This is a genomic window from Soonwooa buanensis (genome assembly GCF_900167905.1).
GTDB classification, from domain to species: domain Bacteria; phylum Bacteroidota; class Bacteroidia; order Flavobacteriales; family Weeksellaceae; genus Soonwooa; species Soonwooa buanensis.
On the sequence record NZ_FUYZ01000012.1, the window covers coordinates 57,672 to 114,787 of the forward strand.

The window sequence follows — 57,116 nt, forward strand, 5'->3', positions numbered from 1 at the left end:
GGTAGCAAAGTCTACAACATCAACGATTCTGACAAAGAAGTTACGATTGCAAAACCAAATGATAGCGATGTGATGTTTTCGCCGCTTAGTTATTTAGAATCTTATAAAAAAGACTACAATGTAACCTATGTTGGCAAACGAAATGTTAGCGGAAAATCTTTGGATTATATCAAGATGACGCCTGTTAAAGAAAATGGTCTTTCGCAAGTTAATCTTTATGTTAACAGCGCCCAAAACAAATTAGTAAAACTAGAACAAATCGCTACTAACAACCAATTAGCAACGATTAGCATTAGCGATTACAAAGAAAATCAAAACTTATCTTCTAATGTTTTTAGCTTCGATAAAGCGAAATATGCTAAATATTTAATCACAGAACTTTAATTTTATCATTAAAGCTTAAATATAAAAAGTCATAATGTCTTTCGCATTATGACTTTTTTGCTGTATTTTTGACGTCAAATTAGATAATTTTTCCATTTGAAAAAGTTAGACAAATATATCATTAAAACCTTTTTCGGGCCATTTTTCTTTATATTCAGTGTCCTGTTTTTCATCTTCATTGTCAACATCATTTGGGTGCAGATGTCGCAATTCACGGGTAAAGGGCTGACCTATTGGGAGATTATTAAGTTTTTGTTCTACATGAGCGCGAATGTCGTGTCGATGGTTTTGCCATTAACGATTTTGCTATCTGCCATTATGACCTTTGGAGATTTTGGAGAGCGTTATGAGCTCGCTGCGATGAAAGCTGCTGGTATTAGTCTGACGCGAGTTATGGCGCCACTTTTTATTACGGTGACCATGATGTCCTTTGTGCTATTTTTGTTTTCAAATAATGTCATACCCGACTTCCAACGGAAAGCTAAAAATATGTTGTTTAACATTGTTTCTAGTAAACCTGCTCTTAATTTTACACCTGGAGTTTTCATCGATCAAATCTCTGGCTATTCTGTAAAGTTTGATAAAATTTCAGGAGAAAATAAGGAAAATTTAGAAGGTGTTTTTCTTCACAAAAATTCAAATTCTTACGAAAACCAACAAACGATTATTGCCAAAAAAGGTCGTTTTGCAAAAGCACCAGATCCTAATTATTTAAAACTAATCTTGTATAGCGGTTACATCTACGAAGACGATATCGCCAACAAAGCTTATAACGAAAGGTTAAATCAGCCCAATCAGTCCATTAAATTTGATTCCTTAGCATTTCACTTCGATATTAGCGAATTAATTAATCAAGCCATCGAAAGTGAGAAAATCACGGATGATTATCGTTTTCAAAATTATTTTGAAGTCAACGAAACACTTGCCAAAACCGATGAAAACAATAAGGTTAGCATCAATAGTATATCGAATCAGTCGATGATGACGGTCAATGCTTATGTTCAATATTTAGATAATCCACATAATAAAATTAAGGTTGATCCAACGCCAAACTTTACAGGTGAAGGTCTCGCTGCGGACAAAAAAATGGAAGTCTTTTACAATGCTTACGTAAGACTTAACAACCTGAAAGACAGCAACAAACAATCGCAAGACCAAATCTTGGAAATGAAAAAATACAAGAACAAAATGGTCATTTACCAACAGAGAATCCTCTCTTATTCAGTGACTTGTATTATTTTCTTCATGATTGGTGCGAGTCTCGGATCCATTATCCGAAAAGGCGGAATGGGACTTCCCGTCGTTATTGCGATTATCATTTTCATTATTTTCTACGTCATTAATTTGAGTGTCGAAAACTTATCTTGGAAGGGACAACTCGATCCATACTTGGCAACTTGGGCGCCAAACATGATTTTGTTCCCGTTTGCTATTTGGCTGACATACAAAGCTTTAACAGACTCTCAACTATTTGATATTGAGAAATATCGAACTTTGTTAAAACCAATCACGAAAAGATTTACAAAAACTAAAGAACACAAACGTTATCAATAATATGGAATTCTCGCTGCAACCACGATTAGAAAACGATTTTTTGATTTTGGAACCACTTCAAAAAGAAGATTTCGAAGCTTTGTACAAAGTTGCATCCGAAAAGGAAGTTTGGGCGCAACATCCCAATCCTGATCGTTACAAAAGAGAAGTTTTCCAAAACTTTTTCGAAGGTGCCATACAAAGCGGAGGTGCGTTCAAAATTTATGATAAAAACTCTGGCGAATTAGCAGGAAGTTCGCGCTTTTACGATTACAATGATGCTGACAATAGTATCTTAATTGGTTACACTTTTTATGGAACTAATTTTTGGGGAACTGGGCTTAATCACAAAGCGAAACGCATCATGATGGACTATATTTTCCAGTATGTTGATAAAGTTATTTTCCACATTGGCGCAGAAAATCTACGTTCTCAAATTTCTATTTCTCGTCTCGGTGCCGAAAAATTTGACGAACAATTGGTTGAATATTTTGGAGAAAGTCCAAAATTAAATTTCATTTATCAAATTAAAAAAGAGAATTACCTGAAATAATTTCATTTTTAAAATTAAAACCTCATACATCTTAAAAACATATGAGGTTTTCTAAAATCGAATAAGCTCGAATATTAATCGTATTGGTTCGGATGTTTAGCTTTAATATCGCTGACCGTTCCCAAAACTTTTTCTTTTAAAGAATCTTGATATTGCTGCATTTTGTTAGAAACATCTTCATCAGAAGTTCCTATAATTTTAGCGGCTAAAATTCCAGCATTTAGTGCACCATTTAATGCAACAGTTGCCACAGGAATTCCGCCTGGCATTTGCAAAATGGACAAAACCGAATCCCAACCATCAATAGAATTACTCGACAAAATCGGAACACCAATCACAGGAATCGTCGTGCAACTCGCCACCATACCAGGAAGATGCGCCGCCCCGCCAGCTCCAGCGATTATCACTTTCAGTCCTCGTTCTTTTGCTTTTTGTGCATAATCGAACATACGCTCTGGCGTTCTGTGCGCCGAAACCACTGTCAACTCGTAAGGAATTCCTAGTTTTTTTAGAAAATCTGCTGCTTGTTCCATAATCGGAAGATCGCTTTGACTTCCCATAATTATTCCTACCATTTCATTTTTTATTAGATTTTCAAAGATAAAAATTAATAAAAGACGAAACCAATTTGAATAAAAATTGATCTGTAAAAAGTATCTGTAAAGCCTATTTTGCCCTCGAAAAGTCTATCTTTGCAACTTCTTATTTCACTAAAACTTGAAAAACTACAAATTACTTTTCGCCATTTTAACCGTCGCACTCGTCTGGGGAACCACCTTCATGGGAATTCGCGTTGCCGTAGAAACAATTCCGGGCTGGTTTGTAGCGGGAATTCGTCAATTTTTGGCAGGATTAATTATGTTGACCATTCTATTATTTCGTAAAGAATTAAAATGGATTGGTTGGAAAAATTTTGGATACCAAATTGTTTTTTCGGTTTTAATGTTAGTCATGGCAAATGGTCTAACCACCGTTGCTGAAGAAGAATTAAGCAGTAGTTTGGCGGCGTTAATTAGTGCTTGTTCTCCTATTTTAGTCTTTATCGGAAGTCTATTTTTAGGTTTACAAAAATTTAGTTTTAAATCATTATTAGGCGTTATCATTTGTTTCAGCGGGATTCTAATGATTTTTTGGGATGGATTACAAGACCTTGCTATTCCTGAATATCGAAACGGCATTATCATGATGTTTTTCGCAATTTTAGGTTGGGCAGGTGGCACTATTTTCACAAAAAAAATGAATATCAAATCCGAGAATATTTCGCTTAATCTGGTCTATCAATTTTTATTTGCAGGCGTTTTCCAAATTCTATTAGCATTTTTAGTAACTGACAACTATAATTTTGGAAATTGGAGCTCGAAAAGTATTGCTGCAATGCTCTATTTGGCGGTTTTTGGTTCTGTTATTACCTTCTTTGCGTTTCATTATGCGTTGACAAAAATTAGTCCGATTCAGGTTTCTATTTTATCTTATATCAACACAATTATCGCTATATTTTTGGGTTGGCTGTTGCTAGATGAAAAAATCACCATTCAGTTTATTTTGGCTGCAATATTGATTATTTGTGGTGTTTTCATTATCAATTATAAGCCCGAAATGTTTAGAAGAAAAGTTTTAAAATAGTTACAAAAAAATCTCTTTTTGCATATTCAAATCCTTTAAAAATTCATGATCGTGAGAAATAACGAGCAAACTTCCTTTGTAATCTTGCAAAGCAGAAGTTAGGATTTCAACATTTTCCAAATCGAGGTTGTTGGTTGGTTCGTCCAAGACGATTAAATCAGGCGCTTTTCCTATAATTGAAAGACAAGCAAGCAACAATCGCATTCTTTCGCTACCACTTAAACTTGAGACTTTTTTGTTCCAAACTTCTTTTCGAAATAAAAATCTTGTTAAAATTGTTTTCAATTCGTGGTCGGGAATTGGAGTTTTATTAAAATGCTCGGCTTGGTCTAAAACACTGAAATTTTCATTTAAACTCGAATAATTTTGGTCTAGATAAATGGATTTAAAATCTACTTTTTCAATTTTTCCTTTTGATGGTTTCAAATCTCCGAGAAGAAGTTTTACCAACGTTGATTTTCCAGAAGCATTATTTCCTTTAATTGCCCAACGTTCGCCACTTAAAATCTGGAGGTTCAAATCTTCTTTCCACAAAAAATCGTATTTATATTTAAAATTAAGCTCCTTCACATCAAACAAAATTTTTCCTTGATGCAAAGCAGAATCATCAAAATTAAATTTCATTTGTTGCAGTTGCGAAACTTCTCGTCTTAACTTCGATAAATCCTCAGAAATTCCGCCAATTTTTTCAGCGTGAACATCTTTCATTTTTGAACTTGAATTTTCCGCTTTATAGCAGCATTAATAATTCCGATGACAACCAATGCCCAAACGACATAACCTATATATCCTAGGAAAGTCAAACTTGGGACAATCATGACAATGATAAAGAAGGCAACATTGAAAAGAATCCCAAAAATAACAAGTGCCAAGCTTTGCTTAAGATGAAACTTTAAAAAATTATCAGCATTATCTCTTCCAATAAAAAATGCGATTAACCATCCTATTAAAGGGATATAAGAAATGATTGCTAATGTTTTGTTGTCCATGTTATTGTATTTTAAAAGTTAGTTTCGATTTTAAAATCTGACGACTCGCTTATCCACAACTATGGAAATGAAATTGGATAAGCGAAGTCAATCAGTATCTAATCATTTGTGTTTTCTCTGAGGACAAAATTCTGCATCTCAGCAACGAAAACCTAACAATCAATCACTACCTTCCTACTACAACATCAATTTCACACCTACTACAAAGCTACTACAACTATATTTAAAATATTAATAATCAAATATTTATAAAAATTGATTTAAAAAAAATAAAATACTTGATCAATTAAATTTAGTTTTTTTGTCATAACTTATTCCTCAGTTAAAGTATTCAAGCTTTACAACACAAAGAATGAAAGACAAAATTTTTATAGTTTTTTTATTGGGATTATCAGTGTTTACTTATTCTCAAAACAAATATTTGGACAGTCTAAAAACGATTGCTCAAAAAGAAAGTACTCCAACAAAAGAAAAAATGAAAGTTCTTGGACTTCTTACCGAAATGTATCGAAGTGAAGAACAATATAAAACGGCTTCTGATTACGGAAAACGCTTTTTACAACTCGCTAAAAAGGAAAAAAACGACCTTGAAATTACAAAAGCTTATGCCTATCTTGGTATTATCGCCAACAATCAATCGCTTTACGAGCAAACCAACTTGTATATTGATTCTGCAAAAGTGGTTTCTTCAAAGTCCAATAATGCTTTAGCGAAAGCCTATTCCGAGTACTTGCAGGCTTATCAAAATTTTGGATTTCAAGATTTAAAGAAAAGCATGGAACATACACTTGCTGCTGTTTCAAGCGCCGAAAATCAAAAAGATTATGAGATCGAATTTAAGCTTAATTACATGCTTTATAGTCTCTACACCAACTGGAATGATTTACAAAAAAGTATGAAATATGCGGAAGCAAGCGTCGCTTCTGCAAAAGCTTCGAACAACAAAAATTATTTAAGTAACGCCTATTCAATCTTGGCTGTAGCGCATTCCTATCTTTATGCGAAAACTAATAAAAAGGAAGATTTAGCGGCTATTTTTAAATTTTCGGAAGAGGCCGCAAGTCTTTATCAGAAATTTCCAGGACATGTTTCAAATTACACGTATGCTTTAGCACGAAATAATATTGCAAACTATTATTTGAGTTACTATCCAAAACTTACGCCTGATTTGGTTAAAAAAATAGAATTTAATGTCAATGAATCGCTTTCAATTTTGCAAAAAAGCAGCAATAGCCAGTCTTTGCAAGCAGGAAATCTTGGGATGCTTTCGTATCTAGCACAAGAAGCTGGTGATTTGGATAAATCTGAAGCTTTGTTATTGGAAGCCAATAGAGTTTTACAAACTGAAAAACCATTATACTATCCCATGTTAATACAAATTACAGGGGATTTGGCGGGACTTTACAAGAAAAAAGGAAACTTAGAAAAAGCCTTGGAATATCAGGAAAAAGTTACGGAACTCAATAGTTTGTTATTTGATAAAACACAAATTGAAAGTGTAAAAAAACTGGAAGCGCAATTTCAATCGGAGAAAAAAGCAAAAGAAATTCAACAGCAAAAAAATCAGAAATTATGGTATATCGCAGGTGGAATTTTAGCTTTAATAGGAAGTTTTTTCATGTTTCGATCCTATCATTTCCGATTAAAATATGCGATACAAACACAGAAACAATTGGCTTTGGAAAAAAGTGAAGCTGATTTGCAAGTTCAACTTCAAAAAGAGGAGCAAGCTCGTCTGAAAGCTGAGCAAGAAGTCTTGACCTTACAACAAGAAAAATTACAAAATGAAGTGATGGCGAGTCAGCTTCATCTAGAGCATAAAACCAATATTCTTCATCAATTAAAGGAAAAATTGAACGACGATGACAACGTCAATATCGATAGAATAATTCGAGAAGAAAACCTTTTGGACAAAGATTTTGAACATACGAAGTTTCAAATACAGGAAATTCATCCTAACTTTTTTAAATCGATTCAAGAAAAAGCCAAACAAAAATTGACCGACCTCGATTTAAAATACTGCGCTTATATGCACCTCGGCATGAACACCAAACAGATTGCAAATGTCCTAAACATCGAACCTAAAAGCGTGAGTATGACCAAATACCGTATCAAGAAAAAATTTGATTTGGATGCAGAAACCGATCTTGTTCAATATATTAAGGGGATTATTTAAGTTGATTCTAAACTTTCTAAATATGCTTTTAAAACCAATGGATGACAATGTTTTTCATCTTTTGCGGCATAAACCAAAGTCAGGATTTCTTGTTTCTGAAGGCGTTCTAAAAAGTCGGGACCGAAATTATTTTCCTTGAGTTCTTTTAAATATTTTTCAGAAAATTCTTCCCAACGCTTTGGATCGTGATGAAACCACAATCGCAAGTCTGTAGAAGGAGCCAAATCTTTGTCCCATTCGTCTAAAGCGGCACGTTCTTTACTGATTCCTCTTGGCCACAATCGATCTACCAAAACTCTGTAACCGTCGGTTGGAGAAGCATCTTCATAAACTCGTTTAAGCAAGATTTTCATTTTTTATTTTAAAGTTATGAAATTTTAGAATGTAAATTATTCTACTTCCAAAACTCATCTTCATACGTATCTTGCTCGTCAGAATGAACTTCGGTAAGGATTTTTCCGATTTCTAAAAGTTGATTTTTAGTTAAATTTTCTTCTAAATGTGGAAACCATTGTCGCTCTTCAAACCGAATATGGTCATCTAATAAATTCGCAAATGCTTCAAAATTTTGAATATTAGGATTTTTAGAAATATCATTAAACAAAACTTCTAAATCTTGATGTTCTTTCGCTACTCGAGTTGAAAATTCGTCTTTTAAATTGGGAAACAAAATTTCCTCCTCTTCTTTGAAATGTTCCTTCAAATGCTGATTCCAGAAATAATCAACATACTTTTGAATTCGGGAAAGTTCAACTTCTTTCTTCAAACCTTGACGGATTTTCCAACAACACAGCAATCCAAAATGATGGTCGTGTGAAAGTGGAATGATGTTTTCGTTACGTTTCATGTTTTTTATTTTTTGAAATATCCTCTTTTTAAAAAAAACTAAAAACCTCACCAATTTTCGAAAAAACTGATGAGGCAACAATATTAAATTTAGTTTATCTCTTCTCTTTTAAAGACCATCCGAATTTTAATCCGATGATGAAAATCACCAATAATAATTCACCGACAGCCAATAAAATATCTCCAGGAACACGCATCCATCGAAGGAAATGCATGATTTCCGTTTGCATAAATTCTGCGGATCTTGCATACCAATAACCTTCTTGGATGGAAGCAACTGCTTGCATAATTCCGATTGGGAGAATACTGATCGTCGTCATCACAAACAATCCGATATTCGTTAACCAAAACGCCCAACCAATTAATTTATCATTCCATTGTCTATCGGGATACAAACCTCTCAAAATGAAGAGCATTAAACCAATTCCGAGAATTCCGTACACTCCAAATAATGCGGCGTGACCGTGAACTGCTGTTGTATTTAAACCTTGAATATAATACAATGCTATTGGTGGATTAATCGCAAACCCGAAGATTCCAGCTCCTAAAAAGTTCCAAAAACACATCGCAATGAAACAATAGATTGGCCATTTGTAGGCTTTGATCCATTTTGTGGATTTACTGATTTGATAATTGTGATAGGCTTCGTAACCAATCAATACCAACGGAACAATTTCTAATGCACTAAAGGTTGCTCCCAAAGCCAAAACCGCAGTTGGTGTTGCCGAGAAATACAAGTGGTGGAACGTTCCTAAAATTCCTCCTGCAAGGAAAATTATCGTTGAAAATAACACCGAAATTGTTGCAGATTTTAATCTTAACAAACCTAATCTTGTGAACAAGAAAGCGGCAACCACGGTAGCAAAAACTTCGAAGAAACCTTCTACCCAAAGGTGAACAACCCACCATCTCCAATATTCAGCGATTGCCATGTGCGTTTGTCTTCCGTACATTAATCCTGCTCCGTAGAACATCGCAATAGCAACTGATGCAATTACGAAAAGCGTTAACATGTGACGGTTTTCGTCTTTTTTCTTCAAGGCTGGTAATAATGCACGTACCATTAAAATCAACCAAAGAATTAAGCCTACCAATAATAGAATTTGCCATATTCTTCCCAATTCAACGTATTCGTAACCCGAATGTCCCCAAAGGAAATTGTCAACGTAACCTAATTTTTGCATTACACCTAACCATTGTCCGGCTAAAGAACCGAAAACAACGATTAACAAAGCACCAAAGAGAATATTAACTCCTAATTTTTGATATTTTGGTTCGTAGCCCGAAACTGCTGGCGCAATGTACAATCCGGTTGCTAACCAAGAGGTTGCAATCCAAAAAATGGCTAATTGTACATGCCAACTTCGAGAGACGGATTGTGGTAAAATTTCATCTAACGGAATTCCGTAAAATGCACTTCCTTCCACTCCATAATGCGCTGTGATAACGCCCGCTAACATCTGAACCAAAATTAAAAGTGCAACTACCCAAATGTATTTTAAGGTTGCGCGCATAGAAGCTGTAGGTTTCATATTTCGCAATGGATCGTCCAAAGGCAAGGCTTCAGCTATTTCTTCTTCTTTGTTTTTAGCATGATAGAAAACCAATGCACCAACGCCCACTAACAACATCAAAATACTGAAACCAGACCACAAATGCAACGAACTTGAAGGCACATTTCCAACACTAGGATCATGCGGCCAGTTGTTGGTGTACGAAACCGTATCATTTGGTCGATTGGTTATACAAACCCAAGTTGTCCACGAGAAAAAGGCATTCATTTTGTCCATTCTCGCCTGATCTTTCACCGTATTTTTGGGGATTGCATAAGCATCTCGAAGCTTGTCCATCGAGGGATCTCCCATGAATAATTTGGAATAATAATCTGCCAACTCTGCCTGAACTTTTACACGTTCTGGCGAAATCGTGATGATTTGGGTCGCTTCATCCAACGTATTGGTACGAAGTTCTTTCTTTAATAAAGATTGATATTTCGCCTGCTCCTCGTCTGGAAGATCTTTGTAGATTTTGCCATCCTTTTTTGCCAACTCATCCAGTAAAAGTGTGGATTCGCGATGCAAATAATCGGCAGTCCAATCGGGAGCAATGTAGGCACCGTGTCCCCAAATACTTCCAACCGTTTGTCCACCAATCGATTGCCATACATTTTGTCCATCTTTTACATCTTGACCCGTATAAAGAACTTTTCCATCAGTCGTAACCACTTTTTCGGGAATTGGTGGGACTTTACGATAGATATCTACGCCGTAAAAAATGAGAACCGCAAAGGAGGCAATGATGACAAAAGCCAGCCAACCCCATAGTTTTTTAGGTGTCATAGTTTTGTTTTTTAGTTATTAACCACAGAAAATTCCTTCTCTAATTCAATTGATTTTGGGAACAAAATGTTGTTTTCCAAATGAATGTGCGTGTGCAAATCGTTTTCGAAATCCTGAAGCATTGCAAACGTTACTCGATAGGTGTTGCAAGCGTCTGCTGGAGGTGTATAATTATTAGTTAGCTGTGCAATTTTCTCCAATCTTTCGCCTTCAACGGTGTGTTCGTGTTTCATCATTTCCACGGGATTTTCTACCGTTCCGAAATGCGGTTGCTCAATGGCTTGACCTGAAATTTTAGAATTCATCATTTTTCGAACAAATGGAAATAAAACCAATTCTTCTTTTTTAAGATGCGCCGCTAAATCTTGTGCTGAAGCATTAAACAAGTCTCGAATTTCAAAAAGTTCAGGATGTCTATCGCCATGAACTTTGCAAAGTTTGTCCAAAAACTGCTGGATAATCGGTGTTTTCTCCTCAACATAACGATGATGCGTTTTTTCCACATAATCTGCCAATAAATCTAATGGCCAAGATTTAAAATCAATTCCGCTTGCGCCTGAAGTTGGAAGATTCTCCAATTCAGAATAAATTTTATTTGGGTCCAAATCCTTTTTATCACAAGCATCTTCGATGGTTCGACCACCTTTGCAACAAAAATCAATTCCATATTTTTTAAAAATAGCTGCCGTTCTAAAATCTTCCGCAACCATATCTCCTATTAAATCTGTTCTCGTGTTCATAATAAAATACTTTTTTATCCTTTATTGTTGTAAAATTTTTTGAAAAAACCTCATTGGAAATTCAACCAATGAGGCATTAGGTTTTATTTTTTCTGTGCTAAAATATATTTCACCATCAGTTTTGCATTGTCTTGACTCAATCCAGCGTGCGGCGTCATTGGGATATCACCCCAAACACCTTTTCCACCTTCAATAATTTTCGTTGCCAAATGATCGATGTCGGCTTCGGTGTATTTTGCAGCAACATCTTGATACGAAGGCCCAACTAATTTAGAGTCTATTTTGTGGCAAGACAGACAATCGGTTCCTTCGACTAAGCTTTTTCCTTCGTCTTCAGGAGACAAAGCTGCTGCTGGTTTTGCTGCTTCTGTTGGCTCTTCAATCATTTTGTTAGATTCTTGTTGTAGAGCTTCTGCTTCTACATTCTCTTTTTTAGAACAAGAAACGATGGCTAATGATGCTACTAATGCGGTTAATACTAATTTTTTCATAGCTGATTTATTTGTTTATTTTTAATTTATTTAAGTTCACTTTTCACGGCTGAAACCGTTTTATCAATATCGATGTTAATGCCTTCTTTTTGATGAACCAACAATCCGTCCTTCGAAAACACACTAATTATATTGGAATGTGAAAAATCCATTGGCGAAATTTGCTTGTATTTCATCGCTAAAACATTGGCTAATTCTCGGGTATTGGCTTCGCTGCTTCGAATAAACAACCATTGCTTTCCGTTGAGTTGATAGGTTTTTAAAAACTCCTGCATCTTTTCTGGCGTATCGTGTTCGGGATCAATAGAAATCAAAACATAGCGCAAATCTTCAGGATTTTTATGTCCAACTTTCGCTTCAATCGCCTTCATATCCAGAGTTAGCTTTGGACAAGCCGTTTTACAAGAAGTGTAAACCATCACCATCGTTAAGACTTTTCCTTTTAAATCTTCCAATTTTATTTTGGTCCCATCCGCTTGTTCCCATTTTGATGATAGATTGAAAATGGAATTCGGGTCCAGATTCTCACTTGTTTTTTCTTGACAACTATTGAGAATTATCAAACTTAAACAAGCGGTTACAATAATTTTAAGTAGATTTTTCATTTTTAAAATTTTAATTTAAATCCTTTGCACAACGGAATCCGAGATTATTAACCGTATAATCGGCGTTCATACTTCCTCGCATCGCAAAGCGAATAAAGGCAGCATAATTTCTCAAATCCGAAGAAGTTACCGAAGCGCCTGCACAAAACAAGGTTTCGTTTGCTGCATTGTCTTTTCGAGATTCTCCTGTAATCATCACCGAGTTAAAATCTTCTGTCCATTCCCAAATCGTTCCGTACATATCATAAATTCCCCAAGCATTCGGTTGGTGTTGCTTTACGGCTTGTTTATACTTCCCCTTTTCTTGATATAAATTCAAAATATGTCTTGTGAATTCCGGATCTTCCGTGGCATCTTTTAGATTTTCATTGGCACGAGCTGCATATTCCCATTCATCAACGGTTGGCAAACGCTTTCCGACGCTTTCGGCATAGGCTTTCGCTGCAAACCAAGAAACATTGGTAACTGGCGCATCTGGACTTACATCGGCTGGAATTTCGAAATCACTTTTCCAATGTTTTAAATAAGTGCTATCTGCGTAGAGTTTCAGAACTTTACTTTTGGTCCATTGAGGATTCTTTTTCAAAAATTCGAGGTATTCAAAATTAGTAACAGCAGTCTCGTCTAGCATAAAAGATGGCACAGTCGTCAAGCTATCACTTTCTTTTCCTACAAAAGCTCTGTACTGTCCACCATCCACTTTCATCATTTTTTTATGGCTTGTAATACGAATGATGGATGGTTTTTCACTTTCAATTTTTGTTATAGATTGTTTTTTACTACAACTAAAAACTAAAATCAAACTTAATATGTAAACGAGATTTTTCATTTTTAAAATTGAATCCTCAATGATGAACCAAAAGTTCAAAAAACTACTACTATGGATTATTTTTTAATTGATTTATAAACTTTAGGATTTTCTTCACCCGTAATTTTAATTTTACCCAAAGCGCCTTTATTAAAGGCTCTAAAGATGGCATGATCAACAATTACGTATTCGCCCGGAACTTTAGAAGTAAATTCTACAATAGCTGCTCCACCTGGCGGAATTACCGTTGTTTGCACATTTTCATTGGTTTTTGAACCACCTTCGATATACACTTTGTCGAAAATTTGACCAATAACATGGAAAGACGATGTTAAGTTTGGACCACCATTTCCGACGAAGAATCTAACGCTTTCACCCACTTTTGCTTGAAGTTCGCCTTCTCCTAGTAAAGCGCCAGTTTTCCCGTTAAATACAATATATTCTGGATGTTCTGCAATGGCTTTATCCATATCAAATTCTTGCAATCCTTTGTCTCCATATTTTCCTTTTGTGTAGAAATCACCTTGCATAATGTAGAATTCTTTGTCCACTTTTGGAAGCCCGCCTTCTGGTTCAATCAAAATCAAACCGTACATTCCGTTCGCAATGTGCATTCCCACAGGCGCAGTCGCACAGTGATACACATACAATCCCGGATTTAGAGCTTTAAAATTAAATACTGCTTCTTTTCCAGGAGCTACGAACGTTGCTTCAGCTCCACCACCAGGACCATTTACGGCATGTAAATCGATATTGTGTGGAAAAGCTGAGTTTTCGTTATTTTTTAAATGAAATTCAATCTCATCGCCAACTCTTGCTCGGATAAAATTTCCAGGAACTGTTCCACCGAACGTCCAGAAATTATATTGAGTACCGTCTGCCAATTCGCCAACTTTTTCGATGGTTTCCATACGAACGATTAATTTTTTCGCAGCTCGATCACCGATTGGTGCAGGAACATTGGGTGCGGAAGTTAATTTTGCTTCTTCGGCAGCGCCAGAAACGGCTATATTTTCGGTACTTCCAGATTTTGAACTTGAACTTGAATCTGAAGCGTTCTGTTTACAAGCATTTAATGACAGGCCAGCCAGAACAATTGCTAATGGAATAATGTATTTTTTCATGTTAATGAGAGGTTTTTAATGATTTTAAAACAAGTTTTGATTGTATATTTTTTCTTTCTAAAACTAATATTGGTAATACAATTAGTAAAATGACTTTTGCAACTTCGGCATAGATAAAATAATCGTGAAGCACCGTCGGCGGAAGTCCTTTTCCTGAAGCTAAAACATCTGCTCTAGCGTCTAAAATTGGGAGCATCCAAAATTTTTCTAAACCTAATATCAATGCTAAAAGAAAGAAATTGATTAATAATTTGATGTTTAATTTTTCTTTATTAAATAAGAAACTAAAACCCATGATTACGATGAGTACCATTTGAATATTGGTGGAAATCCCAAACATGATTTTCCCTAATTCTAAAGCAATTGGAAGGGTCATTCCTGGAACTTGAAATTTAAAAGGTGTTTCTAAAAAACTTACCGCCAAAACCAATCCCAACCAAAAGCAAGCAATCGCAAAAACTAGAGGATATTTAACTTGAGTTTTCATATTTAATATTTTAATACCTTTTTATCTTTTATTTAATTAAAAAAATAGATTTTAGATTTCTATCTTTTCAAAAATGCTTCCTGAGCATCCAATTGGTCAACAAAATCTCCAATTTTCATATCATTGAGCATATTTTGAAGATTATTTCTAATATGCTTAAACTCGTTATGAACAGGACACGGATGCGTCTCCGAACATTCTTTAAGTCCTAAGGCGCAACCCGAAAAAATCTTGTCGCCGTCCATTTCTTTAACAATTTCCGCCAAAGATCGATTAAGACTAATATTATCCAAATAAAAACCTCCTGTTGGACCTTTCGCAGATTGCACAAAACCTTTTCTGCTAAGATCTTGCAAAATTTTTGCTATGAAATATTCGGGAGAATCTATGCCTGCAGCAATATCTTTAATACCGATTCTTCCCCCATCTTTCGTCTGTTGGGTTATGTAAATTAAGGCTCTTAAAGCGTATTCGCAAGTTTTGGAAAACATTTCTTCTATTTTTCTATTACAAATGTAAAACTATTTTTCAAATAAAAGATAAAAAACTCTTCTATTTAATTATGACAATTCTCAGTTTACTTTTTTGCAGGAATAATGTATTTAACCGCAAATTGAATTGTAGAAAAATTAGCTTCAAAATTAAATTTACTTTTATTAAATTTCGTTTCTTTATAATGTACATTGTTATAGCCAATTTCTCCAATACTAGCCGCAATTTTCCAGCGTCGATTCACAAAATAATCAATTCCGGGTTTTAGATTAATACCGTAACTCGTAAAAGAATTTTTGGTATGATTAAGCTCTACTCCATTACTTTCTAAAGTCAGAAATTGCTTTGTGGAACCAAACTCTAAAGGAAAATCCAGTTGACAAAACAAACTAAATCGTTCGTCCAAAACCCAAAACTTTCGAAGCGATGGCGTCACAACAAAAGCAGAACTCTCCGCTTCTAAATTGAGATTTTCAAAATTTGCATTCTTTGTCGTAGAATGATCGGTGGTTTGTCTGTAACCTGCACTTACGGCAACTGCCCAATTGGGCGCAAAAAAATAGCCATAAGTAGGCAAAAAACGATAAGAATCTGAACTCGAATTATTAGATTCATCCTTGATTGTGGAAAATCCGAATTGTCCAGAAACAAACTGCGTTCCCTTCGGAACTTGCGCATTGGCGAAGCTCAAAAATAAGAGCGCGGATAACATGGTAATTTTTTTCATGATAAATTATTTTTTAATGAAAATAAATTTGAATGTTGTAAATGTAAATAATAAAACACTAAAAAGTATTTTATTTTAAAATGATTAATTTCATGTATTATTTCACAAAAATTGATGATACATTTGTCTTATGAAAATTTGGTTTTCAATAGTATTCTCTAGCCTTTTATTGCTTTGTAGCAGTCAATCTACATTGCTTTGGGTGGATTATTCTATGAACCAAGATTTCTACGAATTACATTGTGAAAACAAAAGCAAACCGCAATTGGAATGTCACGGAAAATGTCAAATGTCAAAAAATGAACAAAGCAAACAAAATGTTCAACTTCTAAAGATTTGCACAGACTTTTTGTTTTTAAATCCTGTTTCAGATACATTTTTTGTGATAGATTCAAAGTCATATTTTGAAACCGAAAAGATAAATTTTATCACAAGTTTCTATCAATCTCCAACAGCAAAATTGTTGGACGAGCCTCCTATTGTTGGATAATTTTTCAAATTATTTTTCGAAGTTGGATTTATTTAAAATCCAGCAAAGTACTTATTCAACAATACAAAAATCATGTTAGCAAAACATCAAAAAGCTATTTGCAAAATAGGTTTCGGCTTATTCTGTTCGGTGGCGAGCTTCAATTTTGTGCAAGCACAAGACCAAGACAGCATAAAAATTCAGAATATCGAAGTCGTGAAAATCACAAAATTAAATATTCAAAATCATCAAAATTCAAAACAAATAAAAGTTAGTTCTACCCAACTTCTCGATCACGATGCAGGAAATTTCTTAAAAACCTTAGCTGAAATTTCAGGAATCAAAAAAGCTGGAACCTTCGGTACAGATCCCGTTTTGAGAGGTTTTAAATATGAACAGCTTAACATCGTTACCGACGGCGCCGTTTATGCCATTAATGCTTGTCCAAGTCGCATGGATCCTTCGATTTCGCAAATTAATATGAACAGCGTTGCAGAAGCTCAAATCTACAAAGGACCGTATCAATTCCGCTTTGGTTCGACTTTGGGCGGAACGATTAATTTCGTTTCAGAAAAACCAGTTTTCACTGATAAAACCAAGTTAAAAAACAGATTTTCTAGCAGTTATGATAGCAACGGTTCTATTTTTAGAAATGAATTGATGTCGCAACTTACTTCCAAAAAATTCAATGTTGATTTATTCGGAAGTTACAACGATGGCGATCGATACAAAGATGGGAATGGAGACGAAGTTCGTTCCGCATTTAAACGTTATTCGATAGGTTCAAAAATTCAATACAAATGGTCAGACAATCAAATTACAAGTCTTCAAGTTAACACCAATCAAGGGCGAAATGTAGAATTTGCTGCTCTAAAAATGGATTTAATTTACGATAAAACGTGGATGACTCAACTGAATCATCAAAGCATTTATAAAAATTCGATTTTAAAAGAAATGGCTTACAATGCTTATTTCACGCAGGTTCACCACTCGATGGGCGATCCCAAAAGAATGATGGTAAGCAATGTCGCTTCTAAAACTTACGGTGGAAGAATTGAAAGCAAGTGGGGGAAAAATTCCTGGAATTTTTATTCTGGTTTCGATTACAAGCATGAACAAGCTGAAAACGAAAGCATGACGATGAGTTCGCCCATGATGATGCCTAAAGATGGGAGTTCGTGGCAAGATTCTCACATCGATCAATTCGGTTGGTTTAATGAATTTTCTAAGAATTTTGCCACTTCAAAACTTACGGCTTCTTATCGAATGGATTACAATACGGCAAACGCAGGCGAAATGTCCAAATTATTTGAACAATTGTACGGCGGAATGAAAAGTGAGCAATTAAATCACAGTTTTAGTTTGGGTTATCAGCAAAAATTTGGAAAACATTCAGATTTGGCGATTTGGCTGGGACGCGCACAACGAAGCGGAAGTTTGACGGAGCGATTCATCAACCGTTTCCCAGTCGGAAATGACAATTACGATGTTGTCGGAAATCCTTTAGTGAAGCCAGAAACTAACAATCAAGCGGATTTAATTTACACCTTCCACACCTCGAATTTCCATTTTCAAACGGATTTCTTTTATGCTTTTATGCAAAATTATATTGGCGCTATGGTTAATCCTGATATTAAATCGAATTCCATGCAAAGTCCTGGCGTGAGACAAATTCAAAATATTGAAAAAGCGATGAAAGCTGGTGTTGAAGCGCGTTTGCAATGGCAGTTTTTACCGAATTACAGAACCGATATTGCCGTTGCCTACACTTATGCTGAAGATTTGGACAAAAAAATGCCTTTAGCAGAAATTGCTCCACTCAACCTAAAATGGAATTTTGAAGGACAATATCAGCAATTCTCGTATGGAATAAATTATCGTTTTTCGGGTGCTCAGAATCGTGTGAATACCGATTTTAAAGAATTGAAAACGCCTGATTTTTCGGTGGTCGATTTGTACACGAATTTTAAAATTCAAGAGAATATTAAATTTCAAGTGGAAGTCAGCAATTTGTTTAACAGAGCCTACGCAGAACATTTAAGTAGAACTTTGAGCAGCAATAATCAACAAAGAATTTTGGAGCGCGGACGTAGTTTTAATGTTGGCGTTTTTGTGAATTTTTAAAAGAAAAAAGAAAAAATCCCGAACAAATAACTTTGCTCGGGATTTATTTTATTCTTGTGAAACTTCGATTCGATAAATTTTTACATCGGTTATCGGATCTTGAGTATCTATTAATTTTAAAATTTGATTTCCTTTTTTATAATGTTTAACCATTCCGTCTGCGGTTTGTTCTTGAAGAACTGGCTGGAATTTTAGTTCAGAAATTAATTTAAAATAATTGTCAAAAAAAACTTTGCTTTCAAAACTATAAGTAATTTTGGAAGTAGCATTATTGTTTTTTGCAATTTCCTTTGCTAGCGAAGCGTTTTCGTCACTGTAATTGATGACTTTAACTTTACTAGATTCTATTTTATCAAAACCTATGAACTTGTATTTCGTCATTTCCTTTTGAAAATTATCTTCATCCATCGAATTTAGCTTGGACAAATCTTCTATCGAGAAAAGTTGTGCAGAAACTAAGCTTCCGAAAATAATTGTGAAAACAAATGCGAAAACGAATTTCATAATTTAAGATTTAACGATAACCTTAGATTTAATGCTAATTAATTTATCCATCAGCTCTTCGCGAGAATCTGCGAGAACGTTAATGTGTCCCATTTTTCGGCCAGGCTTGGTCTCGGTTTTTCCGTAAAGATGAACATAGGTTTTGGGCATTTTCATAACTTCATCAAGACCGTCGTAGATTACTTTTCCCGAAAATTCGTCCGCTCCCACCAAGTTTAACATGCCACTAAAAGTGAAAGCCTCTGTATCTGCTAAAGGCGAATTTGTCACCACGCGATACATCTGTTCAAACTGAGAATTGGCGTTACCTTCTTGACTTTGATGTCCCGAATTGTGCAATCTCGGTGCGGTTTCGTTAACCCAAACTTTTCCATTTTTATCTAAAAATAATTCGATGGCAAAAAGTCCTGGAGATTCTACAACTTCCAAAAATTTGTTAGTAATCTTTTCTATCTGTTGCGCTACATCGTCGCTAATATTGGTTGGGCAAATATTAAAATCCAGAAGATTTAATTTGGGATCTGCAACCATTTCTGTTACGGGAAAAGTTTTGGTTTCGCCACGTTCATTTTTAGCAACGATAACCGATAATTCTTTATCGATATCAACTAATTTTTCTAAAACCGAATCTTCTACCCAAAGCTTTTTAAGATCGTCCGCATCTTTGATAACTTGTACGCCTTTACCATCATAACCGCCCGTATTAAGCTTCTGAACAAACGGAAATTCTATTTTGATTTCTTCGGAAGAACCGTCCATAATTTCAAAATCTGGACTCGGGATATCATTCTCTTTATAGAACTCTTTTTGAAGAATTTTTTGTTGAATGGTTTTAACAATTTTAGAATTAGGAACCACTTTAACACCTTGATTTTCTAGTTCTGCCAAAGCATCCGCATTAACATGCTCGATCTCAATAGTTACAACATCTTTATCTTTTCCAAAATCTAAAACCGTTTGATAATCTTTAAAATTGCCTTGCGTGAAATAAGAAATATTGTGACAAGGTGCATCGGAAGCGGGATCAATCGTATAAAATTCATCATCATACTTTAGTGCGTTTTGGATAAACATTCGACCTAATTGTCCACCACCTAGAATTCCGATTTTCATTTTTCTTTTACTTTTAAATTAGATTGATTTTAGAATTTTAAGCTTTTTTTACAAATTCAGATTTTAAAGCCATCGCGCCAAAACCATCAATTTTGCAATCGATATTATGATCGCTGTCAGGTCTTAGTCTAATATTTTTAACTTTGGTGCCAGCTTTAACAGGCTTTGGCGCACCTTTAACAGGAAGATCTTTAACCACAACTACAGAATCGCCGTCTTTCAATTCGTTACCGTTAGCGTCCAAAATTCTGCCTTCCAAGTCAATTTCTGCGGGATCCCACTCATGGAAACATTGTGAGCAAGTCATTAGATTTCCGTTTTCGTAAGTATATTCTGATTGACATTTTGGACAGATGTGTGTTTCGCTCATGTTTAAAAAAATTTAGTAATTAAGAATTTTAAAAATCATTTTTGGATTGATTTTCAACGTGTCACAAAAATAGCAATAAAAGCTCGAAAAAGCTATTCTTTCTGTACAAAACAAAAAAGTGACATCAGGCCAACCTAACATCACTTCTTTTTTTCCAGCATTTGTATTTCTTGACAAAATTAATAACATCTTGCTTTTATAAAATTGTAAAAAAACGACATTTTGAGTAATTTTTTACAGATATTTGTAATCTAAATATTTAGGTTAAAATGGCTATAAAGCTGTACATACCGCCACTTGAGCTTTCTCGTCACATCCAATACATTTGGTCGGATGACTTATCGACACACAGTATTCCGCATGAGGTAAAAATCAGCAAATTCGCGGAAACCAATCCAAGAATGTATTTCTATAACCCTGGAGATCAATCGGAACTGAAAGACCAATTTGGAAAAACCTTACCAATCTGTCATCTAAAAGGGATTGACACCAAAAAATCATCGGCAATTATAGCTCCTAAATCTAGCATTATCGGGATTTGTTTTTTTCCATACGCATTACAAGATATTTTTGACATTTCTCCCAAAGAATTAATTGATTTACAAATTAATATTGATGATCTAAAAGGACAAGAACTAACTGATGCGTTACTATTTTGTGAAACGACTGATGAACGATTAACTTGTATTTACACATTTTTTTACAAAAAAATTAACTCCAAAAAGAAAAATTTTCATCAGGCTATTGGACATTTAATTGGTCAAAATCTACTCGAACACAACACTTCATTGGATATTGCGGCTAAAGAAGTTAACCTGTCTAGACGCCAACTCGAACGTATTTTTCGTGCCCAAGTTGGGGTTAGTCCTAATAGATATCAATCTATCTTACGTTTTGAAAAAGCTTTGACTTTAATTAAAAATGAAGAAAGCTTAACAGGACTTTCGAGCATTTTGGAGTACGCCGATCAATCGCATTTTATTAAAGATTTTAAAAAATATAGCGACATGACGCCTTCTCAGTTTTTAAAATATAAAATTCCTGATTCTCATGATAATACCATGAGAGAAGCTTAAGTAAAAAGTGAAATCTTTATTCATCATTTTATTTTTCAATAAAAACTTCTAGGATTCTTTGCAGAAGCGACGCAATACAATTATATTTGCGATATGACGGAAATCATCATTTTATTCCTAGGTGCAGTCTCAGCAGGACTATTAGGCTCACTAACGGGACTAGGCGGCGGCGTCATCATTATCCCGCTTTTAACATTAGGCTTCGGCGTCCCAATGCATTATGCCATCGGCGCATCTCTTATCTCGGTTATCGGCACATCTTCAGGCTCGGCGGTAGCTTTTGTAAAAGAAGGTTTTACCAATATGCGAATTGGGATGTTTTTAGAAATTGCAACAACTGCGGGCGCTATTTTGGGAGCTTTGGTTTCGGGGATGTTAAATCCTAACACCATCGGGATTATCTTCGCCAGTATTTTAATTCTAACTGTAATTTTAAATTTAAAAGGAAAACCTGATCATCAGGAAACTTTAATAAAAGGAAGTCTCGAGGACAAACTAAAACTTTATGGGACTTTCCCAGACAAAGGCGTTATCAAAAACTATTCGGCGAGAAACACAGTTCCTGGATTTTTGATGATGGTTTTTGCAGGTGCAATGTCTGGTTTACTTGGTATCGGATCGGGTGCACTAAAGGTTTTGGCCATGGATAATATGATGAAATTACCTTTCAAAGTTTCGACGACGACTAGTAATTTTATGATTGGTGTAACGGCGGTTGCTGGTGCGTTGATTTATTTTCAGCGAGGTGAAATTATCCCTGTAATTGTTGCGCCAGTATTAATTGGCGTTGTTGTGGGAAGTCTTATCGGCGCTAAAACTTTGATGGTTTCTAAAACTAAAAAACTAAAAACTTTCTTCGCGATTGTTATTACAATTTTGTCGATTTATATGATGTATAACGGTCTAACCAACAATTTTAAATAACGACAAATGAGAAAGGAATTCACAGATTTGGACCTTAACCGCTCGGTAGGAAATCTTCTTCGTCTGGGCGTTATTTTGTCAGTAACAACCTCATTAGTTGGTTTTATTAAGCTTTATCTTGAAGGTTTTGAAATGCCAAAAAACTACGATCAACTTGGTATTCCTAGTGAAAATGTATGGCAAAGCTTTTGGAATTCGCTTAAGCATTTTGAAGGCATGGGCATTATCCAATTAGGGATTTTACTATTGATTCTCACACCGTTAATGCGAATTATCTTTGCGCTAATCGGTTATCTAAAAGAGAAAGATTACACATATGTTGTAATTTCTTTAATCGTTTTGGGAATTATGTTTGTAAGTTTTATCAGTGGCTATGCACATTAATTATTTTTCATAAAACTCCAATGGCAGTCCATCTGGATCTTGTGTAAAAAAGAATTTCTTCTCGGTAAATTCATCAATTCTGATGTCCTCACAGACTAAAGATTTTGAAATAAATTCTTGCCTTTTTTGCTCGACATCTTCAACCGAAAAAGCTAAATGTCGTAGTCCACATGCTTCTGGTTGAGATATTCTTTTGGGTGGATTCGGGAACGAAAAAAGCTCGATAACATAATGATTATCAATTGCTAAATCTAATTTGTAAGATTGTCTTTCTTCACGATAAACTTCACGGATAATATTTAAACCTAAAATTTCAGTATAAAATTTTTTCGAAACCTCATAATCAGAACAAATTATTGCGATGTGGTGGATTTTCATAATGTTTTTTTAAAATTTAAAATTAGATTTTTTTGTTCAAAATTGATCTTTCCCTTCGTTTGAATTTGATTAAACCACAAAGTGACAAAAGTTCACAAAACTGATTGATTATTTTTTTCTAGCTTTTTTTAACATTAAAAAAAAATTGAGTAGAATCTTCACTCTACTCAACTTATAAAATTATTTCTTTATTAAAAATTAGAACCTCATCACATCTTTAACAACACCGCCTTTCTGCGTAAATGGCAATAATTCTTGGTTGATAAAGTTTTCAATTTTGTCTTGTTCAAGATGATTCGGGAACAAAAGATGAACATTCGCGCCAGCATCTAAAGTAAAAAACAACGGCAAACTTGTAATTCTTCTGAACTCCCAAATTTTATTGATCACTTCTAAAGTACCTGTTTTCATCAAAATAAAAGCAGGATCACTCATCATCATCATCGCATGAAGAGTCAAAGCTTCGTGTTCTGTCAATTTGATAAAACCATCCAAATCGCCAGTCGCTAGAACCGTTTTTAGCTTTTCAAAATTCTCATGAGCTTCTTGAAAACGTCTTTCTGCATAAGGATTTGTGTTCATCAATCCATGGCCAACAGTAGAAGAAACGCTTTTTTCACCTTCATGAATCAACAAAACCCAATCATTAAAGTTTTTGAAAATCGGGTGAATTTCGTCATTCGGATAAGGAACCGCAAACAAGTCCGAACTTTCTGCAACTTCCTTGGTTTTTCCCCAAACAATTAGACCGTTGTAAAGACTTCTACAAGCACTTCCACTTCCTAATCTCGCTAAAAAACTAGCTTTTTGAATATCTAAGTTGCTGATTGTTGGTTGGTGGTTTTCCGTCGAAAATTTTTCGTCCAAAGCCATTAGACATTTTGCAATCGCGCCAAAACCAGAAGCCGAACTTGCAATACCAGAACTGTGAGGAAAAGTATTTTCAGTTTTAATAATGAACTTACCTTTCAGAATCCAAGGTAAATACTTTTCAATATTTTTAAAATATTTTTCAATTTTTTCAGCGAATTTTTTTTCTTCACTTCCTGCAAGAAATGTTTGAACCGAAAACTCTTCGTTCGTTAAAAATTCCATTGTTGTATTGGTTTTACAGTTGTTAAGCGTATAACTAATACTTGGATTCGCTGGAATCTGATTTTCGTATTTTCCCCAATATTTAATAATCGCAATATTCGATGGACAAGATTCTGTCACCGTTTGATTACTAATATTAAAGTCTTTATTTCCTAAAAATTGATTTTCCATAGTTTTTTTTAGGACTGCGTCCTAGGTTATGATTATTTGTCCCTTAGGGATTATTGTGTAAATGTTTTATTTTCCTAGGACTTCCGTCCTAGGCTATGATAATTCATCCCTTCGGGATTTTATAACATATATCAAACATTCTATTCTTTATTAAATTGGCCCTTCGGGACTTCTTCGAAAATAAATTTACCTTATATTCATAGGATTACATCCTATTCTGTACTAAATCGTCCCTTCGGGACTTCTTCGAAAATAAATTTACCTTATATTCATAGGATTACATCCTATTCTGTACTAAAACGTCCCTTCGGGACTTAATCGAAAATAAATTTACCTTATATTCATAGGATTACATCCTATTCTGTACTAAAACGTCCCTTCGGGACTTAATTTTCAATTAATGACCTTTGTACATTTCATCGATAAGATCAGCAAATTTTTCTACAACCACTTTACGACGAACTTTCAAAGTTGGTGTCATTTCACCTAAATCCATTTGGAAATCTCGTGGTAACAAACTTATTTTTTTAATCTTTTCGTAAGATGCTAAATCTTTTTGAAGTTCATTTATTTTTTGATTATAAAACTCCACAACTATCGGATTTTTAATTAAATCCTCATGAGATTGATACGTAATATTTTCTTGTTTTGCTTTTTCTTCCAAAGTTTCAAAATTCGGAACAATTAAAGCGGTTACATAAGATCGACCTTCTGCAATAAGAACCGCTTGTTGTACAAAAGCATCGTTGGTCAAAAGATTCTCCGTCGCTTGTGGCGAAATATACTTGCCATTCGAGGTTTTCATCAAATCTTTGATACGATCAGTAATTGTCAAATTTCCTTCTGCGTCAATCGTTCCGCAATCTCCCGTTCGGAACCAACCATCTTCGGTAAAGACTTTCGCCGTTTCTTCAGGACGATTGTAGTAACCTTTCATGATGCCGTTTCCTTTTGCAAGAATCTCTTCGTCATCACCAATTTTAATTTCAACGCCAGGTAATGTACGACCAGTTGTCCCAAACTTATATTTAGTTAAAGGATAAAGCGCCAAAGTTGCTGTCGTTTCAGTTAGTCCGTAGCCAACTGTCAAATGAATGCCCATCGCATCAAAAAACTTTGCAATCTCAGGAGAAATTGAAGCACCACCACAAGGCATAAACCACAATCTACCGCCTAACTGTCCTTTTATCTTTTTGAAAACTAAAGTGTTGGCAAGATTATATTTTAAACTCAATCCCAATGGAATTGATTTTTCTTGTCGTTTTAATTCGTGATATTGAGAACCAACACCCAAAGCCCAATTAAAAATCTTTTGTTTAGTAGGTGAAGAACTCTGAATCGTTTCTTGAATTTTAATATAAATCTTCTGATAAAATCTCGGAACCGAACACATCATCGTTGGTTGCACAATCGGCAATTCTTCCGCAATGGCTTTTGTATTCGTCAAAAACGAAACTTTTGCACCGCCAGACATTGCTAATAAAGTCCAACTTCTTTCGAAAACGTGGGTTAATGGTAAAAATGCAAAAGAATGTTCGTCTTCAAAGTTTTTAAATTTAAAAAATTCAAAATGTGCATCAAAGGCTTTCACAAAATTCCCATGCATCAACATCACGCCTTTTGGCGTTCCTGTCGTACCAGAAGTATAAATAATGGTCGCCAAATCATCTTCTTGCATATCCAAAATCTCCAAGTTTTCGCTTGCAGGTTTTATGAATTTTTGAAGATGAACACTTTGGTCGTGGATAATTCTTTCGTAAGTTTTGGTAACAATAATCTTTTCAAGACTTGGACATTCTTCCAACAAAGCAATCGCGTTGTCGTAATGCTCTTTGTTACCAGTCAAGATAATTTTTGCACCCGAATCTAAGATAACATGTTTCGCTTGATCTTTAGTATTGGTCGAATATATCGGCACCGTCACCGCACCAATCGCCAAAGTCGCCAAGTCCATCGTGATCCACTCCGCAGAATTGTCAGAATAGATCGCAACACGGTCACCTTTTTGTATGCCGGCTTCCTTCAATGCATTTGCGGTTTTGAAAACCACCGTCTTCAATTTTCTCCAATTAAGATGCGACCATCCTGCTCCACTTTTGAAACCGATAGCCTGCTTTAGAGGATAATTTTGTGCATTGGTTATCAGGAAATTTGCAATATTCATTATTTATCTAGTATATAATTTTTCAAATGAAAATCGAAGCTTTCCGAAACGGGCATAAAATCGAAATTCAATTGTTTTTTAATTTTTTGATTGCTGAGTTTGGACTCAGAAGTTATGGCTTCAATATTAACTTTGTTCGCCATACGAAGACTCGGAATAAGCCAACCAAATATAGTATTAAGCGTTCTTCCGATATTTAAAACAGATTTAGAAATAATTTTGACAGGAGATTTACCAACAGCTGTTCTCACTTTGTTAGCGATGATTTCGTTTTTAATATTTTCAGAATTTAAAACAAATCTTTGATCAAATATATTAGAATCCATCAACTGAATACTAATTTTTGCCACATCACGAACGTCAACATAACCTGAAGATCCATCTGTCGAAAATCCTGATTTTGCAAGTTGCCCAAACATCTCACCACTACTACTCGACCAATTGCCAGAACCAATGATAATCGACGGATTAACGATGACAACATTGAGACCTTCTGCGGCAGCACGCCAAATTTCCATTTCAGAGAAATGTTTGGATTTAGCATAAGCTGAATGATCTAATTTAGAATTAAAATCACAAGTTTCGTCTTGTAATTTTTCATCATTAAAACCATCTAAAACGGCAACAGAACTTATAAAACAAAATTTTTCGACGCTAGAATCTTGCACAGCGTACAATAAATTCTTTGTGCCTTCGATATTGGTTTTGTACATCATGTCGCGATCTTTCGGGTGAAAGCTAACCTTTGCAGCACAATGGTAAATTTCGGAGACATTTTCAACAGCTTTTTCTAAAGAAAAAATATCGTCAAAATCAGTATTAATCCATTCGATTTGGTTAAAATAAAAATCAGGCTGGTCTGTATAGAATTTATACGAATGCAGAACATCTTTCAAATCGCTATTTGGACGTTTGGTAGCACGAACTTTACGTCCTTGTTTCAGAAGTTCTAAAACAATGACGCGCCCCAAAATCCCCGTTGCACCAGTTACTAAAATGTATTTTTCCTGCGGATGTGCCTCCAAGCTGTAGTTTTTATAAAATCAAGTCCCGACAAAGATACGCATTGAAACTCTAAATTAAAACCTCTTATTTATCAAACAAAAATGCTTTAACCGCAATTGCAAAATCCGTTGGATTATTGGCTTGCACCCAATGCGAGGCATTTGCAATCTCTACCAAACTAGAATTTGGGAACTGTTGCTTGATTAAGAAATCGTCTTGTGGAAGAATATAGTTGGACTTAGAACCTTTCATAAACAAAGTCGGACCATTATAAACACCAAATTTAATAGCATTAGAAACAAATTCTGTATAGTTATCCGCCAAAGTTTGTAGGTTAAAACGCCAATCCAACTTCTTGTCATCCGTCCAATAAAGATTTTTCATCAAAAACTGAATAACAAAAGTCTCTGGGATAAATTCTTTAAGAACATCTTCCACATCGTGACGCGATTCAACTTTAGAAAAATCAACCGATTGCAAAGCTTTAATAATACCTTGATGATGTGGTGGATATGCTTTTGGCGAAATATCGACAACGATAAGTTTTTCTACTTTTTCAGGGAAATTGATGGCGCATTGCATCACCGCTTTTCCACCAAGAGAATGTCCCAAAAGATAGGCTTTATCAATATTGTGAGCATTCATATAATTGATAATGTCGTTGGCTAAATCATCATGCGTCATCGACGGCGAATGAAAACTTCTACCGTGATTTCGCAGATCCAACAAATGCGTTGGCATCATTTCGCCAAATTCTTTCCCGAAACTTCCCCAGTTATCGAGCATTCCGAAAAGTCCATGTAACACCAACAAAGGCGTCCCAGCCTTATCTTCTCCATATATTTTAGAATGTAATATTTCCATTTTCTTTTTAATTCATATTAAATTTTTCCCAGTATTTTTTAGGAAAATAAATCTTTCCACTGTCCACGCCGACTGAGAATCCTGCATCATCTTTTTTATCCTTTGTCTCTATATTAATTTTTGAAGATCCGTAAACATCGATATTGTTGGAAGTTGAGAACAAAGCTAGTTTTTCAGTTTCGGATTTCACTTGATATAGGATATTTTTTCCGTCTGCATTTTTTTCAATTATTAAATGTGGGTAATCAACACGCATCGGTCCTCCAGGTCCCGAAACTGGAGAAATCCCAGATCTAGAAAATGGAGACACGCTCAATTCTTTTTTCAAAACTTCGGAAGCTAAATTTGAAATTTTATACTCGTCCAGACCATCATAATTGATCGCGCCAACTTTTTTGAATTTTGAATCATAAATCAAAATATCATTGTTTTTTCGATAATCACTCAAAGCCAAATAATCGAAGTTTTCAGAATTTTGTTCAGAAACATCGATAATTTTAACTTCCTCAATCACCATATTATTTTCCTTTGTTACTTTTCGTTTATCCTCATACAATGGATAAAAATTCTTTGCGTAAGCCTTAAAAATAGGAACAAACTTTCCATCATTTTTATAAACTATAAAATCCTCGGAATACCTATCCTCGGGAACTTTCTGAATTAGGGGCAAACCCGTTTTCTTATCAATAATTTTAGGTTCAGGTTTAGCTGGTAATTTTTTAGGTTCAACCATCGTCAAAAGATAATCGCCCACCGATTTTATTGAGTGATAATATTGTTTTAATGGAATAATTTGATCGTCATTAATGTCAATCAAAAACGTCTTTTTATCAGCTTTGTCAGAGTATTTAAGATGTGGCTTGCCATTCATTGTAATAACATCCCAACTTAGATGATCGAGCAAAAGCTTTTTCTTAGTGTTGGCATTAAAGTAAACATCAGCGTCACTACCATCACTCAGCAAAAACAGCTTTCCATATTGCAATTTTTTGACGTTTTTATACTTAGGCTCTACTAATTCAGTTCCATTTTCGTCCACCAATCCATTTTTAGAATTAATTTCAAATTCCTTAACATTATCTTGCGAAAATGCAATAGAAGTAAATGCTAAAAATGTAGTTGATAATAAGTTTTTAAAATAATTTTTCATCTGTGATTTGTGTTTAATTTACCACTTCGCCAATCGCTTCAGATAAGCTTGAATTGTATTTTCTAATCCCATGTACAATGCTTCCGAAATCAAAGCATGACCAATAGAAACTTCCAACAAATTAGGAATATTGTCCGAAAAATATTTTAAATTTTCTAAACTTAAATCATGTCCTGCATTAATTCCTAAACCGAATTCTGTGGCTTTAACGGCAGTTTCATAATAATCTTTAATCGCCGCTTCTGGATCGTTTGGATATTCTTTCGCAAAAGCTTCCGTGTAAAGCTCGATGCGATCTGTTCCAGTTTTTGCCGCCCACTCCACCATTTCTGGATTTGGATCTAAGAAAATCGAAGTTCGGATTCCAGCATTTTTAAAGGTCGAAACGATGTCTGTCAACTTATCCAAATGTGTTTTACAATCCCAACCAGCATTAGAAGTAATCGCATCTTCGGCATCAGGAACTAAAGTTACTTGCTCGGGTTTCACTTCCAAAACCATTTTAATAAAATCTGGATAAGGATTTCCTTCAATGTTAAATTCGGTTGTTACCAAAGGTTTTAGATCATAAACATCTTTGCGAGTGATATGTCTTTCGTCGGGACGCGGATGGATGGTGATACCTTGTGCACCAAACTTCTGTGCATCAATCGCGATTTGTGTTACACTTGGCACATCGCCACCTCTTGCATTTCTTAAAGTTGCAATTTTATTGATATTGACACTTAATTTTGTTGTCATTTTTTAATTTGATTTTAAATTTTATTGACTTGCATAATCTCCAACTCAAAGTCTTGTGCAGCGACTAAAAGATGGTCAAAAATATCTGACTGAACGCGCTCGTAATCTGCTAAATTCGAGTAAATTGTGAAACAATAAATCTCCAATGGAAGACCTTGCGTTGTATTTTCGAGTTGTCGAACAAGGATAATTTCTTTTTGTTCGATATTTGGATTATTCTTAAGATAAGTTTCCACATATTTTCTGAAAACCCCAATATTAGTCAATTGTTGACGATTGAGATCATTTTCTGGATTGTGATAATCGCTTTGTTCTTTTTCAATTTCAGAACGTTTGGTTTTAATATAATCTGAAATTAAATTCACTTTTTCAAAACGATCAAGTTGTTCTTCTGTCAAAAAATGAAATGATTTAATATTAAAAATCATCGATCGCTTTATACGACGAAGATTACCTTCTGTCATCACTTGATAATTTCGAATTTCGGTAGTCATCAAATCATAAGTTGGCACAGTCGAAATCGTTTTATCAAAGTTCATAATCTTGGTTGTTAAAAGACTGATTTCCATAACATTTCCTTCCAGATTATATTTCGGAATACCAATCCAATCGCCGACTTTCAAACTTCGAGAAGTCGCAACATGAATTCCCGTTACAAAACCCAAAATAGTATCTCTAAACACCAAAACCATAACCGCAGTTATCGCCCCGAGACTTCCTAAAATAGTACCAGCACTGATGTTAAAAATGATTTTGATAGCGACAAAAAACAAAATTACACCACCAAAAATCTTAACGGTTTGCGAAATCGCACGAAAAGCAATCAGCTTATAACTGTCTTTAGCAAGGATATAATAATTCTCGATGGCATTGTAAAGTCGCAAGCCCAAACCTGCAATAACAACAACTTGTCCAATGTCGACAATCTTATCAAGAATACCTTTTGTAATCTTGTGCATGCCCGCATAAAAAATGGAATCCAGAGCAAACGTACAAAGCCCCAACGCAATAATGTGCGCAATTGAATTGAAAAAACGAGCTTTAATTAATGAATAAACAAATGGATACTTTTCTGGATTCGAAAAATATTTTGATACGAGTTTAAAGCCTAATTTGATCAGAAAATCTACTAAAAACAAAAAGCCTAATAGCACCAAAATTTTGGACGTCACCTGAAAAATCCAAGCAGCATCTCCTCGAAAATACTGTGCAAAAAAAACATTAATCTGATCACTAATGTTTTGCAAAAAATCTTTGGTATCGTCCAATTCGTCTTTCATATTTACAAAATTAACAATTTATTTTTCACCTTACCGAAAATCCTTATTTTTAACTCAAATTTAGAACATGGAGGAAGGATTAATCACACTTGTCAGCATCATATTATTAATCATCGGGATTCTCGGGACTTTTCTCCCCGTTTTACCAGGATTGGTCATAAGTTTGGCTGGATTTTTAATTTTTAAATTTGGGACAGATTCAGATATGCCGATGTTATACGTTTGGATTTTCGGATTTTTGACAGCAATTTCCGCAGTTCTCAATTATGTAATTCCTGCAAGAACTAACAAAAAATATGGCGGAACACGCTGGGGAAGTATTGGCTCATTTGTTGGGACAATTGCTGGTATGTTTTTAATTCCGGTTCCTTTTGGCTTTTTAATCGGGATGCTTTTGGGTGTGTTAATTGGAGAACTTCTGCATGACATGAACGACAAGAAAAAAGCTTTCAACTCTATGAAAGGCGCTTTAATAGGCTTCCTTTATGGGACAGGATTCAACTTCATGGTCGGAATGGCAATGTTTTTGGTAGTTATGTATTATGCATTTTTTTAAATACATTTAAACCTCACAAAATATTAAACTATGATACGTCCTATTTTATTAACAACTATCCTATCTTTAGGAATTTTAAGTTGCGAAGCGCAGAAGAAAACAACAACTTCTACATCCAACTCTAGTTCAACTTCTACATCGACTAGCAGCCAATCAACAAACACATCAGGTTTGAAAAAAGTAAATATCGACATGGGCGATTATCAACAAATCGCAGGTACAGATCTAAGCATAAAATATAACGGAATTATCGAAGATAGCCGCTGTCCAGAAGGCATGACTTGCGTTTGGGCAGGCGTTGCAGTTGCGGAGCTAGAAGTCATGACGCCAAGTTCTCGACCTAGAACAATACAATTAGCAACGACCGAAATGGAATCTCGCGGTCTTAAAAAGTCCGAAACAGTCTATGGCTACGACATTAGTTTAAAAACCGTTTCGCCTTATCCTTCCAAAAATGAAAAACCAGCAGGCACCAAAAATTCTATCGGTTTAGAAATTCAAAAGCAGAAATAAATTACCAGTCAATCGCTGATTTTTGTTTCGATGTTAAACATTCGTTGATTTTGGAAAAAACCTTACTTCCATAAAATCCTCGATGTACCGAAAACGGCGACGGATGCGCAGACTGAAGAATAAAATGTTTAGCAGGGTTGATTAATCCTGCTTTTTTTTGTGCAAAAGCGCCCCACAATACAAAAACAACATTTTCCTTTTCCTCCGAAATTTTTTCGATAATAAAATTGGTGAACTTTTCCCAACCCAAATCTTTGTGAGAATTGGGCTCGTGCGCTTTAACCGTCAACGTTGCATTCAGCAGCAAAACACCTTGCTTTCCCCAATCATCCAATTCGGTTTTGGAACGATCAATATTGAGGTCGTTTTTTAATTCAGTAAAAATATTTTTAAGTGATGGTGGCGCCTTAACACCTTCGGTCACAGAAAAACAAAGTCCGTTGGCTTGGTTGTCATTATGATAAGGATCTTGACCAATAATTACGACCTTAACCTCATCAAAAGGCGTCAATTCTAAAGCGCGAAAAATTTGGTCTTTTGGTGGAAAACATTTACTGGACGCATATTCCAGATTAACATTTTGCCACAAATTTTTAAAATAGTCGCTTTCTTTTATCGGTTTTAAAATCTCATCCCAAGTCATTTGACAAAATTAATTGTAATAATTTTCATGAACAAATGTCAGCACAAACCAAGTTTGTATAATTTTTGATAATTTAGAACAAAAGAAAGAATATGCTTACAGATTTTTCAAGTCTTGCAAAAGACATCAACATACCTACGGAGAATTTAAAAAAATTCGTTCAAGATTTTGAATTAAATATCGACTCTGTCATCAATGACAAAATGCAAGCGACACCAGAATTTACAAAATTTGTTAAAGAACAAAAAGACTTTCTATCAAAATACAGCAGCGACCTAGAAAAAGAGAAAACACCAAAAGATATTGCCGAAACAATTTCGAAACCCATAGAAGAAGTTGATGATTTAATTAATAAAGAACATAAAAATCTTTTTGACAACGGACTTTATAAAGCGTCTGTGTCTAGTTACAATATCGATCGAGAATTAGGCGGCGATTATCAATTTGTATATGATTATTTTGGGAAGAAAACGCCACTTTTTCAAAAAGATTTTATCGGTTACAGCGATTTGTATTTTTACATTATCGACATGCTAGAACCTTTCACCGACGAGAATCAGCTTAACAATTGGGGAATCCATCGTGCGGCAGGAATTATTCTCTATGGCCCTCCAGGAAGCGGAAAAATATTTTGGGCAAAACGCATTGCAAAAATTATCGATTACAAATTCGAGGAAATCCGAAAATCTTATCTGAAAACTAATTTCTTTAATAATGAAAAATCTGATTTTAATGACTTTTTAGTTAGCATCATGAAGCAAGAAAAAATCCTTCTGTTCTTAGATGATTTCGATGTTATTATGGAAGAAAAAGAAAGTCAAGATGGTTACGCTTGGGAGCTTAAAGAAACTAAAAATATTATTTTCCATACCATCGACAAGTTCGAGAAAGAGCATATTTTAATGATTGGCGCTGCAAAAAATGTCTCGGATATAGATTCAGAAATCCTTGCGCCAGGACGCTTTGATGTGATGATTCCGATTTTCCCGCCGAATCCGCAAGAACGCGCCGAAATGATTTTGTATTATATGTTACAGAATCTTGCCGAAGACGCTACTTTACTAGAAGTTTTAAAATATAACAAAGCCGACCAACTGCCTTTCTGGAGAGAGACTGCACAAAAAATGAAAGCTTTCTCCAACACGATGATTATTGACTTTACACAAAGTCTCAAAAAACGAATCCGAAATCTTTATCTAAAAAAAGAAGTTACAACTTTAAAAATTGATCAGACAATTTTGGATGCTGCGCTCAAGGAAGCTGCGGGCAAATTGACACAAGAATATCTCAACAGTATACATTTATTTTTGCAAGAAGTAAGTATAAATTCGGAGGAAGAATTTTATCCAAGAATCTTGACGTTGCAACAAGAACTTCAATTCTATATTAGAAAAGAAGAACCTGTGCGAAGTATCGGTTTTAATAAAGATGAAAATCCCGAGAATAATTCGTAGAAAATGGCTTTAAATATTTTTGAATGCCTAATTTTGCAAAACTAATTGACAAACACCCGTGATCAACAACGACCAGATAAAAGAAATCAGTGCCAGAATTAAGGATTTGCACAAGTATCTTCAAATCGAAAAAAAGAAAATCGAGATCAGCAACGATGACGAAAAAACGGCTGCTCCAGAATTTTGGGATAATCCAAAAGAAGCCGAAGTTTTCTTAAAACAACTTCGTTCTAAAAAGAAATGGGTTGAAGATTACGAAGATATTTTTACTGAGTTCGAAGATTTGCAAGTTTTGATAGAATTTGCAAAAGAAGATGCTGACAGCGAAAAAGAACTGGACGAAAATTTCCCAAAACTTGTCGAAAAAATTGAAAATTTAGAATTCAAAAACATGCTTTCCAACGAAGGCGATGAGCTTTCTGCAGTGCTTCAAATTACGGCTGGCGCTGGCGGAACCGAAAGCTGCGATTGGGCTGGGATGTTGATGCGTATGTACATCATGTGGGCAGAAAAGCAAGGCTATAAAGTTAAGGAACTTAACTTCCAAGAAGGTGACGTGGCTGGTGTCAAAACGGTGACTTTGGAGATCGAAGGCGAATTTGCTTTTGGCTATCTAAAAGGTGAAAATGGCGTCCATCGTTTGGTGAGAATTTCGCCGTTTGACAGTAACGCAAAGCGACATACGAGTTTTGCTTCGGTTTACGTTTATCCTTTGGTTGATGACACGATTGAAATTAATATTAATCCTGCTGATATTAGTTTTGAAACCATGCGTTCTTCCGGTGCTGGTGGACAGAATGTTAACAAGGTAGAAACCGCAGTTAGACTTCGACACGCACCGACTGGCATTATCATAGAAAACTCCGAATCACGCTCTCAGCTTCAAAACAAAGAAAAAGCGATGCAACTCTTGAAGTCTCGACTTTATGAAATGGAACTTGAAGAGAAAATGCGCGCCCGTAACGAAATTGAAGCCAACAAAATGAAAATTGAATGGGGAAGCCAAATCCGAAATTACGTTATGCATCCTTACAAATTGGTAAAAGATGTACGGTCAGGATTTGAAACTTCGGATGTTGATGGCGTGATGAATGGCAACATAACCGCCTTCTTAAAATCCTTTCTAATGGCGGAAGGACAAGCCGAAGCTGATGAAAGTCAGTTTTAAAACCGATAAATTTTAACTAAAATTAACGCCCTTTATCATAGATAAAATTAATCAATTAAGTATATTTGCGACACAAAAATTAATATGGAACACTTTGAAAGCTGGAAAGACTTATTAAACCCCGAGTTTTACATTAAAATGGGTGGGTTTTGGCTAATATTATTCATCATTTTTGCAGAAACAGGATTATTTGTTGGTTTCTTTCTACCAGGCGATTCATTACTTTTTGTATCAGGAATATATGCCGTAGAAATTATCAAGGAAACTTTTGGAGGAAGTGGCAACGATTTGTTAGACACAACAATTCTCGCAAGTTGTATTTCTTTAGCTGCAATCATCGGTAACGAAGTTGGATATTATTTCGGTGTTAAAACTGGACCAGCTTTGTACAAACGTCCTGACACAATGCTTTTCAAAAAGAAATACCTTTATCAAGCGCATGACTTTTTCGAAAAACACGGCAGTATGGCGGTTATTATGGCTAGATTTTTACCAGTTGTAAGAACTTTCACCCCGATTGTTGCTGGTATTGTTAAAATGGACAAGAAAAGATTTTTGATAGATAACATTATTGGTGCGGTGCTTTGGTCATTTAGTTTGGTATTTGCAGGACATTATTTAGATAAAGTTTTTAAAGATCAATTCGGGATCGATCTTAAGTCTCACCTAGAATGGATCATCATTATCATTGTTCTTGTTACAACACTTCCTGTATTAATCAAATTTGTATTTGGAGGTCCAAAAGAAGAACCTAAAGGTCCACAAGAATAAATTTTTTCTTAAATTATATTAAAAAAGAATCTCAAATGAGGTTCTTTTTTTGTTGGAAAATAATATTTTTCTATATTCGAAAAAGAATAAAAAATAACACAATATGCAAACATTAGTATCACAAGCTACCGACCTAGAAAAGGCAGAATTTTACAAGAAAACCTACGGACACGTTGCTTTAGCAATTTTGGCTTTCATCGTTGTCGAAACAGTATTAATTAATATCGTCCCAGAACAATATATTTTTGCAATGTTTCAGCAAAAATTCACTTGGTTATTTATCCTTGGTGCATTTTGGCTGGCATCAACATTAGCTAACAAGTGGACACTGGCGCAAAGCCGCTCGACACAATACATGGGACTTGGTTTTTATGTTTTATTAGAAGCTATCATCTTCTTACCAATCATGTACATTGCAGTTGGATACACAGGTTTAGACGTTATTTATCAAGCTGCAATTCTTACATTAGCTTTATTTGTTGGACTTAGCGCTTATGCTTTCTTTAGTAAAACTGATTTCTCTTTCTTAAGATCCATCATTGTAATTGGAGGATTTGTCGCTTTAGGACTTATTGTTGCAGGCGCAATTTTCGGATTCAACTTAGGGCTTTGGTTTTCTGTAGGGATGATTTTGATAGCATCTGCAAGTATCCTATACCAAACTAGCAAACTAAAAGACACCTATGCTACAGATCAATATGTAGGGGCATCTTTACAATTATTCTCATCAATCATGTTACTATTCTGGTACATTCTTAGAATCTTGATGAGTAGAAGAAATTAATCAAATCAATATATCAAAAAAGAAAGGCTCGGATTTTAAAATCTGAGCCTTTTTGGATTTAACATCGTTGGAAAAATCATCACTTCTTGTCCAAAAACCTTATCGATGCGTTCAGCAATATTTGGAAGCTCGCTTAACAGGAATCCTTCTCTTAGTTCCTCATTTGCGAAGACCAAAAGAAGATTGGTATTACGACCTTCTCTTACCATATCAGTGCTAACTTCGGACAGAATATATTTGTCCACATCTATTAAGTTTTCGACCATGTTATGAAGCTCATTATCACAATATTGATCCCATTCTGGAATACGATTTTCGGTTGTATGAAAAGTGATACTTAAAATACTCATTTATTTGATTTTAATTAGACAATTAGTTGAATTTGATAGGCAATATTAGGCAAAATTTTCGTATTTTAGCAGATGCGTTTGCTAATGGAAAATTTTAGCAAAAATAGCATTAAAATCAATTTTAAAGAACTAAAAAATAGGGAATTTTCCCGGTTAATTTTAAAGAATATAGATGAGATCAGAAGGAGAAAAGTTAATTCCTATCAACATTGTTGATGAAATGAAGTCCTCTTATATCGATTATTCGATGTCGGTAATTGTTTCCAGAGCCTTACCTGACGTAAGAGACGGATTAAAACCAGTACACAGAAGAGTACTTTACGGGATGTATGGCTTGGGTGTTTTTTCTAATAGAAAATATTTAAAATCTGCCAGAATTGTTGGGGACGTTTTGGGTAAATATCACCCACACGGCGACAGCTCGGTTTACGATGCAATGGTACGTATGGCTCAACCTTGGAGTCTTCGCTACGAGCAGGTAGATGGTCAAGGTAACTTCGGATCTATGGACGGTGACCCGCCAGCAGCAATGCGTTACACCGAGGCTAGACTTAAAAAAATCTCTGACGAAATCCTTGCAGATCTTGACAAAGAAACTGTAGATTTCCAAAATAACTTCGATGATAGTTTAACTGAACCAACAGTTTTACCAACGAAAATCCCTAACCTATTGGTGAATGGTGCGTCTGGTATCGCGGTTGGTATGGCAACTAATATGGCGCCACACAACTTGTCAGAAAGTATTGATGCGATATGTGCATACATCGATAATCGTGAAATTACGATTGATGAATTGATGAAGCACATCATTGCACCTGACTTCCCAACTGGTGGTATTATCTACGGTTACGATGGTGTTAGAGATGCTTTCCATACAGGTCGTGGACGTATTATTTTGAGAGCTAAAGTTGGTTTTGAAGAAATCGGAAATCGTAATGCAATTATCGTTTCAGAAATTCCTTATCAGGTTAATAAAGCTGAAATGATTGCAAGAACTGCAGAACTGGTTAAAGATGATAAAATCCCTGGAATTTATGAAATCCGTGACGAGTCTGACAGAAACGGTCTTCGTGTTGTTTATGAATTGAAAAACGACGCAATTCCGAATGTTGTTCTTAACTTATTGTACAAGTATACGGCGCTACAAACGTCTTTCAGTGTTAATAATATCGCATTGGTTAAAGGTCGTCCAGAGCAACTTAACTTAAAAGATATCATTCATCATTTCGTAGATCACCGTCACGTTGTTATCGTTAGACGTACCGAATACGAATTGAGAAAAGCGCGCGAAAGAGCGCATATCTTAGAAGGATTCATGAAGGTAATCGGAACGCAAGAGTCTTTGGACAAAGCTATTTCTATTATTCGTCATAGTGCAAATCCAGCAGAAGCGAAGGAAGGCTTAATTGCAGAATTCGATCTTAGCGACATCCAAGCGCAAGCGATTCTAGACCTAAGACTTGCTCGTCTTACAGGAATGGAATTGGACAAAATCCGTGATGAGTACGAACAAATCATGGCTTTAATTAATGACTTGGAAGATATTTTAGCAAACGAACCAAGAAGATATCAAATTATTAAAGATGAACTTCTTGAAGTTAAAGAAAAATATGGCGACGAAAGACGTTCAGAAATCGATTATTCTGGTGGAGAAATGTCAATCGAAGACCTTATCCCAGACGAAAAAGTTGTATTGACAATTTCACACGCTGGTTATATTAAAAGAACTCTTCTTTCAGAATACAAAGTTCAGTCAAGAGGCGGCGTAGGTAATCGTGGTGCAACAACGCGTGACGAAGATTTCTTAGAATACATCGTTACTGCAACCAACCACGAGTATTTATTATTCTTCACAGAAAAAGGAAAATGTTTCTGGTTAAGAGTATTCGAAGTTCCTGAAGGTTCTAAAACGGCTAAAGGTAGAGCGGTTCAAAACCTTATCAACATCGAACCAGATGATAAGATTAAAGCTTACATCCGTACCAAAGATCTTAAAAACGAAGACTACACAAGTCAAATGAATGTGGTGATGATTACGAAAAACGGAACCATCAAAAAAACATCGTTGGCTGCATATTCTAGACCAAGAACTAATGGTGTTAACGCGATTGAAATCCGTGAAGACGATATGCTTTTAGGTGCTAAATTAACGAACGGAAGTTCTGAAATTATGATCGCTTCTAAAGGTGGTAAATGTATTCGTTTCCCAGAAGAAAAAGTACGTGCCGTTGGTAGAACATCGATTGGTGTACGTGGAATCGACCTTGGAGCAGGCGACGAAGTTATCGGTATGATCGTCGTTAATGATTTAGAAAATGATACAGTATTAGTTGTATCAGAAAAAGGTTACGGAAAACGTACTGCTGTTGAAGATTATCGTATCACAAACCGTGGTGGTAAAGGTGTTATCACACTTAACATTACTGAAAAAACGGGTGATCTAATCGCAATCCAATCAGTTACAGACGAAGATGGATTAATGATTATCAACCGTTCTGGTGTTGCAATTAGAATGAACACTGCAGAACTTCGTGTGATGGGTAGAAACACACAAGGTGTTAAATTGATTAACCTTAAAGGAAATGACGAAATTGCTGCGATTGCAAAAGTAGAAATGGACAAAGATGTTGAGGATGAAGAATCTGAAAATTCTGAAAACGGAGAAGCAACAACTAACGAAGATGGTACAACAATTGTAAATGAAACATCTTCTGAAGAAAATCCAACATCAGAAACTACGGAAGAAAACGAAGACAACAATAACGAAGAATAAATTTTAAAATAAATGAAAAAAATATTTTTAAGCTTAACAATGATTGCGGCTTCGCTGTCATTTGCTCAAAAAAAAGAAATCGCTAATGCAGTAAAAGCTGCAGACCAAGGCGATGTTAACGGAACTGCGGCTGAAGTATCAAAAGCTGAAGCTATTTTCGGAGACAAAATCTATTTATTAGAGCCATCTCTTCAAGAACAATATTATTACGCTAAAGGTCTTGGCCTAGTAAAAGCTGGAAAAATTGCGGAAGGTGCACAAATCCTTTCAAAAATTACAGATTTAGGAAAGTCTACAATCTACTCTGGTAAAGACAATGACAAAAATAAAGTTTACTTTGTTGGAAAAGAACAAGCTGATAAACTAGGTGCTGGATTATCTTTAAAAGAAGAAAAATATTCGCCATCATTAGCTAGTAAAATTAGTCCGCAATTAATTCCGATGTTCCAAACAGCATACAAGAATGGAGTTACAGCTTACGAGGCTAAAAATTTCACGCAGGCTGCTAAGCTTTTTGAAGAATCTTACGACTTATCAAAAGCAGGATTATTTGATAACCCTTCTGTTCTTTACTCTGCAGGTATAGCTTATGCACAAGGCGAGAAAAAGGAAGAAGCTTCTAAAGTATTCCAAAGATTATTGGATATGGGATATACTGGTGCCGAAACAATTTATACAGCAAAAAATAAAAAAACCAATCAGGTTGATACTTTAGATAAAGCAACTTTTGATTTGTATAAAAAAATGGGCGCTTCTGGTGATTATGTTGACTTTAAAGAAGAAAAAACACCGAGTAAAGAAGAAGAAATCTACGACTTCCAATCAGTTTTACTAATGGATCTGGGTCGATATGACGATGCTATTTCTTTAATTGAAAAAGGCTTAAAAAAATATCCTAATAATACCAAATTAGCTAATGCGCTAGGGATCGCCTATTACAAATCTGGAAAGACAGAACAATTTGTTAATAGTCTAAAATCACAAATTGCAAAAAATCCAAACGATGCCAACGCTTGGTATAACCTAGGTGTTATCTACAAAAATGATCCATCAAAGCAAAAAGAATCTGAAGAAGCTTTCAATAAAACCATAAGCATTGAACCAAATAACAAAAACGCTTACGATAATATGGTTTCTTTATTAATGGGAGATGATTCTAAAGCAGTTGATGAATTCAACGCCCTAAGAAAAGCTAAAAAAATTGACGAAGCTAACAAAGTGATGGAGTTACGCCGTGCAAGATTTGCAAAAGCAATTCCTTACGCAGAAAAAGCTTATGCATTAGATCCTAAAGATGCCGATATGGTTTCTTTACTAAAAGGACTTTACAATGCGACGCAAAACACTGCAAAATTCAATGAGTTTAAAGCTAAAGAAGCTGAACTTAAAAAATAAAAAAATTGGAGGCCTTGGCTTCCAATTTTTGTTTAAAGGCAAATAATTAAACTATCTTTGTAATTAAGATTTTAAAACTAAAAAATAATGAAATTTTTCATCGACACTGCTAATTTGGAGCAGATTAAAGAAGCTCAAGACTTAGGAATTTTGGATGGTGTTACAACCAATCCATCGCTAATGGCTAAAGAAGGTATCGCTGGTAAAGAAGCAATCAACAAACATTATGTTGACATTTGCAATATCGTAGATGGTGACGTTTCTGCAGAAGTTCTTTCAACAACTTATGAAGAAATGATCAAAGAAGGTGAAGAGTTAGCGGCTTTACACGAAAGAATCGTTGTTAAAATCCCAATGATTAAAGATGGCATCAAAGCGCTAAAATACTTCTCTGACAAAGGCATTAAAACCAACTGTACATTAGTATTCTCAGCTGGTCAAGCTTTATTAGCTGCTAAAGCTGGAGCAACTTACGTATCGCCTTTCTTAGGTAGATTAGATGACATTTCTGTTGATGGTATCGAGTTAATCCAAGAGATCAGAATAATCTACGATAACTATTTATTTGATACTCAAATTTTAGCGGCGTCTATCAGAAATCCAATGCATATCATCAACTGTGCAAAAATTGGTGCTGATGTTATCACTTCGCCACTTCCATCAATCCTTAACTTGTTAAAACACCCATTAACAGACAGCGGATTGGCACAATTTGTTGCTGATGCTAAAAAAATGAACTAATCATTTTTATTAATAAATAAAAAATCCGAAGTTTTTAGCTTCGGATTTTTTTGTTTAAATTCTATTTTAAAAGGTCCGGTTCTAGCGCATTATTGTTTTTCTTTAATTGCTCACGTGCACGAGCTTCATAATCTTTAAGCGCTTTTGCTTGAGGAATTAGATTTCCTGACTCGTCATACATTTGTAAAACTTTATCAGTGTAAGCCTTTCTAACACCAGCGATAGGGTCTTTAAGATAATTTTTATAAAGTTTCACATATTGTTTATAAGTTACAGGAGTTGCATTAATTTGCTTCTCAAAATCGTCATCCAAATCTTGCTTAATAATATTTTGAACGCCTTTTAATTCAAAAGAAATTGTTTCATTTAGATTAATCGCTTTAACAATCAAACCTGGTAATCCACGAAATTTATAAGGTCCATCTTGCAATGGAATCGAACTTGTAAACCACGCTGTCCACTTTCGTCCAGCAAAATAAGTTTCAGCTTTTTGACAATCCCACTTCCCTATTTTTTGTTTATCTGAAAGAATCTTCCAAGTCATTTTTCGATCATCTGTTTGATTATAAAAATCTGGCCAAATTTTATTAATAAAATTGATTTTAAAATCAGGATAAGTTTTATAGACTTTGTGCTCTATAACGCCATTCGGCGTACCCTCGTTACTTATCATCATATCGCCATTAGCGTTCTTAACAAATTCGTGTTTCTTTAACCTCGAATCCATAATCGAATCTCGCATATACACATTCTGGCTATAATATTTTGAACCTTTTGGAAGAACATCCAATCGCATCATTTCCACAATTACAGAATCGCGATTTGTAGAATCCGTTGCAATCTTATATTCATACAAAAAGCGTTGACTTTGCGCATTTATAAAAAACTGAACGAATAATAAAAAGAGAAATGATAATTTTTTCATGGAGGTTCTGTTTTTACTAAAATAAAAAAATTACTTGAAAGACAATTCTATTTTGTTGTTATCTTTTTTAAGTTCTTCTTTTAACTGAGCTTCGCGCTCCTTCATCCAACGATTATCTCCTTCCGCTGGCGTCATGACAATACCGCCCATAGTTGCTTGTTTGAAGCCTTGTGTGGGATCTTTCGCATAATCATCCAGCAACTTTTGATATTGTTTCATATTTAAAGTCAATTCATTTTTTGGTTTTTTGTAATTTTTAACTTCTTCAGCAGTTAAGGTTTTAATGCCTTTCAGTTCCAAAATATGAGATTGTGTTTTATCTTCAATTTTAACAATTAAACCAGGAAGTCCAGAAAACTTGTAAGGACCATCCTGCAACGGAATTTCGTTAGCAAACCACGCCGTCCATTCTCTTCCCGCAAAATCTAAAGTTGCTTTTTGTGTCTGCCACTTCCCTATTTGTTGCTTGTCAGGAAGAATTTTCCAAGTTAGTTTTCTTTCGTCTGCAATTTTGTAGCGATTCATTCCGATACGGTTATGTAACTCTGTTTTAAAATCAGGGTAAGTTTTTGAAACCGAATAACGTTCTGCATCTACCTTCATATTAGGTTTAATATTAACCATCCCTGTTGCTTTTAACTCAGTTTCTAAAGCTGCACGAACCAACGAATCCGAATGATAAGCCGTATAACTATAATATTCTGAACCTTCTTTGGTTGTGTCCAAATACATCATTTCGGTACGTTGATTAGCCTTGTTTGTGGAATCTTTTACCAATTTGTATTCGTAGATGTAACGCTGATTTTGCGCGAAAAGATTTAAATTTAATGCTAAACAAAAAATAAATAATAATCTCATAGTCTTAGAGCCTGTTTAAAAATTTTACCGAAATCTTATTTTTAAAAACTCACATCTTTCTTTACTAAATTTTGATGCCTCTTTGAGCTTATTTTTCACTTCATGTTTTTGATTTATCCCGATAAATCTTCAAAAATGAAGCAAAAAATTCTTCTCAAATTGTCTATAAAAATTTTAGTAATAAAATTTAAACAGGCTCTTAATTTATTAAAAAAACTGCCTCATAATTTTAAAATAAAATAGAGGCAGCATGCGTAAATATAAATGTGTGTGGTTTATTTAGTTTCGATTCTTATTTCACCTTTGTCATTGTATTTATTAACATTAACATTTTTGATATCTTTTGGTGCAATTTTATCCATTTCCGCTTTTGTAACTTCTTTACCATTGATGAAAAACTTCATTTCTCCCGAAGAATAATTTCTAAAATCTAATCCGTCAATTGTAAAAAGATTATCATTTTTGAATAACGTAATTCCGCTAGAAGGCGCAGCAGACATTCTTGGCGCAGCAATTGTTTTTGCAGAACTTACAACCCAAGGACGATCTACCATTGATTTTTCGCTTCTCAAATCTTTGCGTTTTTCGTTTATTTTTTTCTGAAGCTCTTGGATTTCTTTTTTACGTTTTTCGTACTGACGTTTTTCTTTAGCAGTCAACTCTCTGCCAAACCCAATGTCTTCAAAACCAAAATCCTTGAATTCGAAAGTCGGTAAATCTTTAAGTATTTTTTCCAACTCGATATCTGGCATTGTAAAGTCAGAAAGATTTAAGACGCGATTTAGTTTAGACCCATCATTTGCACTTATATAATCTTTTCCGTTGTAGATATAGACATTGCTACCACTTTTAGCAGCTTCTTCGATTTTCTTTTTCCATTCTGGAGAATTATATTTTTTCTCCAATTCTGCAGAACGCTTTTCTATATCAGCCATTTTCTTTTTCCATTCTGGAGAGTTGTATTTTTTCTCCATTTCGGCAGCGCGTTTTTCGATAGCAGCTATTTTCAATTTATACTCTGGAGAGTTATATTTTTTCTCCATTTCTAAAGCACGTTGCTCCATGTCTGCGACTTTCTTTTTCCATTCTGGAGAGTTATATTTTTTCTCCATTTCTAAAGCACGTTGCTCCATATCTGCAACTTTCTTTTTATATTCTGGAGAGTTGTACTTTTTCTCAATTTCGGCAGCATTTCTTTCAATTTGCGCTACTTTTTCTTTCCATTCTGCGGAGTTATAATACTCATCAATTTGTTTAGCGTAGTCGTCTGATCTTTTTAACATCGCTTGATAACGGGCAGAGTTGATGATTTTATCAGCTTCATTTGCTAAAGCTTCAACTTCTTTCGTTTTTGCAAGATACTCTGGCGAGTCATCTTTTTTAGCTTTTATTAAATCATTGATTGCCTTATTTTTATCAGAGATTTTTTTATTGATTTCAGAAATCAATTTGTTATCATTACTAATCTGATTGTTAACAGACGAAAGTCCTTCCTGAGCAGACCTAACCGCTTTAGGCATCGAAGACAAAGAGGTTGTATCGACAATCGCAGTATCTTTTTTCATACCTTGGACCGCTTGTTCAATTTCAATATTTGTCTTTTTTATTTCTTTGTTTTTCGCGTTAACGAGATAAGCGAAAGACAGCATAAACAATAGCGGCAAAGCAAAAATCCTGCGCGCATAACTGTATTTGGTTTTACTTTTAGTAAGCATTTTTAATCTTTTTTTGAGGTTAGATGATAAAAATGGACTTGTTGCTGGCAAAGTCGTCCCCGGAAAGTGACTCTCCAAAAGCATCTGCGCAAATGCCTTGGTGTCAGAACGTTTAACAGCTTTGTTGTCCGCTAAGTATTCGTGTATAAGATTGATTTCTTTATTAATGATATAGAAAATGGGATTCATCCAAAAAACAGACTTCATGATTTGCATAAACAGCTTATCCCAAGTATGTTTTTGCTCGATGTGTACCATCTCGTGCTTTAGGATTTGTTGTCCTACAGCAGATTCCATTTGGATCGATTGCTTCCAAAATAGATTTCTAAAAAACGAAAACGGTGCTTCGTCTAGGTTGGTTTGGTAAAACTTGATACCCTGCAATTCCTCGTGAGGAAATGACTTTTTGATGTGATTGATTCTTATTAAACCTATTACTAATTTTGCTATAAGTACGACTGAAACCAGTCCAATAACAGCATAAAAAATTTGATGAATAGTGATGCCATGATTAATAGGATTTTCGGTTGATTGTAAATTTTGAAACAAAAATATAAGCTTCGGATTAACATCTATCGTGAAATACGACAGCTTTAACAATGGCAGACTAACACTTATTATTACCGTTAATAGTAGATAAAATCGATTATAATGGTGAAAAGTTTTGTCTTTTAAAAACAACAAATAGTAAGCGTACATCACCGCAGAGCAAGTGATCATCTTGAGACAATATAATAGAAAAGCGTCCATTAGTCTTTGTTTTTGAGTTCGTCTAAAAGTTTTTCTAAATCTTCAACGCTGATTTCATTTTTTTCGACTAAAAACGAAACCGCATTTTTATAAGAGCCTTCAAAATAGTTTCTTACGAGACTTTTGATGCTTCTACCACTGTAACTTTCTTTAGACACCAACGCAAAATATTCGTGTTGTCTTCCAAAAGTTGTATAGTCGACAAAACCTTTTTCCATAAGGATTTTAAGGATGGTAGATACGGTGTTAGTGTGCGGTTTGGGTTCTGGAAAATGTTCTAAAATATCTTTTAGAAAACCTTTTTCTATTGTCCACAGATACTGCATGACTTGTTCTTCCGCTTTTGTCAACTTGTTCATAATCTTCAGTTTAATATATCAATCAATCTTATATCACTAATTTCTTAGTAATACAAATGTAGACTAATTTTTAATTCGTACAACTATTTTTATAGTTAAAGCATGTTAAAATTTACAACTAATTAAAAATCAATGATTTAAAATTAAAACTAGAACTTAACCAGCCAATAAAACACTAATAATAACCACTGAATGGCAATAAGAATCCAGGTTGGCTTAAGAGAAGCATCAGAAAAATCTTCGATTACTGCCAGAATTTTGTTCGATATTACCATTTTAGGCGTCAAAGTTTTGTCTTGAAAATCAACATCATCGAGACTAATTTTCTTAATTCCAAAAGCAATAATACGTTTCATCCACTTATTCTCTGGCTCTTGTTTTAATTGGTCGAGCATTTTCAACTTCAACATGGCGTAGTCAGCACCTTTACTCATGAAGCTGTTGTCGGGCAAAACCATATTCAGAATTTTATCGATAACTTGACGAATATAACTATCGGAATGATCTTTAATAAAGCGATTTGCGACTTTCATCAAAGCATATTTATTTCCTAAAACAAAAAACAAATAGGGACTCACAAAAGTAGAAGCTAACCACAAAACAGAGCTAATAGGTCGAGCCAAAAATGCAACCACCAAAAAAGGAATAACGCCAGCATGCCCCGTATGACCAGCTTCGATAGAAGAACTTATAACAAAAAAACCAATAACACCTGAAACCACGGTTGAAATAAGACCTAGAATATTAATCTTCAAGAAATTAATAATACCTATTGAAGATATTTTTGCAATGTATTTTAGTTTTTCTTTCATTAAAATTTAGATTTAAATAAATATATCAAATTTTTTAAAACTGAAACAAAAAAAAGTTGCCACCATTGGTGACAACACAGTTTTCTAGCAAATCCATTGTGAGTTAGGTAATGCTAAAAGTTTAATTAAAAAAGTAATTGATTATTATAGAAGTCTTATTATTTAATTCTCATAAAGTAACCTGTTTTTTCATCATCCAAAATACTGATACTCGCATTATTAGAATCTGCCCATTTGGTACTATTTTTCATAAGACTTCCCATAGTTGTGTCATATAAATAGATCCAGTCATCTTTTGAGTCATTAATTTTGTAACAGTTTACATTTTTGTTTTCAGCTTTCTGTCTATTGGTAGCTTCCGAATTGTAAGTTATCGTGTAATTTTTAGTCATTACACCATTTTCGAAATATCTAAAATTGTAGATTTTACCTTGGGTTATCGTTGTTAATTCAAAATAGGTATTTTTAACTTGTGACCACGAAGACCAATTACTCCAAGTCCCTTTAATTAAAGTTGATTTTGAAGAAAAATTAACAGGAAATTTGATAGTTTGTACTTTAAAATCTTCTACTTCTAAGAGCGTGTTATTATTGCTGGGAAGACTGGAAAACATCACACTTACAGGGAAAAATAGAACAAGTGATAAAATAGATTTTTTCATAATGGAAATTGTTTTATTATAGTTTAATTGTTTTTAAAAAAAATTAAAAAAGCTAGATTTTGATCTTCATTTCAGAAAGAAATAAAGAGCCTTAATCCTATCTTTTAGAGATTATTTTCTTGGCAACAAAACTAAGTGAAAGCCGTAAAAAAACTATTTTAATAATGGATAGTCATGGAGTAGTTTTCCGATAAAAACTGGGTAGTCGCTGGGTAGTCATCACTTTCGCGCATTATAAAACACGAATAATAAACATGATTTACAGCAAGTTATATTTTTAATATTTTATACTATCAGGAAATTCAAAAAAAATTCTCTTCGAAATATTTTAAGGGTTAAAAATTAACAAAATAAATGTTGCAAAAAGAACCAAATGCATAATCCCTACAAAAGGCGTCGTTCTTTTACCAGCAAAAGTCTTAATGCTCAACAACAATGTGATGATAAACAAAATCGTCTCAGTTGAAGTAAGTCCAAAAAGCACCGTCTTCCCAGTTATTAAGCCAATAGTCAGCACCGCAGGCACCGTTAAGCCTACAGTTGATACAAAAGCACCGTGACATAAATTAATAGCGCGCTGAAATTCGTTATTTAATGTGGCTTTTACAGAAGTAATAGATTCTGGAGTGAAGACAATAAACGCGATTAAAACCCCACCCAATTGCGGTGGCAGATTAGCCGCTTTTATGCCATAATTAACAACTTTTGCCATGTTGTGTGATAACAAAACGATTGGCAAAATCATTAAAATTAGTACCACCACTCGAATCCAAATTTCCTTTTTATCCTCTTTAGTTAACGAACTATTCTTCTCGTCCGACTTGGATATAGAAAGTCTTTCTTGATACGGAACTTCCATAAATCCAGCTTTGGGTTGAATATACAGATGGCTATAACCTTTAACCTGAAACGCCAAAAAGAATCCATAAAGTATAACTATAAAAACGGATAAGCTAACTGCTTGTACATTAGTAAAAACGCCTCCACCAGCACCTTGAATAAAATTTGGCAGCAACATAGACAAGCCTCCAAGCATGATAATCATGGCGATATAAGACATCGTACCTTGCGAGTTATACTCTTGTTCACCGTACTTTTTACCGCCTAGTAAAATACACAAACCAATCACGAGATTCATAATAATCATCATCACCGAAAAAATTGAGTCTTTACCAATGGTGGCCACTTCGCCAGGTCCCAACATCACCGCAGCAATTAACACCACCTCGATCGAAACGATTGCCAAGGTAAGAATCAAGGTTCCGTAAGGTTCGCCTAGTTTATACGCGAGTTCGTCAGCTTCCTTTACGACACCAAAAGCGGCAGCAATAATAGTGACCAATAAAACTAAAAATACAAGCGTGGCTACACGCGGTGACATAGAATCGCCCAAAATAGAATGTCCAAAAAAAGAAAACCCAATAACAATTAGCCATATTAAAATTAAAAGAATCCTTGTTTTAGAAGGCATTATATCTTTTAATGACATTTGTTTGATCTTGTTAGTTCCTGACATTTTATATAAGTTTTAAAAGCAGTACAAAATTATCACTTGCTAACAACAACAAATTTATCTTATGATAAATTCTCAATATTTATGGGAAATTTTTGAGATATTTTAAATTTAAAAAATAAGAAACCATGAATACAAAAGCCAATTAAATGTATTGTCATTAATTAAATTCGAAACGGTATTAAATATTATTTGAAATAAAGTATTATTAAAAAAAAAGGAGACTCATTTCTGAATCTCCTTTGTAGTAGCGGGAACCGGACTCGAACCGATGACCTTCGGGTTATGAGCCCGACGAGCTACCTACTGCTCCATCCCGCGATATTGGATTGCAAATATACAACAATATTCTAATACTCCAAGTAAAATAGAAAAAAATATTATTTTCAATATTTATTAAATTAAAAACATTGAGAAACGAATTCTAAATCAGAATTTAACACAAGTAATTTTTACTGTTTAGTTTCAAGTCTTTATTAAAAATTTCAATTACAACTTCAAATAAATTATTTTTTTTATCTTTCTTTATCTAAAATATCAAATAGATGACTTTAAAAATTTTTCCTATACTTTTTTTCTCAGCTATATTTTTTAGTTGTGATAGCAAAGACAAGAAATCAACTCCCACTACCGATTACCCAATCCTAAACAACGAACAACCAGCGAACATTGATATTAATAATGATGATATTAAAAAGATTTTAGAAACACCAGCCAATAGGTATTCGCAGAAGTTAGATGACTACAATTTTAACCTTCCATTTAATTTCAGAATCAACGAATTATCCACAGAAAATAGTCCAAATCATTCTTTTAAAATGCGTTGGAAAGTGAAACCCGATTTTGAAATTGACAGTCAATCCGAAGGTTTTAGACGATTTCAGGTTTATAATTTCATAAACATAATACCTTTTTCGTCAGACCAAGGCGAGTTTTATATCTTCAAGAGAACCAATTCTTCTGATGTTAAAATTGAGGATTTTCTAAAACCTGCTGACAAAGTAATTTACAAAGACAACAATAGTGCAATCTATAAGGTTGATGGTAAATACAGATCATTATATTTTGATTATTTAGCCGATAAAAAAGAATATATCTTGTTCACTAGCAACTCCCCTTTTTGGAATATTCAGCCAGAATTAAAACCAGAATTAGAGCTTAACCAATTGGCTTATCATTTAAGAATGGCAAAAAATGTCCTAAAGCCCATTACTGCACAAAAAGAAAGTTGGCCGATGTACAAATCGCAATTATCACTTTTAGAAAATAGCTTTTTTGAAAAATTAAATTCTGAAGTCTTGGCTGCTTTCAAATCCGATCCCAACGAAAAAGTCTTTTCTCCTGCCGATAAAGGAAACATCAAATATTATAGCGTGTTTAAGTCAAATCCAGAAATTAATGAGGTTTGGAAAAAACTGAGTTCTGTTGCCATCAACACAAACCTTAAGATCAACGAAAAGGATTTTCAATATTTGTTTGATAATGATTTCAGATTTTTTTACTCAGAGAATTGTAAACTTATTTCTAAATCCAACAAAAGTCTAATCTTCCAAAGAGGCGATCGACAGACATTTTGTTTGGTTAGCAAATCAAAAAGCGGGGATTATTTTATTTTTAAAGATTTCCCAGAGCTTCAACAAATGCATTCTGATTATTATAAAAACGAAATTAACTTCTACAAAGAATTGTTCGAAAATAGTTTTTAAGAAATAAAAAAAGTCTATCTAAACCCAAGAAGAACAACAGACAATCAACAGATAGCAAAGTATTTAATCCAAAATTAAAAATTCCAAGGCCTGGCTTCCTATTTCGGAAAATGCAAAAGTCGAAAATCTAGAGAAAGCTAGTAAGTCACACCAAGGAGATTACTTTAACTATCTTGAAAAAAATGTATCGATAAAAGATACATTTATCGATACAAACTTTATTTGAAGTATAAGCATAAGACCGCTCAACGCAGGCAATATAACACTATGGAAATAAAGAACTACTTCCAATAATGCCAATTAACACCGTCAAATACCGCTAAAGAATCACTAACAGTGTCATATAACATTGTTCCTATAACAGGCTTTCCGACAATAGTACTAGGATTACTAACTTTTGGTAAAACCATGGCTCTGGTGGTAGACTCGAGAATCAAGATTCCCTCATGCGCTGACGAGGATTTACCAATGATAACGCTTTCGCCTACATCTAGATTTCCCGCATTAATAAAGGGATTATTTAAGACTGAGTTTGTACCGGTTAAATCCGTCCATATTCCATTTTGCTTAACTTGAACAGATTTTCGCGCTTTATTCACGATAAATGTTCCGTCGGTTGCATTTGTAGGAGCGTCAATGGTGGTCGGTAATATGATACCTTTATTAGCCGAGCCAAATTCTAATAAAACACTACTATTAGTCACCGAATCTTTTCCAATCGAAACTTGTGCTTTCCCTAAAATACTAGCCAACACAAGACTAAAGATTAACAAATTATTTTTCATCACTTTTAATTATTACATCCTTTTTTAATACATACCCAACCCGAACGTGATGGGTCAACACTTGGAGCATTAGCACCTTCGCCTCTATACAACTTGACACACTTAGCATCCAAGTCATACACTAACATACCTTTTACAGGGACTAGTTGTAAAATTTGACTGGTTGTCATTTGCGTAATCACCAAACCTTTATTAGCCGAGTCTAAAACAATATAGCCATTTGGCACCACGGCAGGCCAGTCTTCAACACTTATGTTAGACTTAGTTAATATCCCTAGAGAAGAGGCCAAAGGACTATCTATATTATTGCCCGGCTTAACACATACACCATCTACATAAGTTTTACTGGCGACCATACTAGTTTCATTATTACACAATCCTGATACCACAACATAATAGTAGTCTGTTGTTGGTACAGAAGAGGTCACGGGTGTATAAGAACTTGAAGTAGCACCAGCGATAGCAACACCTCCGACCGTACTATTAACATTATTTTTATACCACTGGTAGCTTGTTGCACCTGTCGCAACCACCGAAATAGAACTAGGCGACTGATTTACATTTAGTTGCTCGCTAGATGGATTTGGCTGAGTAGTTATTTTCGTAGATCCATTAACGATAAGTCTTGCTGACGTCTCAACAGTTCCACAAGTATTCCCTGCAATCAGCTTGTAATAATATCCATTATAACTTGCTGGGACCGCTGTTAAAGTCAATGTATTTGTAGTAGCACCACTATATATGCTATTATTACTAATATTAACATAATTGCTTCCACCATCTGTACTTACATGCCATTGATAGCTCGTGGCATTAGTTATGGAGGCTGCAAAAGAAGTAGACTGACCAGAACAAACACTTTGGTTAACAGCATTACTTTGTACACTAGGTTTTTTTGTAACATTAAGTACGGCACCATTACTAAAAGACGTTCCACAAGTACCCGTCACCTGCACACGATAGCGATAGGTATCCATTGTAACATTTACGCCTGTTATGTTAAGGTTTGACGTAGTAACATTTGAATATAGACTACCATTAGAAATATTATTATAGCTGCTACCGCCATTTGTACTGACTTGCCATTGATAGCTATTAGCATTTGTAGCTGTAACAGAAAAACTTGTATTTAATCCCTCACAAATATTAACATTTGAAGGTTGATTGGTGATCACGGGATTAGACGAAACAGTCAAAACACCCGCATTACTAGTAGCATTTCCACAACTATTAGTGGCTATCACTCGATAACGAAAATTATTCATCGCTACCGTAGCGCCAGTAATTATTAAATTCGCACTCTGAGTGTTGGAATAGACACCACCGTTATTTATATTATTATAATTTGCGCCATTATCTGTGCTAACTTGCCATTGATAGGAAACCGGATTGTTACTAAAGCTTGCCGAAAAACTCGCATTCCCAGGATCACAAATGCTAATATTCGCAGGCTGAGTACTTACCACAGGTACACCACCCATACTAACAGATACAGCATCTCCCGCTGGATAATAACAACCTGTGGCATTGTTATAATAATATGGTGTATAAGTTGTATTCGGAGATAAATTACCTGTCACATAAGTGCTACCATTAAACCAACGCACTGTACTAGCTTGCGGCGTTGTAATACTTACTGGACTTTTCAATAAAGAATTAAGTGCCGAGACCGAAGTAGTCGTATTACAGATAACATAACTATTCGATGTTGTAACGGGTACCGGAACGGCATACATACCTGGATTATCAATAAAGGCATCAGTCTTATTATTAACATTTGCGACCGCAAAACGTATTTCATAAGTATTACCAGGGCGCAACACGTAATTCGAAGTGGTGGAAACATATTTTAACTGTGCATTAATATAATCCCCCGCTGTTAATTGAGCCAATTGCGAACCAGTAGAACTATACAAATAAGCCATCACCCAAAAGTTTAGATCAGGAGAATCATTATTGAAAACTGTCATTAAAGAACCGATCGTAAATTGATTAATAACAAAGCCTGGAGATGTATTACTTAATGTAATCCTATATGTCAGGGCATTTGAAGCGCTATAGCTTCCTGTTACATTTTGTAAACGAAACACCGTTGCATCTTTCACACTAATCTTATTATTACCATTATATGTTGCTAAGTAGCCAGGCTGCCCAACATTAGCACTTGTATGAAACCAATACCCACTACTTGTCGAATTATTAACAAGAATATTACCAACAGTATAATAACCACTAAGATTAGAACTTAATGTGGTCGCACCATACGATGGATTAGGCCTGTTCGCATCGCCATTATATACGAACAAACCTTGATTTTCGGTATTTACCCCACAATAGTTTTGGGAATATGCCACACTTCCAAAAAAGGAAATACATAGTAAAAATAGTGAAATTGTGAATTTTTTTAACATTTTGATCATTATGCGTTTATTTTATAAACAAATTTAAAAATAAATCAAACTATTAAAACCAAATCAAATATGACTTTCATCATAAATTCTTTAACTATAATTATTTAAAATAAGAATTTAATACCATGAAAATTATCTATAACCGATAAATAATTCATCTATTAAAAAAAATAAATAACATACTTTTAACAATCGCATAATAGATGACACACTGCGTCATCACACAAATAGTGTTTTGTCAAAAAAATCTAGAAAGTTAGCTTAGTAACAAAAATAAATCCTGAATGATAAAAACAATGTTTTATATTAGAATAGCAGGACAAATAAAAAACTGAAAAATATTTACGAAAACATCCTGCAAAAAATAAGCACCCAGACAATTTGGAATTTATCATTGTCAGAATAATACAATAGGATTAACAAAAAAAGGAGACTCATTCTTGAATCTCCTTTTGTAGTAGCGGGAACCGGACTCGAACCGATGACCTTCGGGTTATGAGCCCGACGAGCTACCTACTGCTCCATCCCGCGATATTGTGGTGCAAATATACAACTATTTTTCAAAACCGCAAACAAAACTCAATAAATCTACTATCCATCGATAGTTAAATACATTATCAGTTAAAAATCAACGGTTTAAAAACAAATAAAAACTTCCTCAAAATAGGTCTAAACCAGAAAAGTAAAAAAAACACAACGCTCCTATTGCCTAATTAAAAAGCTTGGTCTAAAACCACACAATCCTAACGCATAATTCACTAACTTTGTCTTATGGCAAAAATTCTGAAAATCTATCCAGACAATCCGCAAGAAAACTACATCGACCAAGTCGTGAAAACCTTGCGTGACGGCGGGCTTATCATCTATCCCTCCGACACAATCTATGCCCTAGGCTGCGACATCAACAACCTAAAAGCCATGGAAAAACTAGCGAGCGTAAAAGGTATCAAACTAGAGAAAGCCAAATTTTCGATCATCTGTAACGACCTTAGCCATTTGTCAGAGTTCACCAAACCTATCGAAACCTCGACTTTCAGGTTTCTAAAAAACCATTTGCCAGGGCCATTCACCTTCATTTTGGACGCCAACAAAAATCTGCCTCTAGCTTACAAAGGCGCCAAAACAGTGGGGATCAGAGTGCCCGACCACAGCATTCCGCAGCTAATTGTCGAGAAGCTTGGCCATCCCATTGCCTCGACATCCATCCGTGACGACGACGAAATTCTCGAATATTCTACCGATCCAGAATTGATCGCCGAAAAGTATGACAACCTCGTAGACATCGTTATCGACAGCGGTTACGGCGACAACGTGGCATCCACCATTGTGGACTTGACCTCTGGCGAACCCGAAATTATCCGTCAAGGAAAAGGCGAAATCTAGAGTTTTAAAATTATTTTGGGCGCACATTTCCGTCTTCGTCTCCCACTCTTTTGCTCGGCAAAGCCTCTCGCAAAAGGAGTTCCGTCTACGTCGGGGCGCAATCCCGAATAGTTGACATAGCCATGGCAGATTTCAGTTTTGCAACTAACAATAATAAAATGCAGAAGCCTTTTTTAAAATTCAAGAAAATATTAACTTTAGAATTAATTCTTAAACAAAGATTCAAACTTGCATTTAATCCTTATTTGTACTTTTGTAAAATCTACATTTAGAATTTCTTTTGTGACTTTTGTGGCCAATTTATTTAAAAGCCAAGCTAAAAGAATTCTTAAACGAAGATTCAAACTTGCATTTAATCCT

57 protein-coding genes and 2 tRNA genes (1 of these 59 only partly in view) are annotated in these 57,116 nt (G+C 34.7%); 21 read left to right on the forward strand and 38 right to left on the reverse strand.

Going from position 1 to position 57,116, the window contains the following annotated elements; genetic code table 11:
- The 3 genes from B5X62_RS13810 to B5X62_RS13820 form a co-directional block, all read left to right on the forward strand.
- Positions 1 to 384: the 3' portion of an outer membrane lipoprotein periplasmic chaperone LolA1 gene (locus B5X62_RS13810; RefSeq protein WP_079668041.1), read on the forward strand. Its footprint begins 261 nt before the window's first position; only the last 384 of its 645 coding nucleotides appear in the window; the start codon falls outside the window, past its left edge; the stop codon is at positions 382 to 384.
- Positions 385 to 480: 96 nt separating this feature from the next.
- Entirely contained in the window at positions 481 to 1,938 is a 1,458-nt protein-coding gene (locus B5X62_RS13815) for an LptF/LptG family permease (protein WP_079668043.1), read from the forward strand.
- Position 1,939: 1 nt separating this feature from the next.
- Positions 1,940 to 2,470 carry a GNAT family N-acetyltransferase gene (locus B5X62_RS13820; RefSeq protein WP_079668045.1) on the forward strand — a complete coding sequence of 177 codons (531 nt, stop codon included), beginning with the start codon at positions 1,940 to 1,942 and terminating at the stop codon, positions 2,468 to 2,470.
- Positions 2,471 to 2,544: 74 nt separating this feature from the next.
- On the opposite strand, the gene purE is transcribed toward B5X62_RS13820, so the two are convergent.
- The gene (purE, locus tag B5X62_RS13825; RefSeq protein WP_079668047.1) at positions 2,545 to 3,045 is read right to left on the reverse strand and encodes a 5-(carboxyamino)imidazole ribonucleotide mutase; all 501 of its coding nucleotides are present in this window, start codon (positions 3,043 to 3,045) and stop codon (positions 2,545 to 2,547) included.
- A 142-nt stretch (positions 3,046 to 3,187) separates the two neighbouring features.
- On the opposite strand from purE, the gene B5X62_RS13830 reads away from it, so the two are divergent.
- Entirely contained in the window at positions 3,188 to 4,093 is a 906-nt protein-coding gene (locus B5X62_RS13830) for a DMT family transporter (protein ID WP_079668049.1), read from the forward strand.
- On the opposite strand, the gene B5X62_RS13835 is transcribed toward B5X62_RS13830, so the two are convergent.
- Entirely contained in the window at positions 4,094 to 4,801 is a 708-nt protein-coding gene (locus B5X62_RS13835; RefSeq protein ID WP_079668051.1) for an ATP-binding cassette domain-containing protein, read from the reverse strand.
- Positions 4,798 to 5,082, reverse strand: coding sequence for an import component protein (locus tag B5X62_RS13840; RefSeq protein ID WP_079668053.1), 285 nt, complete (start codon positions 5,080 to 5,082; stop codon positions 4,798 to 4,800). Before B5X62_RS13840 ends, B5X62_RS13835 begins: the two co-directional genes overlap by 4 nt.
- 352 nt (positions 5,083 to 5,434) lie before the next feature.
- On the opposite strand from B5X62_RS13840, the gene B5X62_RS13845 reads away from it, so the two are divergent.
- Positions 5,435 to 7,258 carry a helix-turn-helix transcriptional regulator gene (locus B5X62_RS13845; RefSeq protein WP_079668055.1) on the forward strand — a complete coding sequence of 608 codons (1,824 nt, stop codon included), beginning with the start codon at positions 5,435 to 5,437 and terminating at the stop codon, positions 7,256 to 7,258.
- Here the strand turns inward: B5X62_RS13845 and B5X62_RS13850 are convergent.
- From B5X62_RS13850 to B5X62_RS13900, 11 genes are all read right to left on the reverse strand, one after another.
- Entirely contained in the window at positions 7,255 to 7,611 is a 357-nt protein-coding gene (locus B5X62_RS13850; protein WP_079668057.1) for a DUF488 domain-containing protein, read from the reverse strand. The two genes, B5X62_RS13845 and B5X62_RS13850, sit on opposite strands and share 4 nt — an antisense overlap.
- A 41-nt stretch (positions 7,612 to 7,652) precedes the next feature.
- Positions 7,653 to 8,105, reverse strand: coding sequence for a hemerythrin domain-containing protein (locus B5X62_RS13855; protein ID WP_079668059.1), 453 nt, complete (start codon positions 8,103 to 8,105; stop codon positions 7,653 to 7,655).
- A gap of 94 nt (positions 8,106 to 8,199) precedes the next feature.
- Positions 8,200 to 10,443 carry a nitric-oxide reductase large subunit gene (locus tag B5X62_RS13860; protein WP_079668061.1) on the reverse strand — a complete coding sequence of 748 codons (2,244 nt, stop codon included), beginning with the start codon at positions 10,441 to 10,443 and terminating at the stop codon, positions 8,200 to 8,202.
- A gap of 11 nt (positions 10,444 to 10,454) precedes the next feature.
- Positions 10,455 to 11,183: an iron-sulfur cluster repair di-iron protein gene (ric, locus tag B5X62_RS13865; protein WP_079668063.1), complete on the reverse strand. Its 729-nt coding sequence runs from the start codon at positions 11,181 to 11,183 to the stop codon at positions 10,455 to 10,457.
- A gap of 83 nt (positions 11,184 to 11,266) precedes the next feature.
- A complete protein-coding gene (locus B5X62_RS13870) occupies positions 11,267 to 11,674 on the reverse strand; it encodes a c-type cytochrome (RefSeq protein WP_079668065.1) in 408 nt (135 codons plus the stop codon).
- 26 nt (positions 11,675 to 11,700) lie between these two features.
- The gene (locus B5X62_RS13875; protein ID WP_079668067.1) at positions 11,701 to 12,279 is read right to left on the reverse strand and encodes an SCO family protein; all 579 of its coding nucleotides are present in this window, start codon (positions 12,277 to 12,279) and stop codon (positions 11,701 to 11,703) included.
- Positions 12,280 to 12,289: 10 nt separating this feature from the next.
- Positions 12,290 to 13,108, reverse strand: coding sequence for a formylglycine-generating enzyme family protein (locus B5X62_RS13880; RefSeq protein ID WP_079668068.1), 819 nt, complete (start codon positions 13,106 to 13,108; stop codon positions 12,290 to 12,292).
- Positions 13,109 to 13,164: 56 nt separating this feature from the next.
- A complete protein-coding gene (gene nirK, locus B5X62_RS13885; RefSeq protein ID WP_079668070.1) occupies positions 13,165 to 14,211 on the reverse strand; it encodes a copper-containing nitrite reductase in 1,047 nt (348 codons plus the stop codon).
- A gap of 1 nt (position 14,212) precedes the next feature.
- Positions 14,213 to 14,698: a hypothetical protein gene (locus B5X62_RS13890; protein ID WP_079668071.1), complete on the reverse strand. Its 486-nt coding sequence runs from the start codon at positions 14,696 to 14,698 to the stop codon at positions 14,213 to 14,215.
- Between the two features lie 59 nt (positions 14,699 to 14,757).
- Positions 14,758 to 15,189 carry an RrF2 family transcriptional regulator gene (locus B5X62_RS13895; protein WP_079668072.1) on the reverse strand — a complete coding sequence of 144 codons (432 nt, stop codon included), beginning with the start codon at positions 15,187 to 15,189 and terminating at the stop codon, positions 14,758 to 14,760.
- An 86-nt stretch (positions 15,190 to 15,275) separates the two neighbouring features.
- Positions 15,276 to 15,917, reverse strand: coding sequence for an outer membrane beta-barrel protein (locus B5X62_RS13900; RefSeq protein WP_079668073.1), 642 nt, complete (start codon positions 15,915 to 15,917; stop codon positions 15,276 to 15,278).
- A 130-nt stretch (positions 15,918 to 16,047) separates the two neighbouring features.
- Here B5X62_RS13900 and B5X62_RS13905 point away from each other — a divergent pair, with 130 nt between their 5' ends.
- On the forward strand, positions 16,048 to 16,407 hold the full coding sequence (locus B5X62_RS13905; RefSeq protein ID WP_144038397.1) for a hypothetical protein: 360 nt from the start codon (positions 16,048 to 16,050) through the stop codon (positions 16,405 to 16,407).
- A 72-nt stretch (positions 16,408 to 16,479) separates the two neighbouring features.
- A complete protein-coding gene (locus B5X62_RS13910; protein ID WP_079668076.1) occupies positions 16,480 to 18,510 on the forward strand; it encodes a TonB-dependent receptor domain-containing protein in 2,031 nt (676 codons plus the stop codon).
- Between the two features lie 48 nt (positions 18,511 to 18,558).
- Here B5X62_RS13910 and B5X62_RS13915 read toward each other — a convergent pair whose 3' ends face one another.
- The 3 genes from B5X62_RS13915 to B5X62_RS13925 are packed head-to-tail and all read right to left on the reverse strand — an operon-like array spanning position 18,559 to position 20,497.
- Positions 18,559 to 19,014: a hypothetical protein gene (locus B5X62_RS13915; RefSeq protein WP_079668078.1), complete on the reverse strand. Its 456-nt coding sequence runs from the start codon at positions 19,012 to 19,014 to the stop codon at positions 18,559 to 18,561.
- Between the two features lie 3 nt (positions 19,015 to 19,017).
- Complete coding sequence (locus tag B5X62_RS13920; protein WP_079668080.1) at positions 19,018 to 20,127, reverse strand: 5-(carboxyamino)imidazole ribonucleotide synthase; 1,110 nt, start codon at positions 20,125 to 20,127, stop codon at positions 19,018 to 19,020.
- A 37-nt stretch (positions 20,128 to 20,164) separates the two neighbouring features.
- The gene (locus B5X62_RS13925) at positions 20,165 to 20,497 is read right to left on the reverse strand and encodes a zinc ribbon domain-containing protein YjdM (RefSeq protein ID WP_079668082.1); all 333 of its coding nucleotides are present in this window, start codon (positions 20,495 to 20,497) and stop codon (positions 20,165 to 20,167) included.
- 269 nt (positions 20,498 to 20,766) lie between these two features.
- Here B5X62_RS13925 and B5X62_RS13930 point away from each other — a divergent pair, with 269 nt between their 5' ends.
- The 3 genes from B5X62_RS13930 to B5X62_RS13940 all read left to right on the forward strand — a co-directional run bounded on the left by B5X62_RS13930 (position 20,767) and on the right by B5X62_RS13940 (position 22,881).
- Positions 20,767 to 21,573 (forward strand): helix-turn-helix domain-containing protein, encoded by an 807-nt coding sequence (locus tag B5X62_RS13930; protein ID WP_079668084.1) that lies wholly within the window; start codon positions 20,767 to 20,769, stop codon positions 21,571 to 21,573.
- 93 nt (positions 21,574 to 21,666) lie between these two features.
- Positions 21,667 to 22,497, forward strand: coding sequence for a sulfite exporter TauE/SafE family protein (locus B5X62_RS13935; RefSeq protein WP_079668086.1), 831 nt, complete (start codon positions 21,667 to 21,669; stop codon positions 22,495 to 22,497).
- 6 nt (positions 22,498 to 22,503) lie between these two features.
- Entirely contained in the window at positions 22,504 to 22,881 is a 378-nt protein-coding gene (locus B5X62_RS13940) for a DUF1634 domain-containing protein (protein ID WP_079668088.1), read from the forward strand.
- Here the strand turns inward: B5X62_RS13940 and gloA2 are convergent, their stop codons facing one another.
- From gloA2 to B5X62_RS13980, 8 genes are all read right to left on the reverse strand, one after another.
- Positions 22,882 to 23,259, reverse strand: a complete 378-nt coding sequence (gloA2, locus tag B5X62_RS13945) for an SMU1112c/YaeR family gloxylase I-like metalloprotein (RefSeq protein ID WP_079668090.1) — start codon at positions 23,257 to 23,259, stop codon at positions 22,882 to 22,884.
- Between the two features lie 198 nt (positions 23,260 to 23,457).
- Entirely contained in the window at positions 23,458 to 24,525 is a 1,068-nt protein-coding gene (locus B5X62_RS13950) for a diphosphomevalonate decarboxylase (protein ID WP_079668091.1), read from the reverse strand.
- A gap of 397 nt (positions 24,526 to 24,922) precedes the next feature.
- The gene (locus tag B5X62_RS13955) at positions 24,923 to 26,689 is read right to left on the reverse strand and encodes an AMP-dependent synthetase/ligase (RefSeq protein ID WP_079668093.1); all 1,767 of its coding nucleotides are present in this window, start codon (positions 26,687 to 26,689) and stop codon (positions 24,923 to 24,925) included.
- Entirely contained in the window at positions 26,689 to 27,714 is a 1,026-nt protein-coding gene (locus tag B5X62_RS13960; RefSeq protein WP_245797204.1) for an NAD-dependent epimerase/dehydratase family protein, read from the reverse strand. Before B5X62_RS13960 ends, B5X62_RS13955 begins: the two co-directional genes overlap by 1 nt.
- Positions 27,715 to 27,778: 64 nt before the next feature.
- Positions 27,779 to 28,558 carry an alpha/beta fold hydrolase gene (locus B5X62_RS13965; protein WP_079668095.1) on the reverse strand — a complete coding sequence of 260 codons (780 nt, stop codon included), beginning with the start codon at positions 28,556 to 28,558 and terminating at the stop codon, positions 27,779 to 27,781.
- A gap of 7 nt (positions 28,559 to 28,565) precedes the next feature.
- Complete coding sequence (locus tag B5X62_RS13970) at positions 28,566 to 29,708, reverse strand: hypothetical protein (RefSeq protein ID WP_079668097.1); 1,143 nt, start codon at positions 29,706 to 29,708, stop codon at positions 28,566 to 28,568.
- A gap of 18 nt (positions 29,709 to 29,726) precedes the next feature.
- Positions 29,727 to 30,449: a pyridoxine 5'-phosphate synthase gene (locus B5X62_RS13975; RefSeq protein WP_079668099.1), complete on the reverse strand. Its 723-nt coding sequence runs from the start codon at positions 30,447 to 30,449 to the stop codon at positions 29,727 to 29,729.
- Between the two features lie 14 nt (positions 30,450 to 30,463).
- Entirely contained in the window at positions 30,464 to 31,729 is a 1,266-nt protein-coding gene (locus tag B5X62_RS13980; protein ID WP_079668101.1) for a mechanosensitive ion channel family protein, read from the reverse strand.
- Positions 31,730 to 31,796: 67 nt separating this feature from the next.
- Here B5X62_RS13980 and B5X62_RS13985 point away from each other — a divergent pair, with 67 nt between their 5' ends.
- Together B5X62_RS13985 and B5X62_RS13990 are read left to right on the forward strand one after the other, a co-directional pair.
- Complete coding sequence (locus tag B5X62_RS13985; protein WP_079668102.1) at positions 31,797 to 32,285, forward strand: DUF456 domain-containing protein; 489 nt, start codon at positions 31,797 to 31,799, stop codon at positions 32,283 to 32,285.
- Between the two features lie 30 nt (positions 32,286 to 32,315).
- Positions 32,316 to 32,798, forward strand: coding sequence for a hypothetical protein (locus B5X62_RS13990; protein ID WP_144038398.1), 483 nt, complete (start codon positions 32,316 to 32,318; stop codon positions 32,796 to 32,798).
- Between the two features lies 1 nt (position 32,799).
- On the opposite strand, the gene B5X62_RS13995 is transcribed toward B5X62_RS13990, so the two are convergent.
- On the reverse strand, positions 32,800 to 33,441 hold the full coding sequence (locus B5X62_RS13995) for a uracil-DNA glycosylase (protein WP_079668104.1): 642 nt from the start codon (positions 33,439 to 33,441) through the stop codon (positions 32,800 to 32,802).
- Between the two features lie 92 nt (positions 33,442 to 33,533).
- Between B5X62_RS13995 and B5X62_RS14000 the strand changes: the two genes are divergently transcribed.
- The 4 genes from B5X62_RS14000 (at position 33,534) to B5X62_RS14015 (ending at position 37,618) form a co-directional block, all read left to right on the forward strand.
- Positions 33,534 to 34,895, forward strand: a complete 1,362-nt coding sequence (locus tag B5X62_RS14000) for an AAA family ATPase (protein WP_079668105.1) — start codon at positions 33,534 to 33,536, stop codon at positions 34,893 to 34,895.
- Between the two features lie 58 nt (positions 34,896 to 34,953).
- Positions 34,954 to 36,063, forward strand: a complete 1,110-nt coding sequence (gene prfB, locus B5X62_RS14005; protein WP_079668106.1) for a peptide chain release factor 2 — start codon at positions 34,954 to 34,956, stop codon at positions 36,061 to 36,063.
- Positions 36,064 to 36,147: 84 nt separating this feature from the next.
- The gene (locus B5X62_RS14010; protein WP_079668107.1) at positions 36,148 to 36,834 is read left to right on the forward strand and encodes a DedA family protein; all 687 of its coding nucleotides are present in this window, start codon (positions 36,148 to 36,150) and stop codon (positions 36,832 to 36,834) included.
- Positions 36,835 to 36,937: 103 nt separating this feature from the next.
- On the forward strand, positions 36,938 to 37,618 hold the full coding sequence (locus B5X62_RS14015) for a Bax inhibitor-1/YccA family protein (protein ID WP_079668108.1): 681 nt from the start codon (positions 36,938 to 36,940) through the stop codon (positions 37,616 to 37,618).
- Positions 37,619 to 37,653: 35 nt separating this feature from the next.
- Here B5X62_RS14015 and B5X62_RS14020 read toward each other — a convergent pair whose 3' ends face one another.
- On the reverse strand, positions 37,654 to 37,968 hold the full coding sequence (locus tag B5X62_RS14020) for a DUF4286 family protein (protein WP_079668109.1): 315 nt from the start codon (positions 37,966 to 37,968) through the stop codon (positions 37,654 to 37,656).
- A gap of 172 nt (positions 37,969 to 38,140) precedes the next feature.
- On the opposite strand from B5X62_RS14020, the gene gyrA reads away from it, so the two are divergent.
- The 3 genes from gyrA to fsa all read left to right on the forward strand — a co-directional run bounded on the left by gyrA (position 38,141) and on the right by fsa (position 42,877).
- Complete coding sequence (gyrA, locus tag B5X62_RS14025) at positions 38,141 to 40,741, forward strand: DNA gyrase subunit A (RefSeq protein WP_079668110.1); 2,601 nt, start codon at positions 38,141 to 38,143, stop codon at positions 40,739 to 40,741.
- Between the two features lie 12 nt (positions 40,742 to 40,753).
- Positions 40,754 to 42,136, forward strand: a complete 1,383-nt coding sequence (locus tag B5X62_RS14030; protein WP_079668111.1) for a tetratricopeptide repeat protein — start codon at positions 40,754 to 40,756, stop codon at positions 42,134 to 42,136.
- Between the two features lie 87 nt (positions 42,137 to 42,223).
- On the forward strand, positions 42,224 to 42,877 hold the full coding sequence (gene fsa / locus B5X62_RS14035) for a fructose-6-phosphate aldolase (protein ID WP_079668112.1): 654 nt from the start codon (positions 42,224 to 42,226) through the stop codon (positions 42,875 to 42,877).
- A gap of 61 nt (positions 42,878 to 42,938) precedes the next feature.
- Here fsa and B5X62_RS14040 read toward each other — a convergent pair whose 3' ends face one another.
- From B5X62_RS14040 to B5X62_RS14075, 8 genes are all read right to left on the reverse strand, one after another.
- Positions 42,939 to 43,802, reverse strand: coding sequence for a GLPGLI family protein (locus B5X62_RS14040; RefSeq protein ID WP_079668113.1), 864 nt, complete (start codon positions 43,800 to 43,802; stop codon positions 42,939 to 42,941).
- A gap of 30 nt (positions 43,803 to 43,832) precedes the next feature.
- On the reverse strand, positions 43,833 to 44,660 hold the full coding sequence (locus tag B5X62_RS14045; protein ID WP_079668114.1) for a GLPGLI family protein: 828 nt from the start codon (positions 44,658 to 44,660) through the stop codon (positions 43,833 to 43,835).
- A 275-nt stretch (positions 44,661 to 44,935) separates the two neighbouring features.
- Complete coding sequence (locus B5X62_RS14050) at positions 44,936 to 47,125, reverse strand: M56 family metallopeptidase (protein ID WP_079668115.1); 2,190 nt, start codon at positions 47,123 to 47,125, stop codon at positions 44,936 to 44,938.
- The gene (locus B5X62_RS14055; RefSeq protein WP_079668116.1) at positions 47,125 to 47,484 is read right to left on the reverse strand and encodes a BlaI/MecI/CopY family transcriptional regulator; all 360 of its coding nucleotides are present in this window, start codon (positions 47,482 to 47,484) and stop codon (positions 47,125 to 47,127) included. Before B5X62_RS14055 ends, B5X62_RS14050 begins: the two co-directional genes overlap by 1 nt.
- Positions 47,485 to 47,633: 149 nt before the next feature.
- Positions 47,634 to 48,296 (reverse strand): hypothetical protein, encoded by a 663-nt coding sequence (locus B5X62_RS14060; RefSeq protein ID WP_079668117.1) that lies wholly within the window; start codon positions 48,294 to 48,296, stop codon positions 47,634 to 47,636.
- Positions 48,297 to 48,454: 158 nt separating this feature from the next.
- Complete coding sequence (locus B5X62_RS14065) at positions 48,455 to 48,958, reverse strand: hypothetical protein (protein WP_079668118.1); 504 nt, start codon at positions 48,956 to 48,958, stop codon at positions 48,455 to 48,457.
- 328 nt (positions 48,959 to 49,286) lie between these two features.
- Entirely contained in the window at positions 49,287 to 50,474 is a 1,188-nt protein-coding gene (locus B5X62_RS14070) for a calcium:cation antiporter (RefSeq protein WP_079668119.1), read from the reverse strand.
- Between the two features lie 245 nt (positions 50,475 to 50,719).
- Positions 50,720 to 50,792 (reverse strand) — tRNA-Met (locus tag B5X62_RS14075).
- A 224-nt stretch (positions 50,793 to 51,016) separates the two neighbouring features.
- Between B5X62_RS14075 and B5X62_RS14080 the strand changes: the two genes are divergently transcribed.
- The gene (locus tag B5X62_RS14080; protein WP_079668120.1) at positions 51,017 to 52,177 is read left to right on the forward strand and encodes a hypothetical protein; all 1,161 of its coding nucleotides are present in this window, start codon (positions 51,017 to 51,019) and stop codon (positions 52,175 to 52,177) included.
- Positions 52,178 to 52,458: 281 nt separating this feature from the next.
- Here the strand turns inward: B5X62_RS14080 and B5X62_RS14085 are convergent, their stop codons facing one another.
- The 3 genes from B5X62_RS14085 to B5X62_RS14095 all read right to left on the reverse strand — a co-directional run bounded on the left by B5X62_RS14085 (position 52,459) and on the right by B5X62_RS14095 (position 55,904).
- On the reverse strand, positions 52,459 to 52,962 hold the full coding sequence (locus B5X62_RS14085; protein WP_079668121.1) for a hypothetical protein: 504 nt from the start codon (positions 52,960 to 52,962) through the stop codon (positions 52,459 to 52,461).
- Positions 52,963 to 52,967: 5 nt separating this feature from the next.
- Complete coding sequence (locus B5X62_RS14090) at positions 52,968 to 55,316, reverse strand: hypothetical protein (RefSeq protein ID WP_221405233.1); 2,349 nt, start codon at positions 55,314 to 55,316, stop codon at positions 52,968 to 52,970.
- A gap of 515 nt (positions 55,317 to 55,831) precedes the next feature.
- Positions 55,832 to 55,904: transfer RNA gene (locus tag B5X62_RS14095), tRNA-Met, on the reverse strand.
- 240 nt (positions 55,905 to 56,144) lie between these two features.
- On the opposite strand from B5X62_RS14095, the gene B5X62_RS14100 reads away from it, so the two are divergent.
- A complete protein-coding gene (locus B5X62_RS14100; protein WP_079668123.1) occupies positions 56,145 to 56,756 on the forward strand; it encodes an L-threonylcarbamoyladenylate synthase in 612 nt (203 codons plus the stop codon).
- Positions 56,757 to 57,116 lie beyond the last annotated feature (360 nt).

Excerpts from the sequence above, each read along its gene's own strand:
- B5X62_RS13905 (WP_144038397.1), top strand. The coding sequence starts at position 16,048 with ATGAAAATTTGGTTTTCAATAGTATTCTCTAGCCTTTTATTGCTTTGT.
- B5X62_RS13955 (WP_079668093.1), bottom strand. The coding sequence starts at position 26,689 with ATGAATATTGCAAATTTCCTGATAACCAATGCACAAAATTATCCTCTA.
- B5X62_RS14030 (WP_079668111.1), top strand. The coding sequence starts at position 40,754 with ATGAAAAAAATATTTTTAAGCTTAACAATGATTGCGGCTTCGCTGTCA.
- B5X62_RS13900 (WP_079668073.1), bottom strand. The coding sequence starts at position 15,917 with ATGAAAAAAATTACCATGTTATCCGCGCTCTTATTTTTGAGCTTCGCC.
- B5X62_RS14060 (WP_079668117.1), bottom strand. The coding sequence starts at position 48,296 with ATGAAAGAAAAACTAAAATACATTGCAAAAATATCTTCAATAGGTATT.
- gloA2 (WP_079668090.1), bottom strand. The coding sequence starts at position 23,259 with ATGAAAATCCACCACATCGCAATAATTTGTTCTGATTATGAGGTTTCG.
- B5X62_RS13970 (WP_079668097.1), bottom strand. The coding sequence starts at position 29,708 with ATGAAAAATTATTTTAAAAACTTATTATCAACTACATTTTTAGCATTT.
- nirK (WP_079668070.1), bottom strand. The coding sequence starts at position 14,211 with ATGAAAAAATACATTATTCCATTAGCAATTGTTCTGGCTGGCCTGTCA.
- B5X62_RS13875 (WP_079668067.1), bottom strand. The coding sequence starts at position 12,279 with ATGAAAAATCTACTTAAAATTATTGTAACCGCTTGTTTAAGTTTGATA.
- B5X62_RS13980 (WP_079668101.1), bottom strand. The coding sequence starts at position 31,729 with ATGAAAGACGAATTGGACGATACCAAAGATTTTTTGCAAAACATTAGT.
- B5X62_RS13820 (WP_079668045.1), top strand. The coding sequence starts at position 1,940 with ATGGAATTCTCGCTGCAACCACGATTAGAAAACGATTTTTTGATTTTG.
- B5X62_RS13995 (WP_079668104.1), bottom strand. The coding sequence starts at position 33,441 with ATGACTTGGGATGAGATTTTAAAACCGATAAAAGAAAGCGACTATTTT.
- B5X62_RS13855 (WP_079668059.1), bottom strand. The coding sequence starts at position 8,105 with ATGAAACGTAACGAAAACATCATTCCACTTTCACACGACCATCATTTT.
- B5X62_RS14065 (WP_079668118.1), bottom strand. The coding sequence starts at position 48,958 with ATGAAAAAATCTATTTTATCACTTGTTCTATTTTTCCCTGTAAGTGTG.
- B5X62_RS14080 (WP_079668120.1), top strand. The coding sequence starts at position 51,017 with ATGACTTTAAAAATTTTTCCTATACTTTTTTTCTCAGCTATATTTTTT.
- B5X62_RS13895 (WP_079668072.1), bottom strand. The coding sequence starts at position 15,189 with ATGTTTTCCAAAACTTGCGAATACGCTTTAAGAGCCTTAATTTACATA.
- B5X62_RS14050 (WP_079668115.1), bottom strand. The coding sequence starts at position 47,125 with ATGGACGCTTTTCTATTATATTGTCTCAAGATGATCACTTGCTCTGCG.
- purE (WP_079668047.1), bottom strand. The coding sequence starts at position 3,045 with ATGGTAGGAATAATTATGGGAAGTCAAAGCGATCTTCCGATTATGGAA.
- B5X62_RS14040 (WP_079668113.1), bottom strand. The coding sequence starts at position 43,802 with ATGAAAAAATTATCATTTCTCTTTTTATTATTCGTTCAGTTTTTTATA.
- B5X62_RS14045 (WP_079668114.1), bottom strand. The coding sequence starts at position 44,660 with ATGAGATTATTATTTATTTTTTGTTTAGCATTAAATTTAAATCTTTTC.
- B5X62_RS13940 (WP_079668088.1), top strand. The coding sequence starts at position 22,504 with ATGAGAAAGGAATTCACAGATTTGGACCTTAACCGCTCGGTAGGAAAT.
- B5X62_RS13890 (WP_079668071.1), bottom strand. The coding sequence starts at position 14,698 with ATGAAAACTCAAGTTAAATATCCTCTAGTTTTTGCGATTGCTTGCTTT.
- fsa (WP_079668112.1), top strand. The coding sequence starts at position 42,224 with ATGAAATTTTTCATCGACACTGCTAATTTGGAGCAGATTAAAGAAGCT.
- B5X62_RS13935 (WP_079668086.1), top strand. The coding sequence starts at position 21,667 with ATGACGGAAATCATCATTTTATTCCTAGGTGCAGTCTCAGCAGGACTA.
- B5X62_RS13975 (WP_079668099.1), bottom strand. The coding sequence starts at position 30,449 with ATGACAACAAAATTAAGTGTCAATATCAATAAAATTGCAACTTTAAGA.
- B5X62_RS13990 (WP_144038398.1), top strand. The coding sequence starts at position 32,316 with ATGATACGTCCTATTTTATTAACAACTATCCTATCTTTAGGAATTTTA.
- B5X62_RS14070 (WP_079668119.1), bottom strand. The coding sequence starts at position 50,474 with ATGTCAGGAACTAACAAGATCAAACAAATGTCATTAAAAGATATAATG.
- B5X62_RS13910 (WP_079668076.1), top strand. The coding sequence starts at position 16,480 with ATGTTAGCAAAACATCAAAAAGCTATTTGCAAAATAGGTTTCGGCTTA.
- B5X62_RS14100 (WP_079668123.1), top strand. The coding sequence starts at position 56,145 with ATGGCAAAAATTCTGAAAATCTATCCAGACAATCCGCAAGAAAACTAC.
- B5X62_RS13870 (WP_079668065.1), bottom strand. The coding sequence starts at position 11,674 with ATGAAAAAATTAGTATTAACCGCATTAGTAGCATCATTAGCCATCGTT.
- B5X62_RS13840 (WP_079668053.1), bottom strand. The coding sequence starts at position 5,082 with ATGGACAACAAAACATTAGCAATCATTTCTTATATCCCTTTAATAGGA.
- B5X62_RS14000 (WP_079668105.1), top strand. The coding sequence starts at position 33,534 with ATGCTTACAGATTTTTCAAGTCTTGCAAAAGACATCAACATACCTACG.
- B5X62_RS13965 (WP_079668095.1), bottom strand. The coding sequence starts at position 28,558 with ATGGAAATATTACATTCTAAAATATATGGAGAAGATAAGGCTGGGACG.
- B5X62_RS13920 (WP_079668080.1), bottom strand. The coding sequence starts at position 20,127 with ATGAAAATCGGAATTCTAGGTGGTGGACAATTAGGTCGAATGTTTATC.
- B5X62_RS13860 (WP_079668061.1), bottom strand. The coding sequence starts at position 10,443 with ATGACACCTAAAAAACTATGGGGTTGGCTGGCTTTTGTCATCATTGCC.
- B5X62_RS14020 (WP_079668109.1), bottom strand. The coding sequence starts at position 37,968 with ATGAGTATTTTAAGTATCACTTTTCATACAACCGAAAATCGTATTCCA.
- B5X62_RS13925 (WP_079668082.1), bottom strand. The coding sequence starts at position 20,497 with ATGAGCGAAACACACATCTGTCCAAAATGTCAATCAGAATATACTTAC.
- B5X62_RS13835 (WP_079668051.1), bottom strand. The coding sequence starts at position 4,801 with ATGAAAGATGTTCACGCTGAAAAAATTGGCGGAATTTCTGAGGATTTA.
- ric (WP_079668063.1), bottom strand. The coding sequence starts at position 11,183 with ATGAACACGAGAACAGATTTAATAGGAGATATGGTTGCGGAAGATTTT.
- B5X62_RS14015 (WP_079668108.1), top strand. The coding sequence starts at position 36,938 with ATGCAAACATTAGTATCACAAGCTACCGACCTAGAAAAGGCAGAATTT.
- B5X62_RS13930 (WP_079668084.1), top strand. The coding sequence starts at position 20,767 with ATGGCTATAAAGCTGTACATACCGCCACTTGAGCTTTCTCGTCACATC.
- B5X62_RS14010 (WP_079668107.1), top strand. The coding sequence starts at position 36,148 with ATGGAACACTTTGAAAGCTGGAAAGACTTATTAAACCCCGAGTTTTAC.
- B5X62_RS13845 (WP_079668055.1), top strand. The coding sequence starts at position 5,435 with ATGAAAGACAAAATTTTTATAGTTTTTTTATTGGGATTATCAGTGTTT.
- B5X62_RS14085 (WP_079668121.1), bottom strand. The coding sequence starts at position 52,962 with ATGAAAAATAATTTGTTAATCTTTAGTCTTGTGTTGGCTAGTATTTTA.
- B5X62_RS13850 (WP_079668057.1), bottom strand. The coding sequence starts at position 7,611 with ATGAAAATCTTGCTTAAACGAGTTTATGAAGATGCTTCTCCAACCGAC.
- B5X62_RS13985 (WP_079668102.1), top strand. The coding sequence starts at position 31,797 with ATGGAGGAAGGATTAATCACACTTGTCAGCATCATATTATTAATCATC.
- B5X62_RS13880 (WP_079668068.1), bottom strand. The coding sequence starts at position 13,108 with ATGAAAAATCTCGTTTACATATTAAGTTTGATTTTAGTTTTTAGTTGT.
- gyrA (WP_079668110.1), top strand. The coding sequence starts at position 38,141 with ATGAGATCAGAAGGAGAAAAGTTAATTCCTATCAACATTGTTGATGAA.
- B5X62_RS13915 (WP_079668078.1), bottom strand. The coding sequence starts at position 19,014 with ATGAAATTCGTTTTCGCATTTGTTTTCACAATTATTTTCGGAAGCTTA.
- B5X62_RS14055 (WP_079668116.1), bottom strand. The coding sequence starts at position 47,484 with ATGAACAAGTTGACAAAAGCGGAAGAACAAGTCATGCAGTATCTGTGG.
- B5X62_RS13950 (WP_079668091.1), bottom strand. The coding sequence starts at position 24,525 with ATGGAAAATCAATTTTTAGGAAATAAAGACTTTAATATTAGTAATCAA.